The sequence below is a fragment of the Streptomyces pseudovenezuelae genome (assembly GCF_001513955.1).
Lineage (GTDB): Bacteria > Actinomycetota > Actinomycetes > Streptomycetales > Streptomycetaceae > Streptomyces > Streptomyces pseudovenezuelae.
Genome location: NZ_KQ948146.1, coordinates 269675 through 326074, shown reverse-complemented (window position 1 = coordinate 326074; position 56400 = coordinate 269675). Strand labels below are relative to the sequence as shown.

Annotated in this window: 52 protein-coding genes and 3 pseudogenes (2 of these 55 only partly in view); 28 read left to right on the top strand and 27 right to left on the bottom strand. The window is 72.0% G+C overall.

Annotated elements, in window-relative coordinates:
• A protein-coding gene (locus AQI94_RS13600) for an NAD(P)-dependent alcohol dehydrogenase (RefSeq protein WP_031046072.1) crosses the window boundary here: on the bottom strand, positions 1-416 show its 5' end (the start). 559 nt of this gene lie to the left of the window's left edge; the window shows 416 of its 975 coding nt (coding positions 1-416); its start codon is at positions 414-416; its stop codon lies off the left edge, out of view.
• 121 nt (positions 417-537) lie between these two features.
• Here AQI94_RS13600 and AQI94_RS13595 point away from each other — a divergent pair, with 121 nt between their 5' ends.
• A complete protein-coding gene (locus AQI94_RS13595) occupies positions 538-1239 on the top strand; it encodes an SDR family oxidoreductase (RefSeq protein WP_031046075.1) in 702 nt (233 codons plus the stop codon).
• 407 nt (positions 1240-1646) lie between these two features.
• Here AQI94_RS13595 and AQI94_RS13590 read toward each other — a convergent pair whose 3' ends face one another.
• From AQI94_RS13590 to AQI94_RS13575, 4 genes are all read right to left on the bottom strand, one after another.
• Positions 1647-2993, bottom strand: coding sequence for a vWA domain-containing protein (locus tag AQI94_RS13590; protein ID WP_062229743.1), 1347 nt, complete (start codon positions 2991-2993; stop codon positions 1647-1649).
• A complete protein-coding gene (locus AQI94_RS13585) occupies positions 2990-3847 on the bottom strand; it encodes an AAA family ATPase (RefSeq protein WP_031046081.1) in 858 nt (285 codons plus the stop codon). The genes AQI94_RS13590 and AQI94_RS13585 overlap by 4 nt, the downstream gene beginning before the upstream one ends.
• Before the next feature lie 134 nt (positions 3848-3981).
• Complete coding sequence (locus AQI94_RS13580; RefSeq protein ID WP_062229742.1) at positions 3982-5292, bottom strand: FtsX-like permease family protein; 1311 nt, start codon at positions 5290-5292, stop codon at positions 3982-3984.
• 3 nt (positions 5293-5295) lie between these two features.
• Positions 5296-6081, bottom strand: a complete 786-nt coding sequence (locus AQI94_RS13575; RefSeq protein ID WP_031038328.1) for an ABC transporter ATP-binding protein — start codon at positions 6079-6081, stop codon at positions 5296-5298.
• A gap of 142 nt (positions 6082-6223) precedes the next feature.
• On the opposite strand from AQI94_RS13575, the gene AQI94_RS13570 reads away from it, so the two are divergent.
• From AQI94_RS13570 to AQI94_RS13560, 3 genes are all read left to right on the top strand, one after another.
• Positions 6224-6868: a hypothetical protein gene (locus tag AQI94_RS13570; protein WP_031038330.1), complete on the top strand. Its 645-nt coding sequence runs from the start codon at positions 6224-6226 to the stop codon at positions 6866-6868.
• A gap of 61 nt (positions 6869-6929) precedes the next feature.
• Complete coding sequence (locus AQI94_RS13565) at positions 6930-7523, top strand: hypothetical protein (protein ID WP_031038331.1); 594 nt, start codon at positions 6930-6932, stop codon at positions 7521-7523.
• A gap of 145 nt (positions 7524-7668) precedes the next feature.
• Positions 7669-10638, top strand: a complete 2970-nt coding sequence (locus AQI94_RS13560) for an alpha-L-rhamnosidase (RefSeq protein WP_031038333.1) — start codon at positions 7669-7671, stop codon at positions 10636-10638.
• On the opposite strand, the gene AQI94_RS13555 is transcribed toward AQI94_RS13560, so the two are convergent.
• From AQI94_RS13555 to rhaI, 6 genes are all read right to left on the bottom strand, one after another.
• A complete protein-coding gene (locus AQI94_RS13555) occupies positions 10611-11267 on the bottom strand; it encodes a LutC/YkgG family protein (protein ID WP_031038334.1) in 657 nt (218 codons plus the stop codon). The two genes, AQI94_RS13560 and AQI94_RS13555, sit on opposite strands and share 28 nt — an antisense overlap.
• Complete coding sequence (locus AQI94_RS13550; protein WP_031038337.1) at positions 11264-12742, bottom strand: LutB/LldF family L-lactate oxidation iron-sulfur protein; 1479 nt, start codon at positions 12740-12742, stop codon at positions 11264-11266. Before AQI94_RS13550 ends, AQI94_RS13555 begins: the two co-directional genes overlap by 4 nt.
• A complete protein-coding gene (locus AQI94_RS13545; RefSeq protein ID WP_031038340.1) occupies positions 12739-13494 on the bottom strand; it encodes a (Fe-S)-binding protein in 756 nt (251 codons plus the stop codon). Before AQI94_RS13545 ends, AQI94_RS13550 begins: the two co-directional genes overlap by 4 nt.
• A 71-nt stretch (positions 13495-13565) precedes the next feature.
• Positions 13566-15017, bottom strand: a complete 1452-nt coding sequence (locus AQI94_RS13540) for a rhamnulokinase (RefSeq protein ID WP_225890184.1) — start codon at positions 15015-15017, stop codon at positions 13566-13568.
• On the bottom strand, positions 15014-17053 hold the full coding sequence (locus AQI94_RS13535) for a bifunctional rhamnulose-1-phosphate aldolase/short-chain dehydrogenase (RefSeq protein WP_031038346.1): 2040 nt from the start codon (positions 17051-17053) through the stop codon (positions 15014-15016). The genes AQI94_RS13540 and AQI94_RS13535 overlap by 4 nt, the downstream gene beginning before the upstream one ends.
• A gap of 115 nt (positions 17054-17168) precedes the next feature.
• Positions 17169-18329 carry an L-rhamnose isomerase gene (gene rhaI, locus AQI94_RS13530; protein ID WP_031038347.1) on the bottom strand — a complete coding sequence of 387 codons (1161 nt, stop codon included), beginning with the start codon at positions 18327-18329 and terminating at the stop codon, positions 17169-17171.
• 275 nt (positions 18330-18604) lie between these two features.
• Between rhaI and AQI94_RS13525 the strand changes: the two genes are divergently transcribed.
• From AQI94_RS13525 to AQI94_RS13480, 10 genes are all read left to right on the top strand, one after another.
• Positions 18605-20122: a sugar ABC transporter ATP-binding protein gene (locus AQI94_RS13525; RefSeq protein ID WP_031038350.1), complete on the top strand. Its 1518-nt coding sequence runs from the start codon at positions 18605-18607 to the stop codon at positions 20120-20122.
• Positions 20119-21159, top strand: a complete 1041-nt coding sequence (locus tag AQI94_RS13520; protein WP_031038352.1) for an ABC transporter permease — start codon at positions 20119-20121, stop codon at positions 21157-21159. Before AQI94_RS13525 ends, AQI94_RS13520 begins: the two co-directional genes overlap by 4 nt.
• Entirely contained in the window at positions 21152-22165 is a 1014-nt protein-coding gene (locus AQI94_RS13515) for an ABC transporter permease (RefSeq protein WP_031038356.1), read from the top strand. Before AQI94_RS13520 ends, AQI94_RS13515 begins: the two co-directional genes overlap by 8 nt.
• Positions 22166-22220: 55 nt before the next feature.
• Positions 22221-23300: a rhamnose ABC transporter substrate-binding protein gene (gene rhaS, locus AQI94_RS13510; RefSeq protein WP_031038359.1), complete on the top strand. Its 1080-nt coding sequence runs from the start codon at positions 22221-22223 to the stop codon at positions 23298-23300.
• Between the two features lie 17 nt (positions 23301-23317).
• Positions 23318-23638, top strand: coding sequence for an L-rhamnose mutarotase (locus AQI94_RS13505; protein WP_031038362.1), 321 nt, complete (start codon positions 23318-23320; stop codon positions 23636-23638).
• 42 nt (positions 23639-23680) lie between these two features.
• Positions 23681-25105 carry a BNR repeat-containing protein gene (locus tag AQI94_RS13500; RefSeq protein ID WP_031038365.1) on the top strand — a complete coding sequence of 475 codons (1425 nt, stop codon included), beginning with the start codon at positions 23681-23683 and terminating at the stop codon, positions 25103-25105.
• A 96-nt stretch (positions 25106-25201) separates the two neighbouring features.
• Positions 25202-26227, top strand: coding sequence for a LacI family DNA-binding transcriptional regulator (locus tag AQI94_RS13495; protein WP_031038368.1), 1026 nt, complete (start codon positions 25202-25204; stop codon positions 26225-26227).
• Positions 26228-26331: 104 nt separating this feature from the next.
• Complete coding sequence (locus AQI94_RS13490; protein WP_031038371.1) at positions 26332-27633, top strand: alpha/beta fold hydrolase; 1302 nt, start codon at positions 26332-26334, stop codon at positions 27631-27633.
• A 107-nt stretch (positions 27634-27740) separates the two neighbouring features.
• Positions 27741-28346, top strand: coding sequence for an FxLYD domain-containing protein (locus tag AQI94_RS13485; RefSeq protein WP_031038374.1), 606 nt, complete (start codon positions 27741-27743; stop codon positions 28344-28346).
• Between the two features lie 54 nt (positions 28347-28400).
• On the top strand, positions 28401-29264 hold the full coding sequence (locus tag AQI94_RS13480; protein ID WP_031038377.1) for a sigma factor-like helix-turn-helix DNA-binding protein: 864 nt from the start codon (positions 28401-28403) through the stop codon (positions 29262-29264).
• A 1-nt stretch (position 29265) separates the two neighbouring features.
• On the opposite strand, the gene AQI94_RS13475 is transcribed toward AQI94_RS13480, so the two are convergent.
• On the bottom strand, positions 29266-29466 hold the full coding sequence (locus tag AQI94_RS13475; RefSeq protein ID WP_031038381.1) for a DUF5999 family protein: 201 nt from the start codon (positions 29464-29466) through the stop codon (positions 29266-29268).
• Positions 29467-29632: 166 nt separating this feature from the next.
• Here AQI94_RS13475 and AQI94_RS13470 point away from each other — a divergent pair, with 166 nt between their 5' ends.
• Positions 29633-30442 carry a pentapeptide repeat-containing protein gene (locus AQI94_RS13470; RefSeq protein WP_391287981.1) on the top strand — a complete coding sequence of 270 codons (810 nt, stop codon included), beginning with the start codon at positions 29633-29635 and terminating at the stop codon, positions 30440-30442.
• On the opposite strand, the gene AQI94_RS13465 is transcribed toward AQI94_RS13470, so the two are convergent.
• The gene (locus tag AQI94_RS13465) at positions 30410-31930 is read right to left on the bottom strand and encodes a cytochrome P450 (RefSeq protein ID WP_031038385.1); all 1521 of its coding nucleotides are present in this window, start codon (positions 31928-31930) and stop codon (positions 30410-30412) included. The two genes, AQI94_RS13470 and AQI94_RS13465, sit on opposite strands and share 33 nt — an antisense overlap.
• 107 nt (positions 31931-32037) lie before the next feature.
• Here AQI94_RS13465 and AQI94_RS13460 point away from each other — a divergent pair, with 107 nt between their 5' ends.
• Both AQI94_RS13460 and AQI94_RS13455 read left to right on the top strand, forming a co-directional pair.
• Positions 32038-32646 (top strand): TetR/AcrR family transcriptional regulator, encoded by a 609-nt coding sequence (locus AQI94_RS13460; protein WP_031038388.1) that lies wholly within the window; start codon positions 32038-32040, stop codon positions 32644-32646.
• A gap of 90 nt (positions 32647-32736) precedes the next feature.
• The gene (locus AQI94_RS13455) at positions 32737-33462 is read left to right on the top strand and encodes a DUF2470 domain-containing protein (RefSeq protein ID WP_031038392.1); all 726 of its coding nucleotides are present in this window, start codon (positions 32737-32739) and stop codon (positions 33460-33462) included.
• Here AQI94_RS13455 and AQI94_RS13450 read toward each other — a convergent pair.
• The 4 genes from AQI94_RS13450 to AQI94_RS45570 form a co-directional block, all read right to left on the bottom strand.
• Positions 33430-34647, bottom strand: coding sequence for a lactonase family protein (locus tag AQI94_RS13450; protein ID WP_031038395.1), 1218 nt, complete (start codon positions 34645-34647; stop codon positions 33430-33432). The genes AQI94_RS13455 and AQI94_RS13450 overlap by 33 nt on opposite strands.
• A gap of 92 nt (positions 34648-34739) precedes the next feature.
• Positions 34740-35762, bottom strand: a complete 1023-nt coding sequence (locus AQI94_RS13445; protein ID WP_031038396.1) for a hypothetical protein — start codon at positions 35760-35762, stop codon at positions 34740-34742.
• A gap of 35 nt (positions 35763-35797) precedes the next feature.
• On the bottom strand, positions 35798-37075 hold the full coding sequence (locus AQI94_RS13440) for an FUSC family protein (RefSeq protein WP_031038398.1): 1278 nt from the start codon (positions 37073-37075) through the stop codon (positions 35798-35800).
• Positions 37076-37318: 243 nt separating this feature from the next.
• Positions 37319-37651 carry a CGNR zinc finger domain-containing protein gene (locus AQI94_RS45570; protein WP_225890183.1) on the bottom strand — a complete coding sequence of 111 codons (333 nt, stop codon included), beginning with the start codon at positions 37649-37651 and terminating at the stop codon, positions 37319-37321.
• A gap of 39 nt (positions 37652-37690) precedes the next feature.
• Between AQI94_RS45570 and AQI94_RS13435 the strand changes: the two genes are divergently transcribed.
• On the top strand, positions 37691-38590 hold the full coding sequence (locus tag AQI94_RS13435; RefSeq protein ID WP_031038399.1) for a DUF3626 domain-containing protein: 900 nt from the start codon (positions 37691-37693) through the stop codon (positions 38588-38590).
• On the opposite strand, the gene AQI94_RS13430 is transcribed toward AQI94_RS13435, so the two are convergent.
• The gene (locus tag AQI94_RS13430) at positions 38533-39165 is read right to left on the bottom strand and encodes a PAS domain S-box protein (RefSeq protein ID WP_031038402.1); all 633 of its coding nucleotides are present in this window, start codon (positions 39163-39165) and stop codon (positions 38533-38535) included. The two genes, AQI94_RS13435 and AQI94_RS13430, sit on opposite strands and share 58 nt — an antisense overlap.
• Before the next feature lie 141 nt (positions 39166-39306).
• Between AQI94_RS13430 and AQI94_RS13425 the strand changes: the two genes are divergently transcribed.
• From AQI94_RS13425 to AQI94_RS13410, 4 genes are all read left to right on the top strand, one after another.
• Positions 39307-42462, top strand: coding sequence for a bifunctional cytochrome P450/NADPH--P450 reductase (locus tag AQI94_RS13425; RefSeq protein ID WP_062229741.1), 3156 nt, complete (start codon positions 39307-39309; stop codon positions 42460-42462).
• 16 nt (positions 42463-42478) lie between these two features.
• Positions 42479-43471 (top strand): phosphotransferase family protein, encoded by a 993-nt coding sequence (locus AQI94_RS13420; RefSeq protein WP_031053382.1) that lies wholly within the window; start codon positions 42479-42481, stop codon positions 43469-43471.
• Between the two features lie 6 nt (positions 43472-43477).
• Positions 43478-44758 (top strand): ROK family transcriptional regulator, encoded by a 1281-nt coding sequence (locus AQI94_RS13415; RefSeq protein WP_062229740.1) that lies wholly within the window; start codon positions 43478-43480, stop codon positions 44756-44758.
• Positions 44759-44819: 61 nt separating this feature from the next.
• Positions 44820-45062, top strand: a complete 243-nt coding sequence (locus AQI94_RS13410; protein WP_031052421.1) for a hypothetical protein — start codon at positions 44820-44822, stop codon at positions 45060-45062.
• A 6-nt stretch (positions 45063-45068) separates the two neighbouring features.
• On the opposite strand, the pseudogene AQI94_RS45565 reads toward AQI94_RS13410, so the two are convergent.
• Positions 45069-45342, bottom strand: a pseudogene (locus AQI94_RS45565) (NAD-dependent epimerase); the annotation flags it as partial.
• 79 nt (positions 45343-45421) lie between these two features.
• Between AQI94_RS45565 and AQI94_RS13405 the strand changes: the two are divergent.
• Positions 45422-46078 carry a M15 family metallopeptidase gene (locus AQI94_RS13405; RefSeq protein WP_031052424.1) on the top strand — a complete coding sequence of 219 codons (657 nt, stop codon included), beginning with the start codon at positions 45422-45424 and terminating at the stop codon, positions 46076-46078.
• 648 nt (positions 46079-46726) lie between these two features.
• On the opposite strand, the gene AQI94_RS13400 is transcribed toward AQI94_RS13405, so the two are convergent.
• The 4 genes from AQI94_RS13400 to AQI94_RS13385 form a co-directional block, all read right to left on the bottom strand.
• The gene (locus AQI94_RS13400; protein ID WP_031052425.1) at positions 46727-47686 is read right to left on the bottom strand and encodes an SDR family NAD(P)-dependent oxidoreductase; all 960 of its coding nucleotides are present in this window, start codon (positions 47684-47686) and stop codon (positions 46727-46729) included.
• A gap of 295 nt (positions 47687-47981) precedes the next feature.
• A complete protein-coding gene (locus tag AQI94_RS13395; RefSeq protein ID WP_062229739.1) occupies positions 47982-49151 on the bottom strand; it encodes an FUSC family protein in 1170 nt (389 codons plus the stop codon).
• A gap of 29 nt (positions 49152-49180) precedes the next feature.
• On the bottom strand, positions 49181-49837 hold the full coding sequence (locus AQI94_RS13390; RefSeq protein WP_031046088.1) for an HAD family hydrolase: 657 nt from the start codon (positions 49835-49837) through the stop codon (positions 49181-49183).
• Positions 49838-49886: 49 nt separating this feature from the next.
• Complete coding sequence (locus AQI94_RS13385; RefSeq protein ID WP_037942507.1) at positions 49887-50915, bottom strand: PHP domain-containing protein; 1029 nt, start codon at positions 50913-50915, stop codon at positions 49887-49889.
• Between the two features lie 222 nt (positions 50916-51137).
• Between AQI94_RS13385 and AQI94_RS13380 the strand changes: the two genes are divergently transcribed.
• Positions 51138-51374, top strand: coding sequence for a hypothetical protein (locus tag AQI94_RS13380; protein ID WP_020117104.1), 237 nt, complete (start codon positions 51138-51140; stop codon positions 51372-51374).
• A gap of 9 nt (positions 51375-51383) precedes the next feature.
• On the opposite strand, the gene AQI94_RS13375 is transcribed toward AQI94_RS13380, so the two are convergent.
• Positions 51384-52604: a glycoside hydrolase family 16 protein gene (locus AQI94_RS13375; RefSeq protein ID WP_031046098.1), complete on the bottom strand. Its 1221-nt coding sequence runs from the start codon at positions 52602-52604 to the stop codon at positions 51384-51386.
• A gap of 111 nt (positions 52605-52715) precedes the next feature.
• A complete protein-coding gene (locus tag AQI94_RS13370) occupies positions 52716-53264 on the bottom strand; it encodes a VanZ family protein (protein ID WP_031046100.1) in 549 nt (182 codons plus the stop codon).
• A 162-nt stretch (positions 53265-53426) separates the two neighbouring features.
• Here AQI94_RS13370 and AQI94_RS13365 point away from each other — a divergent pair, with 162 nt between their 5' ends.
• From AQI94_RS13365 to AQI94_RS45290, 3 genes and pseudogenes are all read left to right on the top strand, one after another.
• Positions 53427-53609, top strand: a complete 183-nt coding sequence (locus AQI94_RS13365) for a hypothetical protein (RefSeq protein ID WP_031046102.1) — start codon at positions 53427-53429, stop codon at positions 53607-53609.
• Positions 53606-53884, top strand: a pseudogene (locus AQI94_RS45295) (monovalent cation/H+ antiporter complex subunit F); the annotation flags it as partial. The gene AQI94_RS13365 and the pseudogene AQI94_RS45295, both read left to right, overlap by 4 nt.
• A pseudogene (locus AQI94_RS45290) lies at positions 53885-54316 on the top strand (complex I subunit 5 family protein); the annotation flags it as partial.
• Here the strand turns inward: AQI94_RS45290 and AQI94_RS13355 are convergent.
• The gene (locus AQI94_RS13355) at positions 54317-54979 is read right to left on the bottom strand and encodes a DUF4230 domain-containing protein (RefSeq protein WP_031046109.1); all 663 of its coding nucleotides are present in this window, start codon (positions 54977-54979) and stop codon (positions 54317-54319) included.
• Between the two features lie 151 nt (positions 54980-55130).
• Here AQI94_RS13355 and AQI94_RS13350 point away from each other — a divergent pair, with 151 nt between their 5' ends.
• Positions 55131-56324: a cytochrome P450 gene (locus tag AQI94_RS13350; protein ID WP_031046112.1), complete on the top strand. Its 1194-nt coding sequence runs from the start codon at positions 55131-55133 to the stop codon at positions 56322-56324.
• 6 nt (positions 56325-56330) lie between these two features.
• Here AQI94_RS13350 and otr(A) read toward each other — a convergent pair whose 3' ends face one another.
• Positions 56331-56400 carry the final stretch of a tetracycline resistance ribosomal protection protein Otr(A) gene (gene otr(A), locus AQI94_RS13345; protein WP_031046115.1) on the bottom strand. It continues 1775 nt past the right edge of the window, so only the last 70 of its 1845 coding nucleotides appear in the window; its start codon lies beyond the right edge, outside the window — the gene reads right to left on this strand; it ends in the stop codon at positions 56331-56333.

Here is a 56400-nt window from a genome sequence, read left to right as displayed (position 1 = left end):
TCCCGCACCCCGATGAGCGCGGTGTTCGCGGCCAGCGGCATCGCGGCCGCCTGCTCGAAGGAGAGGCCGGCGGGCTTGAGGTCCGTTTCGCCGTCCTTGGCGCAGACGAACTCGGCGAAGGTCCCGTCCGCCTCGCCGTACACCTCGTCGCCCGGACACAGGCCCTTGACCTCGGTGCCGACGGCCTCGACGCGGCCCGCGAAGTCCCGGCCCCGGATCCGCACCTTCGGCGCGCGCAGCCCGAACGAAAGCCGGGCGATCTTCGGGTCGCCGTGCAGGTAGTGCCAGTCGTAGGCGTTCACCGAGGCCGCGTGCACGCGCACCAGCACCTCGTCGGCGGCCGGCACGGGCTGCTCGACCTCCCTCAGCTCCAGTGTGTTCACCGAGCCGTACCGGTCCTGGACGACTGCCTTCATGGGTCCCCCTCCGTCGCTTCGGAGCGTAGGGAAGAGGTCTCGCCTTGCCATCGGAAACCGATCGGTTTACTCTGGCGGCGTAGGTAAACCGATCGGTTTCTCAACGTTGCTGGAGACTCCCATGACCACCATCGAAGGTTCCGTCGCCCTGGTCACCGGCGGCAGCCGAGGCATCGGCCGGGCGCTGGTGACGGCCCTGTACGAGCGTGGGGCGAAGAAGGTGTACGCCACCGCCCGCGACCCGCGGACCGTCACCCACCCCGACGCGGTGCCGCTGGCCCTGGAGGTGAGCGACCCCGCCTCCGTGGCGGCCGCCGCCGAACAGGCCCAGGACGTCACCCTGTTGATCAACAACGCCGGCGCGTCCGTGAACGCGAGCTTCCTGGACGCCCCCGTGGAGGACGTCCGCCGCGAGTTCGAGACCAACTTCTTCGGACCGCTCCTCGTCACCCGCGCCTTCGTGCCGGTCATCGAGCGCAACGGCGGCGGCCACATCCTCAACGTCCACTCGGTCCTGTCGTGGCTCGGCGTCGCCGGTTCCTACAGCGCCTCCAAGGCCGCCCTGTGGTCGCAGACCAACTCCCTGCGCCTGGACCTGAGGCCGCGCGGGATCGAGGTCACCGGACTGCACGTCGGATACGTCGACACGGACATGACCGCGAAGATCGACGCCCCGAAGGTCACGCCCGAGAGCGTGGCCGCGCAGGCCCTCGACGGCATCGAGGCCGGCGCCTTCGAGGTCCTCGCCGACGACCTCACCCGTCAGGTGAAGGCCGGACTCGCCGCGGATCTCTCGGCGCTGTACCCGCAGCTGGCGGCCTGAGCCACGCCGGCGACGGGCCAGCCGTCGGCGCGGACGGTACACCGACGAGTCCGGCCCCCTCCGCCCATGCGGGCCGGGATCGCCGTGATCGCCGGCCCGGCGCGGGTTCCACGACCTGAACTGGACGTCGACGTCAGGGCCGAGGAGATGCCGGCGGCCTTCCCGATCGACCGACCCTCTCGTCGACCGTTGACCGTTGACCGTCGCCTTGGCGCCGGGGGCATCCGGGCGACCGTGTCCCGTTCGAGCGTCGGCGCGGACGGTACACCGACGAGTCCGGCCCCCTCCGCCCATGCGGGCAGTGATCGCCGTGATCGCCGGCCCGGCGCGGGTTCCACGACCTGAACTGGACGTCGACGTCAGGGCCGGGAGATGCCGGCGGCTTTCCTGGGCGACCCCGCGGGCGGTCAGATCGGCAGCAGTCGTCCCACCAGGGCGCTGAGCTGGCGGACATTGCGGCACTCGTGCATCTCCACCGACTCGGCGTACTCGTACGCGGCCGAGTCGCCCGTGCCCCACTGCGCCCGCGCCTCCGGGTTCAACCAGTAGACGCGGCGCGCCCGTTCGGTGATCTCCCGGACGGCGGGCAGGTTCGGGTCGCTCATGTTGGTGCGGGCGTCACCGAGGACGAACACCGTCGTGCGCGGGCTCAGCGCGTCCCCGTACAGCGACGCGAACTCGCCCAGCGCCACGCCGTAGTCGCTGCTGCCGTGCCATCCCGTGAGCGTGGCCTCGGCGCGGATCCGGGCGCTCAGCCCTTCCGCGTCGGCCGCCCCGTGCCGCAGGAGCCGGGTGACCTCGTCGATACGGTTGACGAAGGCGAACACCCGCACCTTGCTGAACTGGTCGTGCAGCGCCTGCACCAGCAGCATCGTGAAGTCCGAGAACCCCGACACCGAGCCCGACACATCGCACAGCAGCACCAGTTCGGGCCGGGCCGGCCGGCGCCTGCGCAGCACCGGCTTCATCGGCACCCCGCCCGTGGACAGCGAGCCGCGCAGGGTGCGCCGTAGATCGATACTGCCCCGGGCGGCGCGTCGGCGGCGGGCCGCGAGCCGGGTGGCGAGCTTGCGGGCCAACGGCTGGACCGTGCGCCGCAGTTCGGCGAGCCGGTCCTTCCCCGCGAACAGGAAGTCGACCCGGTCGGTCGTCGGCGCCACCGCCCGCCGCGCGATCCGGTCCCGGTCCCGCCGCTCCGCGACCCGCCGCCGGGCCTCCGTCGCCACCAGCGCGCGGAACGCCTCGATGCGCCGCCGGATCTCGTCCTCCAGCAGCCGGTCGGTGAACCCGGACATGCCCTGCCGCCCCCGCACGTCGTCCCGGACGCGCGCGAGCAGGGTCTGCGGGCGCAGCCGGTCGAGGGTCTGGTACGACGACCAGCCGTCCGAGGAAGGGGAGTTGCCGTATCCGCCGAATCCGTCGACGGCCTCTGCCGCGAGGCGGGCCAGCAGGCTCTCGTCGTTCGCGGCCAGGGCCCCGGCGAGCCGCTCGCGCAGGTCGTCCCGGTCCGGTGGACCGGTGTCGGGCCCGCCGACGCCCCGCGGGAAGTAGAGGTCGAAGACCGGGTCGAACACCGGCCGTTGGGCCGTGCTGTGCAGCAGAGTCGCCGCCAGGCCCTCCCGCAGCAGCTCGCGGTCGGCGAACCCGAGCGCCTCGACCGCCTGCGCCGCGTCCACCGTCTCGCCCGTCCCGATCCGCACGCCGTGCGCGCGCAGGGCGCCGACCAGGGAGGTGAGCCGCTCGGCGGTGCTCACACCGCGTCCAGGTCGAGCTTGGCCCCGGCCTTGAGGATGTCGTCCTGGTGCTTGAGGAGCACGCCCAGGCTGTCCCGAACGACCGTCTCGTCGAGGTGGTCCGCGCCGAGCGCGAGGAGCGTACGCGCCCAGTCGATGGTCTCGGCGACCGAGGGCACCTTGCGCAGGTCCATGGCCCTGAGCGCTCCCACGACCCGGACCACGGACTTCGCCAGCGTCTCGTCGAGCCCCGGCACCTTCAGCCGTACGATCCGCCGCTCCAGCTCCTCCTCCGGGAACCCGATGTGCAGGAACAGGCAGCGGCGGCGCAGGGCCTCCGACAGCTCGCGACTGGCGTTGGAGGTGAGGACGACGAAGGGTCGGCGGGACGCGGTGATCGTGCCCAGCTCGGGAACCGTGACCTGGAAGTCGCTGAGCACCTCCAGGAGCAGCCCCTCGACCTCGACGTCCGCCTTGTCGGTCTCGTCGATCAGCAGCACCTTGGGCTCGTCGCCGCGGATCGCCGTCAGAAGGGGCCGGGAGAGCAGGAACTCCTCGCTGAAGATGTCCGTGCGCGCCTCGTCCCAGGTCTCGTCACGCCCCGCGCTGATCCGCAGCAACTGCTTGGCGTGGTTCCACTCGTACAGCGCCCGGGACTCGTCCACGCCCTCGTAGCACTGGAGCCGCACCAGACGCGCGTCGGCGACCTCGGCCACCGCCTTGGCCAGCTCCGTCTTGCCGACCCCGGCGGGGCCCTCGACCAGGAGCGGCTTGCCGAGCCGGTCGGCGAGGAACACGGTCGTGGCGACCGCGGGCGAGGCGAGGTAGCCGGTCTCGGCGAGGCGTGCGGAGACGTCGTCGACGGATGTGAACAGCAACGGGGCCTCCCGGGCGGCGCGAACTCGTACCGCCAACTATCTAAGCGCTTGTTCACCGGTTCTGTCACGTGGTGGGAGCGGGCACGGCCACGGGCGCCACCGAGGTGACGCCCGTAGTCCGCCGGTGCTCCTCAGGCCGCCAGTCCCACCGCCTCCACCGCCGGGGTGCGCAGCACCCGGCGGGCCGTGGCCAGGCTCGTCCCGATCGTCGCGGCCGCCGCGATCGCCGCCACCGCCAGCCAGATGCCGAGACCCTGATGCGGCAGCACCGAGTCGGTGCGGACGACCGTGAACGGGATGATCCCGGCCAGCGCCGCCACGGTGCCGAAGAACAGCCCGAGCGCCGTGAGGATCAGCCCCTCCACGCCCACCGTGCCCAGCACCTGTCGCGGGCTCGCCCCGGCCAGCCGCTGCTGCCCGAACTCCCGGCCGCGGTAGGTCGTCGCCGCGTACAGCGAGTTGACCAGCATCACGCACACGAACACCACGATGATGCCGACGACCGTGAGGTTCAGCGTCTGAAGGTTCTTCGCGTCGACCGTCTTCACCGCGCCCGAGGCCTTCACGGCGTCGCTCTCCACGCCCTGCATGGACAGCGTGGCGACGGACACTGCCGTGAACAGGATCAGCGACATCAGGATCCCGGAGAGGTGGTCCGCCCGCCGGCGCAGGTTCCGCACGGCCAGCCAGCCGCTCGCCCCGGTCAGCGGCAGCCGGTCCAGGACACCCTTGAGCAGCCGCGGCGCGAGCAGCGCGCACCCCACCGACAGCAGGATCGCCCCGTACGCCGGCGTCGCCATGAGCGCCTCGTCCGTCGCCGAGAAGGCGAAGGTGGAGATCACCGAGACGGCCCCGGTGCCGAGTGCGGCGTACGCCAGGACCGTGCGCGCCCGGCCCCGCTGCCGACGCCCGCGGCCGGCCCGTCGCACCGCGAGGAAGGCGGCGCCCGCCGCCGCGACCAGCGTGATGTCGACGCCCGACATCAGCGCCACGGGGCCGAAGGAGGGCTCGACGTTCTCAGCGACCTGCCCGCTGTCCTGGAAGACGCCCAGGAGCGCCCGCCCGCCCAGCATCGCCGGACCGATCGCGAGCACGGTACCGATCAGGGCGACCGCCACGGACTCGCCCACGACCATCCGCCTGATCTGCCCCGGCGTCGCCCCCGAGCAGCGCAGCAGCTCCAACTCACCCGCCCGCTGACGGACGTTGACGGTGAGTGTCGAGGCCACGGCGAAGAACACCAGGAGGGTGCCGTAACCGCCGACCACACTCGCCGAGGTGGTCAGGGTGTCCGAGCTCACCGCGTCGACACCCGGCTGAGCCGCCGTGTCGTACAGCGAGTTGAACGTCATGATGATCCCCGCGCCCAGGAAGGCGGCGAGCAGGGTCGCGAGAAACCGTCCGGGCCGTTGCCGTATCGACCGCATCGCCAGCATGAACATCTCTCACACCCCCGCCGTCACGTCGTCGCCCAGGTGCGCGAGGCGCTCGGCCACCGCGTCCGGCGTCGGGGCGTCCAGCCGGCCCGCGAGCCTGCCGTCCGCGAGGAACAGCACGGAGTCCGCGTAGGAGGCGGCGACCGGGTCGTGGGTCACCATCACCACGGTCCGCCCGTGCACCCGCACCGCCTCCTGGAGCAGCCGCAGCACGTCCCGCGCGCTGCGGGTGTCCAGGGCGCCGGTCGGCTCGTCCGCGAAGATCACCCGGGGGTCCGCGACCAGCGCGCGGGCGATGGCCACGCGCTGCCGCTGACCGCCGGAGAGCTGGTCGGGCCGGTGGCCGAGCCGGTCGCCGAGACCGACGGCCGTGAGGACCTCCGTGACCCGCCGCCGGTCCACCTTCCGCCCGGCGAGCTTCAGCGGCAGGACGGTGTTCTGCGCGACCGTCAGCGTCTCCAGCAGGTTGTACTGCTGGAACACGAACCCCACCCGCCCGCGCCGGAACCTGGTCAGCTCCGCCTCGCCGCCACCCGTGAGCTCCGTGCCGTCCACCCGTACGATCCCGCTGTCCGGCCGGTCGAGCCCGGCCGCGCACTGCAGCAGCGTGGACTTGCCGGACCCCGACGGACCCATCACCGCGGTGAAGGTGCCCCGGGCGAGGCTCAACGTGACGCCGTCCAGGGCGGTCACGGCACTGTCGTCCGTGCCGTAGGTCCTGCTGACCTTCACCAGCCGCAGTGCCTCCGCGGCGGGTCCCGCGTCGTGCCCGCGTCGTGCAGTGGTGTGAAACATCGTCGTCCCCCTTCGTCCGGCACGCCGTGTGCCTCGCTCAAGAAGCTACGCAGACACGGACCCGGGCACATGGGGCGCAGAACCCGTCTTCCGAGGTGTACTCAGTGACACCCTCCCGGCGGATACGGCAGGGTTGACCGCCATGACCGACGGAATAGCCTGGCTCGCCGAACCGCAGTCCATCGCCTGGGGCGGCTACAGCGTGGTGATCGCACCCGACCTCGAATCGGAGTCCCTGGCGCGACGTGTCGCCGAGACCGCCCACCGTCCCTACCGGCCCCGCGCCATCGGCGAACTCACCGGCCGCCAGGTGCAGGACCTGCTGGAAGGTCTGCACGGAGAGGTGCTGGACGGCATCGCCCTGCGCCACGGCGAGCTCGACGAGTGGTCCTACGTCATCAAGTACGGCGGCTGGCAGGGCGAGTTCGGCACCGGCACCCGGCCGGTCGACCGCGGCGGCCTGCACGTCCACCACCTGGAGTACGAGGAGGAGAACGGCAAGCCGGTGCCCCCGAGCTTCGCCTACCGCCACGACGAGAACCTGATGTGCGCGTTCAACCTGCACCTGGACGGCACTTGGGGGTACGGCAGTCCCGAGGGCGACCCCGAGGTGGTCGCCGCCGTCCAGCAGCGGCTCACCGCCGCCGGACTGCCCGACGACGACCTGGAACACCGTGCCGTGCACCGGGCCTGCCTGGAGGTGCTCCAGCAGCACTTCGGCCTCACCCTGCCCCGCGAGCGGATCCTGGAGGACACCCTGCCCACGCTTCTGCTGACCGGTCCCTGAGGCGGGGGCCGTTGAAGGCGATCGGGGCGCGTTGTCAGTGGGGCGCTGTACTTTTCGGCGCATGGGGATCTATCTGGTGAGCGTGGGCGCTCGGGAGTGGTTCGACGCGGACGAGGAGGAGGGCATGGGGGCTGTCGCCGCTGGGTTGAACGAGGAACTGCGCCGCCGGGGGCTGCCGCCGTACGAGTCCGTGCCCGAGGAGACGGAGTTCGTCCGCGGGTCGGGGACGCGGTTCGAGGAGAAGCTGGTCCCGCCCATGGAGGGCTTTCTGCGGCTGGCGCAGGACCGGCTGGCGCCCTCCGAGCCGGAGTCCCTCCTCGACTGGTCGGTGCTGGTGCCGGTGCCGCTCGACGTCGAGATCGAACTGCCCGTCGAGTCCTCCTACTCGGACACGACGGTGATCGCCGGAGCACCACGGATCCTCGACCTCGCGGGACGGCTGGCCGAGGCCGTGCGCCTGCCCCTCGACGAGATACCCGAGGCCTGCGACAACCTCGACCTCACCATGTGGTTCCTGGACGGCGAGGCGAAGCGGGTCGCCGAGGCACGCCCCGGGCCCTGGGCCGAGGACCTCGACGCCACGTTCTACGTGGCCCTGTACCTGCGCGCCGCCCAGCACTCCCTGCGGCGCGGCTGCCCGATCGTCTACAGCTGACCTGATCGCGGTGAAGAGGAGCCGTCAGGCTTTTGAACGGTTCAACTCACGACGCGGACAGTGGACACCCGCCCTTTTCGCCAGTAGCTTCAACCGCCGACCTGACTGAATCGATACAACACCGAGCCGCCGAAGGGACCACGGCATGACCGACGGAGTCCACCGCACCGCCGTCGAGGGCCTCACGGTGGAGCACCGCACCGATCCGCTCGGCGTGGACGCGGCCCGCCCGCGATTCGGCTGGCGCACCGCGTCCCGGGTCCGCGGCCGGCGTCAGACGGCCTACCGCGTCCTGGTCGCGTCCAGCCCCGACCGTCTGGCCGAGGGCCGCGCGGACGTCTGGGACAGCGGCAGGACCGACTCGGCGGACTCGGTGGCCGTGCTGTACGGGGGCGCCGAACTGCACGCCTCGACCCGCTATCACTGGACGGTCCAGGTCTGGGACGAGCACGGCCGCAGGCTCCCCGACGCCCCGCCGGCATGGTTCGAGACGGGCCTGCTCAGCACCGACGGCGTGCGCGGCTGGGACGGCGCGCGGTGGATCACCATGGCGGGCAAGGCCCCGAACAGCCCGGGCTCGCCGCTGCTGAGAAGGCAGGCGGCGCTGACGGCCTCCCATGTGCGCGAGGCCCGGCTTTATGTCTCCGCGCTCGGCGTGTACGACGTCCACGTCAACGGCCGCCGGGTCGGCGTGCCCCAGGACGGCGGCACCACGTACGAACTGCTCACCCCGGGCTGGACCAACTACGACACCACGGTCAGCTACTTCACCTACGACGTGACGGCCCTGCTGGCGGACCGGCCGCAGGTCACCCTCGCGGCCGTCCTGGGCAACGGCTGGTACAACGGACGCGTCTCCGACAACAGCGTCTACTACTCCGCGACGGGCAACCCCCTAGCCCTCAAGGCCAAGCTCCTGATCCGCTACGAGGACGGCTCGACCCAGACCGTCGTGACCACGCCGGACGACCACTGGAGGGCCACGGACACCGGCCCCTACCGTGCCGACGACATCTACGACGGCCAGACCTACGACGCCCGCCGGGAGCTGCCGGGCTGGACCGACAACGGCTTCGACGCCTCCGCCTGGTCCGGGGTCGAGGAGCACGACTTCACCACCCGCTTCCCCGACTCCCGACTGGTCGCCTACCCGGGCGAGTCGGCCCGGCTGATGCCCGAGTGGGACCGCAGGCCGCGGTCGATCACGGTCTACGCCGGTGGCAGTGATCCCGTCGCCGACCCCGCCCGCACGGTCACCGACCCCGCCGAGGCCGCCACCGCCCCCCTCACCCTGCACCCCGGCGACACCGCCGTGATCGACCTCGGCCAGAACCTGGTCGGCGTCCCCCGCTACACCCTCCGCGGCCCCGCCGGAGCCGAAGTCGTCTTCGCGCCGGGGGAGATGCTCAACGACACCAGCGCGGGCGCGGACGGCCCTGAGGGCTCCGTCTACCGGGCCAACCTCCGCACCGCCGGGGCGAGGAGCACCTACATCCTCAAGGGCGACCCGGAGGGCGAGACCCACCAGGACTCCCTGACCTTCTACGGTTTCCGCTACCTCTCCGTCACCACGACCGCCACCGTCACCCTCACCGAACTGACCGGCAGGGTCGCCACCTCCGCCCTCCACGACATCGGCGCCGTCGAAACGGACGACGCCGACGTCAACCAGCTGATCAGCAACGTCCGGTGGGGCCAGCGCGGCAACTACCTGTGGGTGCCCACCGACTGCCCGCAACGCGACGAACGCTGCGGCTGGACCGGCGACACCCAGCTCTTCTCCCGGACCGGCCTCTACAACACCGACGCGGTCGCCTTCCTGAGCCACTTCCAGGACATCCTGATCGACTCCCAGCGCACCTACGGCGCGGACGGCGCCCAGTTCACCTGGATCGCGCCCGGCGCCCGCTACAACGACCCGGTCCCCGCGAGCGGTTGGGCGGACTGCGGAGTCGTCGTGCCCTGGACCGTGTGGCAGATGAGCGGGGACACCACCGTCGTGGACCGCAGCTGGGACGCGATGACGGCCTACATGGACTGGATCCGGGCGCGCACCGGCGACACCTACGCCGGACAGGGCGCGATCTTCGGCGACTGGCTCGCCTTCCAGGTCACCAGCACCCAGCTCATCAGCGACGCCTACTACGCCCACAGCGCCCGGCTCATGACGGACATGGCCCGCGCCACCGGCCGCACCGCCGAGGCCCACGCCTACGAGGAGCTGTTCTCCCACATCAAGCGGGCGTTCGTCACCAAGTACGTGAGCACCGAGGACGGCCGGCTCACCGTACGCTCCAGCCTCGGCTCCCCGCCGCCCTGGACCCCTGGCGGCAGTCCCACCCGGACCGAGGACGACAGCCAGACCGCCCTGCTCTGGGTCCTCGAACTCGGCCTGTACGACACCGAGGCCCAGCGGCGCGCGCTCGTCGAGCTCCTCGTGCAGAACATCGGCAACTCCGCCGCCTACAAGGCCGCCCACCCCGACAGCACCCGCGTCGGATACGCCGAGAACACCCTCTCCGTCGGCTTCCTCGGGGTGAACGTCCTGGCCCCCGTCCTCACCGAGGAGGGACAGGTGGAGCTGGCCTACAAGGTGTTGCACCAGGACGCGATGCCGTCCTGGCTGTACTCGGTGAAGAACGGCGCGACCACGATCTGGGAGCGCTGGAACTCGTACTCCAAGGAGGACGGCTTCGGGCCGGTCGAGATGAACTCGTTCAACCACTACGCCTACGGCGCGATCATGGAGTGGATGTACGAGAGCATGGCCGGCATCGCGGGGGACCCGGCCCACCCGGGCTTCCGGCACTTCTTCCTGCGGCCCCACCTCGACCCGACGGGCCGGATCACCCGGGTCACCGGCTCGCACCGGTCGCCGTACGGGGAGATCGTCAGCGCCTGGGCGGTGCGGGAGAGCGAGTTCACGCACCGGATCGCGGTCCCCGCCAACAGCACCGCGACCCTGCACATCCCCACATCCGACCCCGGCTCCGTGCGCGAGGGCGGCACACCCCTGTCAGGTGTGAGTGGAGTGACGTACCTGAGCTTCGAGGACGGGGTCGCCTCGTACGAACTCCCCTCCGGACGCTACGAGTTGACGTCCTCGCTGGCCTGAGAGTCCACCAGTACCACCTCCAGGGTGCGCGGACCGTGCACCCCCTCGACCCGGTCCAGCTCGATGTCACTGGTCGCCGAAGGACCCGAGATCCATGTCAACGGGCGTACCGGGTCGAGGCGTTCGAGGGCCTGCGGCACGGAGGAGACGACCTGGTCCGGCACCCGGACGACACAGATGTGGTGGTCGGGGACCAGGGTGATGCGGCGGCGGCCCTGGTCCGGGCCGCCGTCCAGCACGATGGTGCCGGTCTCGGCGACGGCCACCGCGCACGCCGTGACCACGCTGTCGATCCGGTCCAGTTCGTGCGGGGTGCTCCCGGCCCGGTCCGGGACCTGCTCGGTCCCCGCGTCCGCGAGCCACGCGGGCTCCAGGCCCGGGGGCACGAGAACCGTCTTCGCCCCCCGGGCCGCCAGCATTCCGGCGAGTGTCGCCGGCAGGTCGGCCGAGGTGCAGCGGTGCACGATCGCCCGGTAGTCGGCGAGGTTCTCGGCCAGCAGCTCGACCGTCTCCTCGACACCGCGGTCGCCGTGTTCGCGCAGGTACGCGCGCTCGATCGGGGCGTCCTCCCCAGGGGTATCGGCCAGCGCCCGCCGCACCCGGCCCAGAATCCGCTCCCTGCTGCTCACTTGGTGCCCTCCTTGCCGCCGTCTGTGCGCTGCCACCAGTCGCGGAACGGTTCCGCGGGCACGGCAGGCAGGTCCCGGGTGCCGCTCCACGCCTTGCCGGGACCCGGCAGGGTGCGCGGATGGACACGGCGGGTCCGCGACGCCGCCCGCTGGCCGGTCCGCAGGACTCCGGGGCGGGAGAACGCCCAGCGGGCCGCCCGCATCGCCGCCCGCTCGGCCGCGTGTCCCTTGGCGGGCTTGAGCACCACCTTGTTGCCCTCACGGACCACCGGCCCGCCCTGCACGACCCGCTCGCGCAGATGCACCAGCACCTCGGGGATGTCGATGGCGACCGGGCAGACCTCGTAACAGGCCCCGCACAGCGAGGAGGCGTACGGCAGGGAGGCGTCGATCTCGCTTGCCGTGCCCCGCAGTTGGGGGCTGAGGATCGCGCCGATCGGGCCCGGGTAGACCGAGCCGTAGGCATGTCCGCCGGCCCGCTCGTAGACCGGGCAGACGTTCAGGCATGCCGAGCAGCGGATGCACCGCAGGGCCTGGCGGCCGACCTCGTCGGCGAGGGTGTCGGAGCGGCCGTTGTCGAGCAGCACCAGATGGAAGTGCTGCGGGCCGTCCTCGTCGGTGGTGCCGGTCCAGGTGGAGGTGTACGGGTTCATGCGTTCGGCGGTCGAGGAGCGGGGGAGTGTCTGGAGGAAGACCTCCAGGTCCTGCCAGGTCGGCACGATCTTCTCGATGCCGACGACCGAGATCAGCGTCTCGGGCAGGGTCAGGCACATCCGTCCGTTGCCCTCGGACTCCACGACCACCAGGGTGCCGGTGTCGGCGACCATGAAGTTGGCGCCGGACACGCCGACCTTGGCGCGCAGGAACTTCTCCCGCAGGTGCAGCCGTGCCGCCTCCGCCAGTTCGGCGGGTGTGTCGGTGAGGCCCTCGGGGGCCGGGCGGCCCCACTCGCTCATCTCGCGCTCGAAGATGTCCCGGATCTCGCCCCGGTTGCGGTGGATCGCCGGGACGAGGATGTGCGAGGGGCGGTCCTTGCCCAACTGCACGATCAGCTCGGCGAGATCGGTCTCGTAGGCCCGGATGCCCTCGGCCTCCAGCGCCTCGTTGAGCCCGATCTCCTGGGTGGCCATCGACTTGACCTTGACGACCTCCGACTCGCCGGTCATCTTGACGAGGTGCGCCACGATCTCGTTGGCCTCGTCGGCGTCGGCGGCCCAGTGGACGGTGCCGCCCGCGGCCGTGACCGACTCTTCCAACTGCACGAGATACCGGTCGAGATGACGCAGCGTGTGGTCCTTGATCCGCTTGCCCGCCTCGCGCAGCTCGGCCCAGTCGGAGACCTCGGCGACGGCCTTCTCCCGCTTGGCGCGGATGGTGTGCGTGGCGTGGCGCAGATTGCCGCGCAGCGTCTTGTTGTTGACGGCCTCGCGTGCCGCCTCGGGGAAGGCCGGCATCCCCAGATACGTCCCGCTCATACGGCCGACTCCTCTTCCGTGCCCGCCAGGATCTCCGCGATGTGCACGGGCCGCATGCCCGACTCCAGCCGGCCCATCGTGCCCCCGATGTGCATGAGGCAGGAGTTGTCGGCCGCGCACAGCACCTCGGCGCCCGTCGACTCCGCGTTGCGCACCTTGTCCGCGCCCATCGCCGCCGAGACATCGGAGTTCTTCAGCGCGAAGGTGCCGCCGAAGCCGCAGCACTCGTCGGCGCCCGGAAGCTCCCTCAGCTCCAGGCCCTTGACCGCCTGGAGCAGCCGCCGGGGCCGGTCGCCGAGCCCCAGTCCGCGCAGTCCGTGACAGGTCGGGTGGTAGGTCACCGTGTGCGGGTAGTACGCCCCGACGTCCGTCACCCCCAGCACGTCCACCAGGAACTCCGTGAGCTCGTACGTCTTGGGCACCACGGGCGCCAGCGTGGCCGCCAGGCTCTCCCCGCGCCCCTCGGCCCGGGCCCGCTCACCCATCCGCGGATACAGCTCCCGCACCATCGCCCCGCAGGAGCCGGACGGCGTCACGATTGCCTCGTAGTCCCGGAAGACATCGGAGAAATGCCGGGCCAGTGGTTCCGCCTCATGCCGGTAGCCGGTGTTGTAGTGCGCCTGCCCGCAGCAGGTCTGCGACATCGGGAAGTCGACGTCTACGCCCAGCCTGGTCAGCAGTTTCACCACAGCGCGCCCGGTGTCCGGATAGAGCGTGTCGTTGACACAGGTCAGGAACAGGGCGACACGCATCGCGGCTCCTTGTGGTCGGTCATCGGATGAGTGAAGCGTAGTCCGGGGGCGAGGCCGGGGCGAGACCCGGGTCAGGCCCCGGTGAGCCGGGACTGTGCCTCGCGCCAGCGCGCGGTGTCGCCCCGCGGCTCGTACCGCGTGAGCGGCTGCGTACGGGTCAGCAGTTCGCGCCCGCTCGCGAGGTCGCCCACGAGCCCGTGGGCCCGCGCCTGGACCAGGACGTTGCCGAGCGCCGCCGCCTCGGTCGGCCCCGCCACCACGGGCAGCCCGCAGGCGTCCGCGGTCAGCTGGCACAGCAGCGCGTTGCGCGTGCCGCCCCCGACCACGTGCACGACGTCCACGGGGTGGTCGGCCAGCCGCTGCGCCTCCTCCACCGCCTTGCGGTGGGCGAGGGCCAGCGAGTCGAGGATGCAGCGCGTGACCTCGGCGGGGGAGCCGGGCACCGGCTGCCCCGAGGCACGGCAGGCCTCGGCGATCCGCTTCGGCATCCGGCCCGGCGCCAGGAACGCCGCGTCCCCGGCGTCCACCACCGACCGCAGCGCCGGCACCTCTGCCGCCGCCGACAGCAGCTCGCCCAGATCCGGGTCGCCCCAGACCCGTACGCACTCCTGGAGCAGCCACAACCCCATGATGTTCCGCAGATACCGGACCGTGCCGTCGAGCCCCAGCTCATTGGTGAAGTTGGCGGCCCGGCTCTCCTCCGTCAGCACCGGCGCGTCCAGCTCAAGGCCCGCAAGGGACCAGGTGCCGGTGCAGATGTAGGCGAACCGCTCACCGGAGGCGGGCACGGCGGCCACCGCCGAGGCCGTGTCGTGCGACCCGACGGCCGTCACCGGCACCGGCCCGCGCAGACCGGTCTCCTCCAGCACCTCGGGCCGGAGCGGACCGGCCGGGTCCCCGGGCTGCCGCAGCGGCGCGAACAACCCCAGGTCGATGCCGACGCGCGAGGCGATGTCGTACGACCATCCGCGTGTCCGGGGATCGATCAGCTGGGTGGTCGAGGCGTTGGTCAGCTCGGTGCCCTGCTCGCCGGTCAGCCAGTACGTCAGCAGATCGGGAACGAGCAACAGGCGTCGCGCGCCGAGGAGTTCATCGGCCACCAGCTGGTACAGCGTGTTGAAGGGCGCGTACTGCAGACCGGTGGCCGCGTAGAGCTCGGGCGCGGGCACGGTCGCCCACACCTTCTGCGCGACCCCCTCGGTGCGGGAGTCCCGGTAGTGCACCGGGTTGCCGAGCAGCGCCCCGTCGGCGTCCAGCAGCCCGTAGTCCACGGCCCAGCTGTCGATGCCGACGGAGTCGAGTCCTCCACCGCAGTGGGCACCGGCCGCCTTCAGCCCGTCCAGGACACCGCCGTACAGCGAGAGGATGTCCCAGCGCAGGCCCTCCGGGACCCGGACCGGCCGGTTCACGAACCGGTGGGCCTCGGACAGCTCCAGGCTGTCGGGGCCGACGCGGCCGACCATGACCCGTCCGCTGGACGCGCCGAGGTCGACCGCGGCGTACGACTTCACGGACGCGCTCATCGCAGGAAGGCGGCCGCGACGCCGGCGTCGACCGGGACGTGCAGCCCGGTGGTGTGCGTCAGCTCCCCGCCGGTCAGCGCGAACACGGCGTTGGCCACGTGCTCGGGGAGCACCTCGCGCTTGAGGATGGTCCGCTGGGCGTAGAACTCGCCGAGCTTCTCCTCCTCCACGCCGTACACGGCCGCGCGCTTGGCACCCCAGCCGCCGGCGAAGATGCCGGACCCGCGCACCACGCCGTCGGGGTTGACGCCGTTGACGCGGATGCCGTGCTCGCCCAGCTCGGCGGCCAGCAGCCGCACCTGGTGGGCCTGGTCGGCCTTGGTGGCGGAGTAGGCGATGTTGTTGGGGCCCGCGAACACGGCGTTCTTGGAGGCGATGTAGACGACGTCGCCGCCCAGCTTCTGCGCGATCATCACCCGCGCCGCCTCCCGCGACACCAGGAAGGAACCGCGCGCCATGATGTCGTGCTGGAGGTCCCAGTCCTTGGCGGAGGTCTCCAGGAGCGGCTTGGAGACCGAGATGCCGGCGTTGTTGACGACGAGGTCCACGCCGCCGAACGCCAGCAGCGCGGCGCGGAACGACTCGGCGATCTGCTCCTCCGAGGTGACGTCGACCGTCACGGCGACGGCCTTGTCAGGACCGCCCAGCTCCTCGGCGACCGCGGCGGCGTTCTCGGCGTTGAGGTCGGCGACGACGACACACGCGCCCTCGGCGACCAGCCGCTGCGCGATGGCCTTACCGATGCCGCTGCCGGCGCCCGTCACGAGGGCGACCCGTGTCGCGAGCGGCTTGGGCTTCGGCATCCGCTGGAGCTTGGCCTCCTCCAGGGCCCAGTACTCGATGCGGAACTTCTCGGACTCCTCGATGGGCGCGTAGGAGGAGACGGCCTCGGCGCCCCGCATCACATTGATGGCGTTGACGTAGAACTCGCCCGCGACCCGGGCGGTCTGCTTGTCCTTGCCGAAGGAGAACATGCCGACGCCCGGGATGAGCACGATGGCCGGGTCGGCGCCGCGCATGGCGGGGGAGTCGGGCAGGGCGTGCCGCTGGTAGTAGGCGGCGTACTCCTCGCGGTACTCGGCGTGCAGCGCGTCGAGCCGCGCGATCGCCTCCTCCAGAGGAGCCGTCGGCGGCAGGTCCAGGACGAGCGGCCGCACCTTGGTCCGCAGGAAGTGGTCGGGGCAGGAGGTCCCGAGGGCGGCGAGGCGCGGGTGCTCGGCGCGGGCCAGGAACTCCAGTACCGGCGCGGAGTCGTTGAAGTGCCCGACCTGCGGCTTGTCCTGGGAGGCGATGGCGCGGACGTACGGCGCGAGCGCGGCCGCCCGCTCCTTACGCTCGGCCTCGCCGAGCGCGCCGTACCCCTCGATGACGGGCCCGAACGGTTCGGCCCTGCCGTGCTCCGCCAGGAACTGCTCGGCGGTCCGGATGATGTGCAGCGAGTTCTTCTCGCACTCCTCGGCGGTGTCACCCCAGGCGGTGATCCCGTGCCCACCGAGGACGACCCCGATGGCCTGCGGGTTGGCGGCCTTGATGGCGGCGATGTCCAGCCCCAGCTGGAACCCGGGCCGGCGCCACGGCACCCAGGCCACGGTGTCGCCGAAACACTCGGCGGTCAGCTTCTCCCCGTCCGCGGCGCAGGCCAGCGCGATCCCGGAGTCGGGGTGCAGGTGATCGACGTGCGCGGCCTCGACGAGCCCGTGCATGGCGGTGTCGATGGAGGGAGCGGCGCCCCCCTTGCCGTGCAGGCAGTAGTCGAACGCGGCAACCATCTCGTCCTCGCGCTCCACCCCCGGGTACACGTCCACGAGCGCCCGCATCCGGTCCAGCCGCAGCACGGCGAGCCCGGCCTCGGTCAGCGTCCCGAGGTCACCGCCGGACCCCTTGACCCACATCAGCTCCACATCACCCCCGGTGACGGGGTCGGTGTCGGTGCCCTTGGCGGAGGCGTTGCCCCCGGCGTAGTTGGTGTTGCGGGGGTCGGAGCCGAGCCGACGGGACCGGGCGAGGAGAGCGGCGGCTTCGGGATGGGTTGCCATGAACTTTCAGTCCTATCTGGGAAAGGGCCAGGGAGATGCTTTTAGGGGCGCGGGGAACTGCGCGACCAGCCACGAACCGGCCCGCACCCCGTAACGGACAGAACCCGGCAGACGCTTACGCCCCCCAACCTGCCTGCTCCCCACCAACGCGCTCGGCGATGATCTTCTCGGCCCACCCGGACCGCTTGTACGCAGCCATCGGACTGGCGTCCAGTCCCATCTCTTCCCGCACCTCGGCGAGAAGCGGCCGCACATCCGTGTTGTACGCGTCCATCAACACCGCGTTCGCCTCCAGAACATCACCCTCGCGCTGAGCCACGGCAAGAGAGTCCCGGTCGACCAGCAGGGCCTTGGCGGTCGCTTCCTGCACATTCATGACCGAACGAATGATCGCCGGGATCTTCGCCTCGATGTTGTGGCACTGGTCGAGCATGAACGCGACATCGGGCGTGAATCCGCCGCCCCGGATGACCTCGTACATGATCCGGAACAGCTGGAACGGATCGGCCGCCCCCACCATGAGGTCGTCGTCGGCGTAGAACCGCGAGTTGAAGTCGAACCCGCCGAGCTTCCCCTCCCGCAGCAGCGTGGTGACGATGAACTCGATGTTGGTCCCGGGAGCGTGGTGCCCGGTGTCGACGACGACCTGCGCCTTGGGCCCGAGCTTGAGGCAGTGCGCGTACGCCGTGCCCCAGTCCGGCACGTCCGTCGAGTAGAACGCCGGCTCGAAGAACTTGTACTCAAGGAGCATCCGCTGCCCGTCGCCGAGGCGGTCGTACACCTCGGAGAGACCTTCGGCCAGCCGGTCCTGGCGGGCCCGCAGATCGTCCTGGCCGGGATAGTTCGTCCCGTCGGCGAACCACAGCTTGAGGTCCGTGGACCCCGTGGCGTCCATGATGTCGACGCACTCCAGCAGATGGTCCAGGGCCTTCCGCCGCACGCCGGCGTCCGGATGGCAGATGCTGCCCAGCTTGTAGTCGTCGTCCTGGAAGGTGTTGGAGTTGATGGCGCCCAGCTTCACGCCCCGCTCCTCGGCGAACTTCGCCAGCGCGGCGTAGTCCTCGACCTTGTCCCACGGGATGTGCAGGGCGACGGTCGGGGCCACCCCGGTGAACGCGTGGACCTGCGCCGCGTCCTCCAGTTTCTCCTGCGGGGTACGCGGCACGCCCTGCTGGGCGAACACCTTGAAGCGGGTTCCCGAGTTCCCGTACGCCCACGACGGCGTCTCGACGGCCTGGGTCTTGAGAGCGGCCTTCACCGCGGCGAGCTCGGTCACTTGAGGGCTCCTGTGACGTGGGGTCTTGAGGGGTGTTGGTACTGGTGCTGTGTGAAACGATTCAAGACGGGAAAGTATGGGGCCCTCGCGGGAGTGTCAACCCCTGCGACCAAGGCTGTTGCCCGTGATCCCCCTGTGACCTGAGTTCATCGAAAGTTTTTCGACACGAACCCATTGACGTGACATGCGCTCCATGCCTAACGTCCCGGCAACCAAGTTGAAACCTTTCACGACGCCGTGAGGGCCGTCCCGCCGGCGTCGTCGAGGAGCCTCCAATGACCCACCCGTCCACCACGGGTCCGGCCCCGGTTCTCGCGCTCAGGGACATCTCGAAGTCCTTCGGCGCGGTTCGCGCCCTGCGGGACGTCTCCCTGGAGCTGTACCCCGGGGAGGTACACGCCCTCGCCGGCGAGAACGGCGCGGGCAAGTCGACCCTCATCAAGACCCTCGCGGGAGTGCACCGACCGGACACCGGCCAGGTAGTGCTCGACGGTGAGCCGGTCGTCTTCCACGGCCCCGGTGACGCCCGCGACGCCGGTATCGCCGTGATCTACCAGGAGCCCACGCTCTTCCCCGACCTGTCGATCGCCGAGAACATCTTCATGGGGCGCCAGCCCCGGCGCGCCCTCGGCCGGATCGACCACAAGGCCACGCACCACGCGACCCTGGCCCTGATGCAGCGCCTCGGGGTCGAGCTCGACCCCGACCGCCCGGCGCGCGGCCTGTCCATCGCCGACCAGCAGATCGTCGAGATCGCCAAGGCGCTGTCCTTCGAGGCCCGCGTCCTGATCATGGACGAGCCCACGGCGGCCCTGACCGGCAGCGAGGTGGCCCGCCTCTTCGGCGTCGTCAAGGCGCTCCGTGAGCAGGGCGCCGCGGTGCTGTTCATCTCGCACCGGCTGGAGGAGATCTTCCAGATCTGCCAGCGGGTCACCACCCTGCGCGACGGCGCCTGGATCGCCAGCGAACCCATCGCGGACATGACCGAGGACGACCTCGTCCGCCGGATGGTCGGCCGCGACCTCGACGAGCTCTACCCCAAGCAGGACGTACGCCCCGGCGAGGTCGCGCTCACGGTGAGCCGGCTGACCCGGGAGGGCGTCTTCACCGACGTCTCGTTCGAGGTCAGGCGAGGCGAGATCGTCGGCCTCGCGGGCCTCGTCGGAGCGGGCCGTACCGAGGTCGCCCGCGCGGTGTTCGGCATCGACCGCTGGGACGCGGGCGAGGTCTCCGTGGACGGCAGGGCACTGGTCAATGGCGCCCCGTCCACCGCGATGGCCGCGGGCCTCGCCCTGGTGCCCGAGGACCGGCGCGCCCAGGGCCTCGTGATGGACATGTCCATCGAGCGCAACATCGGCCTCACCGGGCTGCGCACCACCGTCAAGGCGGGCCTGATGGACCGCGGCGCCGAACGCAGCCGTTCCCTCGACTGGGCCGTCAAGCTCCAGGTGAAGTACGCCCGGATCGCCGACACCGTCAACACGCTGTCGGGCGGCAACCAGCAGAAGGTCGTCCTCGCCAAGTGGCTGGCCACCGGCCCCAAGGTGCTCATCGTCGACGAGCCCACCCGCGGCATCGACGTCGGCACCAAGGCCGAGGTCCACCGGCTGCTGAGCGAGCTGGCCGCCGACGGGGTGGCCATCTTGATGATCTCCTCCGACCTGCCCGAGATCCTCGGCATGGCCGACCGCGTGCTGGTGATGCACGAGGGCCGCCTCACCGCCGAGATCCCGCGCTCCGACGCCACCGAGGAAACCGTGATGGCCGCAGCCACCGGGAGGGCCGCCGCATGACGGTGACGACCCCCAACCAGGCCCCTGTGACCGACGTACCCAAGTCCAGCGGCACCCGTCTGGTCGACCGTGTCTTCAAGATGCGCGAACTCGCCATCCTGGTCGTGTTCCTGGTGATGATCGTCGTCACCCAGATCGGGAACAGCGACTTCCTCACCGAGCAGGGCATCAAGGACCTGCTGCTGAACGCCACGATCCTGGTGCTGGTCGCCACCGGCCAGTCGCTGGTGGTCATCACGAGGAACGTCGACCTCTCGGTCGGCTCCACCCTCGGCATCAGCGCCTTCGCAGCCGGCACGTATCTGCAGAGCGGCGGGAACCCCGTCGTGGCGATCGTCCTCGCGGTCCTGCTCGGCATCGGATTCGGCCTGCTCAACGGCCTGCTGGTCAGCCTCGGCCAGGTGCCCGCGCTGGTGGTCACGCTCGGCACGCTCTACATCATCCGGGGCATCGACTCCATCTGGGTCGGCTCCCGCCAGATCACCGCGGCCGACCTCCCGGACAGCTTTGTGAACTTCGGCTCCGGCGGCATCTCCGCGGTGCCCTGGCTGGCCCTGATCGCGTTGGCCGTGCTGATCGCCACCGCCTACTGCCTCAAGCACTTCGGCAGCGGACGCGAGCTGTACGCGCTGGGCTCCAACCCCGAGGCCGCCCGGCTCGCCGGCATCCCGGTGCGCAAGCGGATCCTGGCCGCCTACACCTTCTGCGGCGGCCTCGCGGGACTCGCCGGCGCGATGTACCTGGCCCGGTTCGGCAACGTCGACTCCAGCACCGGCACCGGCTACGAACTGACCGTCGTCAGCGCGGTCGTGGTCGGCGGCGTCGTCTTCACCGGCGGCTCCGGCAGCGTCTACGGCGCGGCCCTCGGCGCCCTGTTGCTGACCTCCATCAACAGCGTGCTGCCCGCCCTCGGCGTCAGCTCGGTCTGGGTGCTCGCCATCAACGGCATCCTGCTCATCCTCGCCATCGCGGTCGACCGGGTCGTCGCGCTGCGCGTGGCCTCCGCCCTGAAGAAGAGGAACGCCCGCCATGCCTGACTCCCTGACGCGTGCGATCCGCTGGGACACGGTGGTCGGCGCCCTTCTGGTCGTGGTCCTGCTGCTGTCCTTCGGCACCGTCGACGGCTTCGGCAACGCGCTGAACCTGTCGTTCCTGATCGGCAACACCCTGCCGATCGCGCTGATCGCCCTGCCCATGACCATGCTCGTGGTCTCCGGCGAGATCGACCTCTCGGTCGCCTCCACCGCGGGGCTGTCCGGCGCGGTGATGGGCGCCCTGTGGAACCAGGGCCTGACGATCGAGGTCATCATCCCGATCTGCCTGGTGCTCGGCGTGGTCTGCGGGCTGGTCAACGGCCTGCTCGTCACCCGGCTCGGCCTGCCCTCCCTCGCCGTCACCATCGGCACCCTCGCCGCCTACCGGGGCATCGCACAGATCGTGCTCGGCTCCGACGCGGTCACCGACTTCCCCACGCAGTACCTGGACTTCGCGGCGGGCCGGATCGGGGACACCTTCATCCCGCAGGCCTTCCTGCCCTTCCTCGTCCTGCTCGCGATCGCCGTGGTCGTCCTGCACGCCACGCCGTTCGGGCGCTCGGTGTTCGCGACCGGCGCGAGCGAGGAGGCGGCGCGGTTCGCCGGCATCCGGGTCAAGCGCCAGAAGCTGATCCTGTTCACGGTGACGGGCCTGATGGCCTCGCTCACCGGGATCTTCTGGGCACTGCACTACGCCAGTGCCCGCTACGACAACGCCACGGGGCTCGAACTCTCCGTCGTGGCAGCCGTGTTGCTGGGCGGCATCGACTTCGACGGCGGCAAGGGCACGCTCGGCGGCGCGATCGCGGGGGTCTTCCTCCTCGGCGCCCTGCAGAACGTGATGAGCCTCCAGGACGTCTCCGCCCAGTCCCAGATCGTCGTCACCGGCGTTCTTCTCGTCCTCTCCGTGCTCGGCCCCCGGGTCGCACGGCAGATCTCGGTTGCGAGGGCCGGCCGCCGAGCAGCCGCCTCGACACCGGCGTCCAAAGCGCCCACACCGGCCTCCTAGATCCGGGCGCCCAAGGAAACCTCGTATCCGCTCACCCTCGTAAGGAAGATCCGTCATGCGTAAGTCATCGCTCCGCCGTTCCTGCGCGGCCCTCGCCGCCGGCACCTCGCTCGCCCTCGCGCTCACCGCGTGCGGTGGCACCACCAAGAAGGACGTGCAGGACGAGGGCGCCTCGGCGGCCTCCACCGCCAAGGCCGACCCGAACGCGGCCACCAAGAAGGGCCTGACCGTCGGCTTCCTGCCCAAGCAGGTCAACAACCCGTACTTCACCTCCGCCGACAAGGGCGGCGAGACGGCCCTGACGGAACTGGGCTCGAAGTACAAGGAGGTCGGCCCGTCCAGCGCCACGGACACCGCCGGGCAGGTGTCCTACGTCAACACGCTCACCCAGCAGCAGGTGAACGCGATGGCCGTGTCCGCGCAGGACCCGGGCGCCCTGTGCACCGCGCTGAAGCAGGCCATGAAGAACGACATCAAGGTCGTCACCTACGACTCCGACACCAAGGCCGACTGCCGCAACGCCTTCGTCTCGCAGGCCTCCGCCGAGGACCTGGGCCGCACCGAGGTGCAGCTGCTCGCCGAGCAGATCGGCTACAAGGGCGAGATCGCGATCCTGTCCGCCGCCCAGACGGCGACGAACCAGAACACCTGGATCGACTTCATGAAGGACGAGCTGAAGCAGGACAAGTACAAGAACATCAAGCTCGTCAAGGTCGCGTACGGCAACGACGACGCCCAGCAGTCCTTCCAGCAGACCCAGGGCCTGCTCCAGGAGTACCCGAACCTGAAGGGGATCATCTCCCCGACCACCGTCGGCATCAAGGCCGCCGCCCAGTACCTCTCCGGCTCCAAGTACAAGGGCAAGGTCAAGCTGACCGGCCTCGGCACCCCCAACGACATGCGCAAGTACGTCAAGAACGGCACCGTCGACGGCTTCGAGCTGTGGGACCCGGCGAAGCTCGGCGCGCTGGCCGCCCAGACCGCCGTCGCCCTGGTCTCCGGCCAGATCACCGGCAAGGAGGGCGAGACCTTCAAGGCCGGCGGCACCACGTACACCATCGGCAAGGACGGCGTGATCAACCTCGGCAAGCCGACCGTGTTCACCGCCAAGAACATCGACCAGTTCAACTTCTAGTCGCGGAGCGGTACTTCATGCAGCGCGTCTGTTTCCTCCTCAAGGTCCGTCAGGACAAGCTCGCCGAGTACCGCGAACGCCATGCCGCCGTGTGGCCGGAGATGCTGGCAGCACTCTCGGCCACCGGCTGGCACAACTACTCCCTCTTCCTGCGCGACGACGGACTGCTCGTCGGCTACCTGGAGACGGAGGACTTCGAGGCCGCCAAGGCCGGCATGGAAGCCACCGAGGTCAACGCCCGCTGGCAGGCCGAGATGGGCGCCTTCTTCGAGTCCCTCGACGGAGCCCGCCCGGACGAGGCGATGAAACCGCTCACCGAGGTGTTTCACCTCGCCTGACCCCTCCCCGCAAGGCCCCCTCAGGACAGCAGGAGCCGCTCCATGAGAAGACGCACACTGCTCGCAGGTGCCATCGTGTCCGCCATGTCCACCTCCGCGCTCACCGGTGGCACCGCCCGCGCCGCCGACCCCGGTCCCTCCGTCACCCGGACCGGCACCACCACGCTCGACAACCAGGCCGTCTTCTTCGTCTCCTACGACGGCCTCGTCAACAACAACTCGTTCCAGAAGAACGGCCTGCTGACGTACAAGGGCTACCAGTACGCCGTCTGGTACACCGCCGACAAGAACGCCGTCGTCGGCCGCCGCGTCCTCGGCGGCAGCACCTGGTCCACCGTCCAGGTCGGCCACACCCTCAAGACCAGCGACTCCCACAACGTCATCTCCATGGGCGTCTCCAAGGTGGACGGCCGCCTCCACCTCAACATGGACTCGCACAGCGACGGCTTCACCTACGTCAAGTCGGTCGCGGGCCTCATGGACAACCCGGCGGGCCTGAGCTGGACCGCCGCCCGCTTCGGCGCACCCCAGTCGACCCTGGACGGCCTCGCCCTCACCTCGCAGTTCACCTACCCCCAGTTCGTCTCCACCCCCGACGGCAAGCTCCAGCTCAGCTACCGGGCCGGAATATCGGGCAACGGCCGCAACGCCCTGGCGGAGTACGACGGTTCGACCTGGACCAACCTCGGCGAGTGGTCCGCCTCCACCGGCACCTACACCAGCGAGCACGGCTCCTCGACGGCCCGCAACATGTACCTGCACGGCATCGACTACGACAGGAACGGCCGGCTGCACTCCTTCTTCACCTGGCGCGAGCAGAACGGCGCCGTGATGTGCAACAGCGGCGGCATCACCAACCACGACACCGGCTACGTCTACTCCGACGACCGCGGCCGCACCTGGCGCACCAACGCCGGCACCGTGGTCGGCACCACCGGCGGCTCCGACAAGGTCGCCGTCACCGACTCCGGCCTGGTGATCGACGCGCTGAACCCGGACCACTCCCTGATGAACCAGGAGAGCCAGTCCACCGACTCCTCGGGCCTGCCGCACGCGATCATCAGTTACGTGCCCGGTCGCTTCGGCCAGTGCACCACGAACTACGTCGCCGACCGCACCGCCAACGGCCGCGCCTTCCACGTCCGCAAGAACGCCTCGGGCACCTGGCAGAAGACCGAGATACCGGTCGTGCTCGGCTCCAGCCAGCGCACCAAGCTGGTCCTGGACAAGTACGACAACGCCTACGCGGTCTTCCCGTTCGGCCGGATCGCCGCCGCCTCCAAGGCGTCCGGGTACACCGACTGGACGGTCCTGTTCGACGGGAGCGGCCTCAACGCCTTCGGCGAGGTCGTCATCGACGAACTGAGGGTGGCGCAGGACAACGTGCTGTCGTTCATGTACCAGGAGAAGTCGAGCGGTACGACCCCCTCGGCGCTCCACGTCGTCGACTTCGCACTGCCCGCCTGATCGTGACCGGTGCGGGGGCGGCTCGACGATAATGTGAAGGTCGTCCTGTCGCCCCCTCGCCCCCTCGCCCCCCGTCTTCCTGGAGGTCCCTGCCCGATGGCCCAGTCGGTGGGTATCAAGGACGTCGCCCGCGCCGCCGGAGTCTCCGTCGGCACGGTCTCGAACGTCATCAATCGTCCGGACTCCGTCGCCACCGAGACCCGGGCGCGCGTCCTGTCGGCGATAGACCGGCTCGGCTACGTCCGCAGCGAGTCCGCCCGCCAGCTGCGGGCGGGCCGCAGCCGGATCATGGGTCTGCTCGTGCTCGACATGGGCAACCCCTTCTTCGTCGACGTCGCGCGCGGCGCCGAGCGGGCCGCCCGTGAGGACGGCCTCGGCGTGATGGTCTGCAACAGCGCCCAGAGCGCGAGCGAGGAGGCGGAGTACCTGTCCCTCTTCGCCGAGCAGCGGGTGCGGGGCGTGCTGCTCACCCCGACCGACGCCTCCGGCCGCAACATCGACTCCTTCCGCCGTCACGGCATCCCCTTCGTGCTCGTCGACCGGGTCGCCGAGGGCACCACCGAGTGCTCGGTCTCCGTCGACGACGTCGCCGGCGGCGCGCTGGCCGTGCGCCACCTCGTGGACGCCGGGCACCGCTCCATCGCCTACGTCAGCGGCCCGCCCGGCCTCAACCAGGTCCGCGACCGCCGCACCGGCGCCCTGAACGCGCTCGCCGAGGCGGGCCTGGGCCCCGACCACCTGCGCGAGCTGCCCACCGAACGGCTCGACGTGGCCGCGGGCCGGGACGCCGGGGCCCGTCTGCTCGGCCTCGCCGACCGCCCGACCGCCGTGTTCTGCGCCAACGACCTGCTCGCCCTCGGCGTCCTGCAGGCCATGTACGCGGCGGGGATCACGGTCCCCGACGACCTCGCCATCGTCGGCTACGACGACATCGAGTTCGCCGCCGCCGCGGCCGTCCCGCTCACCTCGGTCCGCCAGCCCGCCGTCACCATGGGCGCCCTGGCCGCCGAACTGCTCCTGGAGGAGACGGAGGCCGAGACCACCGGCAAGCGCCACGAACACCGCCGGGTGGTGCTCCAGCCCGAACTGGTCGTGCGGCGCTCCAGCCTCGCCGCCCGCTGACCCGGGAGTCAGTAAGATTTCATGATCGAAGGGGTCGGACGGCGGACGAACATGTGCTGAACTGGGACGCGTCCACAGAATGTCCGTCCGTCCCGGGAGCCCTGTTGACCGCGACCTACCGCCAGCCCGGCCTCGTCCTCACCGACCGCCGGTTCACCGTCCCCCTCGACCACGACGACCCGGCGGGGGAGACGATCGAGCTCTACGCCCGCGAGGCGGTGGCGAGTGACAGGGCGGGCCAGAACCTCCCGTGGCTGGTCTACCTCCAGGGCGGCCCCGGCTTCGGGGCGAACCGTTTCGTCGGCAAGGGAGCCTGGTTCGGCCGGGCCCTGAAGGAGTTCCGCGTCCTCCTGCTCGACCAGCGCGGCACCGGCCACTCCACACCGGCCAACCGTCAGACGCTGCCCCTGCGGGGCGGCCCCGCCGAGCAGGCCGACTACCTGGCCCGTTTCCGCGCCGACTCCATCGTCCGCGACTGCGAGGCGATCCGCGCCCAGGTCACCGGCGGCGCCCCCTGGACCGTCCTGGGCCAGAGCTTCGGCGGCTTCTGCGTGACCACCTATCTGTCCCTCGCCCCCGAGGGCCTCGCCGCCGCCGTCCTCACCGGCGGTCTGCCCTCCCTCGACGCCCACGCCGACGACGTCTACCGGGCCGCCTACCCCCGCGTGGAGCGCAAGGTCGCCGCGCACTACGCCCGCTATCCGCAGGACGTCGAGCGGGCCCGCCGTATCGCCGACCACCTCCTCACCCGCGAGGTGACGCTGCCCAACGGTTACCGGCTGACCGTCGAGGCCTTCCAGTCGCTCGGCATCCTCCTCGGCGGCGGCGAGGGCAGCCACCGTCTGCACTTCCTCCTGGAGCACGCCTTCGTCCGCACCCCGCGGGGCCCGGAGCTCTCCGACGCCTTCCAGGAGGAGGTCCAGGGTCTCCTCTCGTTCGCGGCCCACCCGCTGTACGCCCTCGTCCACGAGGCCACCTACGCCCAGGACGAGCGGCCCACCGCCTGGTCGGCCGAACGGGTGCGCGCCGAGTTCCCGCAGTTCGACGCGGCCAAGTCCCTCGCCGGCGACGAGCCGCTGCTGTTCACCGGCGAGACGATCCACCCCTGGTTGTTCGACTGCGACCCGGCGCTGCGCCCGCTGCGCGAGACCGCCGAACTCCTGGCCGCCCGCACCGACTGGCAGCCCCTGTACGACCCGGCCCGCCTCGCCGTCAACGAGGTCCCGGTGGCCGCGGCCGTCTACCACGACGACATGTACGTCGACACGGCCCACTCCCTGCAGACCGCGCGCGCGATCCGCGGTCTGCGCACCTGGGTGACGGACGAGTACGAGCACGACGGAGTCCGCGCGGGCGGCCCGCGGGTGCTGGACCGGCTGCTCGCCCTGCTGCGCGACGAGGCCTGACGCGGCCGTCCGGAGGGCCGACGACCGACGACATGCCGCCCCCTGGAATCCGGCATAGGGTTCATTTCGATCAAGTGTCGAGGCCGGAGTCGAGAGGACGTCAGTCGATGAGCACACCGTCACCCCACGGACGGTCCCGGATCGCCGCCCTCGCCGTGACCCTGGCCGCCGCGAGCACGCTCGCGCTGGTCGCGTGCGACGACGACTCCGGGGGCTCGTCGACCTCCTCGGCGACACCCACCGCCCCGGACACCGCCTCCTTCTCCGGCAGCGCGGCCTCCGCGCTCGCGTCCGCCGAGGCCTCGGCGCGGGCCAAGGCCTCCGAGCGGGCCGCGTCCGCCTCGGCGGCCGCCTCCTCCTTCGAGGCCTCCGTCTCCGCCGAGACGGAACGCGCCGAGAAGGCCGCCCGGACCGAGCTCGCCAAGGTCGACGGACCGGGCAACGCCATGTCCGAGGTCACCATGACCGGCAAGCCGCGCTCCGGGACCGGCGGTCTGCTCGCCGTCGTCGTCACCATCACCAACAAGACCGACAAGACGGCCTCGTACGCCGTCCAGGTCGACTTCCTCGACTCCTCGGGCAAGGTGGTGGAGACCCGGTACGTCGGCGCCGAGGACCTGAAGCCGGGGGAGAGGGCCCAGCCCCTCGCGGTCAGCCGCAAGCCCGCCGAGCCCGTGCTGACGCCCAAGCTGGCGAAGGCGCAACGATATTGACCCACGCCGTGCATCATGTGATCGTCTCGCTTTCACGGACGACACGGGGGTGGCGTGAACGGAACGGAACTGCTCGCGGAGCGCTTCCAGGAGCAGCGCGGGCGCCTCAGGGCGGTGGCCTACCGCATGCTCGGCTCCCTGAGCGAGGCGGAGGACGCGCTTGAGGAGGCCCGGGCCGGGCTGAGCCGCAGGACTTCCGGCCCGGTCCCGGATCCGGACGGCCGGCTCGTCATCGCGGTCGGCCGGGTCTGCCTCGACCGGCTGCGCTCGCGCGCCGCCCGCCGTGACACCTTCGTGCCCGACCCGGTGATCGCGCCCCTGTCCCCGCCCGACCCGGAACAGGAGGTCCTGTACGCCGACGCGGTCGGCCTCGCGCTCCTGGTGGCGCTGGAGAGCCTGGACCCCGCGGCGCGCCTCGCGTTCGTCCTGCACGACATGTTCGCCGTGCCCTACGACGACATCGCGCCCGTCCTGGAACGCACTCCGGCCGCGACGCGCCAGCTCGCCGGTCGTGCCCGGCGCCGGATACGGGAGGCCGCTCCCGCCGCGGAACCCGACCCGCGCCGCCGGCGCGAGGTGCTCGAAGCGTTCCTGGCGGCCACCAGGGCGGGGGACCTGGAGGGCCTGGTCGCGGTGCTCCACCCCGATGTGGTGCTGCGCGCTGACTCCGGGAGCCCGTCCTCCAGGAGTGTGCGCGGTGCGCGGCCGGTGGCCGAACAGGCTCTGAAGTTCCGGCGGTTCGCCGACTGCGCCCGCCTCGCCCGGGTCAACGGCGAGGTCGGGATCGTCAACCTGCCCGAGGGCCGCCCCCTCTCGGTCGCGGGCGTCACCGTCGCCGAGGGCAGGATCGTCGCCCTGCTCCTGCTGGCCGACCCCGAACGGCTCACCCGGCTCGACCTGCCCGGCACCGCCCGCTGACTCAGGCCGCCGCGACCAGCGTGCCGGACATGCGGTGCGGGCGCACGACCCGTCCGTCCGGCAGCAGTTCACCGGTGTCGTCGAAGACGATGGTGCCGTTGCACAACAGGCTCCAGCCCTGTTCGGGATGGGCCGAGACGATCACCGCGCTGTGGTGGTCGGGGCTGTCGACGGTGGGGCACGGGGGCTGGTGGCTGCACATGACGCCTCCTCGACGCGTTCGGCTCCTGCTCGGCCGCTGTCTCTGTGGTAGCCCAGCTTGTTTTCCGTTGGATGAGGAGACCCCCACATCGCCGGAAACCCATCGGTGAGTTCCGTCGGACGGGCCGGTCGGCGGGGCCGTTAGGCTGGCCGCGATGCAAGAACAGATGATCGACCTCAGCGGCGACTGCGCGCGGTGCTTCGGCCTGTGCTGTGTCGCCCTGCCCTTCGCCGCCTCCGCGGACTTCGCCCGTGACAAGCCGGCCGGCACGCCCTGCCCCAACCTCCGGGACGACCACCGGTGCGGGATCCACGCCAGGCTGCGGGACGAGGGCTACACCGGATGCACGGTCTACGACTGCTTCGGCGCCGGGCAGAAGGTCTCGCAGATCACCTTCGGCGGCCGGGACTGGCGGGACGGCACGCGCGAGGACGCCCGCCGGATGTTCGACGTGTTCCCGGTGGTGCGCCAGCTCCACGAACTGCTGTGGTACCTCACCGAGGCGCTCACCCTGCCCGCCGCCCGCCCCGTCCACGCCGACCTGCGCCGCATGCTGGAGCGCACCGAGGCGCTCACCCGGGAGACCGCCGAGGAGCTCGCCGCTCTGGACGTCCCCGCGCACCGGCAGGAGGTCAACGTCCTGCTGCTGCGCACCAGCGAGCTGGTGCGGGCCGGCGTCGGCGGCGGGGGCAGGAAGAAGAACCGCCGGGGCGCCGACCTGATGGGTGCCCGGCTCAAGGGGGCCGACCTGCGCGGTGCCAGTCTCCGCGGCGCCTACCTCATCGCGGCCGACCTCACCGGAGCCGACCTGCGCGGCGCGGATCTGATCGGCGCCGATCTGCGCGACGCCGACCTCACGGACGCCGACCTGACCGGCGCGTTCTTCCTCACCCAGCCCCAGCTGAACGCGGCCAGGGGCAGCGCCGGCACCAGGCTGCCGGAGTCAGTCACCCGCCCTGTGCACTGGGCAGCGTGACTCGGAGGCCGGGACCGGGATCTCGTCGGGATCCGTCACGGGGGCGGTCCCGGCGGCACTGCCCGCCCGCCGGTCCAGGTGCAGCCGGAGCCCCTCCGGCATCAGCGTCAGCCGCTCGGTCACGCTGAGCCGGTAAGCGGGGTCGGCGCGCAGCTCGTAGCGGCGCAGCAGCAGACCGAGCACCAGCGTGGCCTCGTGCAGCGCGAACTGGCGCCCGATGCAGGCCCGTGCCCCGGTGCCGAACGGCTTGAAGACATGCGCGGGACGCGACCGTACGGCCTTGGGGTCGAAGCGGTCCGGATCGAACTGCTCGGCGTCGGCGCCCCACACCTCGGGATCGCGCTGCAGCATCGGCGTGAGCACCAGCGTCCAGGCCCCGCGGCGCATCGGGTGCTGCCCCGCCAGTACGGTGTCCTCGACCGCCTCCCGGGCGAACGCGGGCGCCGTCGGCCACAGCCGCAGCGACTCGTCCAGCACCCGGCGCACGTACCGCAGCTTCGCCACCTGGTCGTACCCCGGTGTGTCGGTGGCGCCCCACACGCGGTCCACCTCGGCCCGCGCGCGTGCCGCGACCTCGGGGTGCCGGGAGAGGTAGTGCAGGGCGAAGGAGAGCGCCCCCGACGTGGTCTCGTGGCCGGCCACGAGGAAGGTGATGACCTGTCGGCGGACGTTCTCCGGGGACAGCCGCTCACCGGTCTCCGGGTGGGCCGTCTGCAGCATCCGGTCGAGCAGGTCACCGTCCCCGGCCGCCTCGCGCCGGGCCCGGACCAGGTCGTCGACCATCCGGTTGAGGTAGGCGATGTCGTCCGCGTTGCGCCGCGCGGCACGCCGGACAAGAGCGGGGAAGGGCACGGAGTTGAGGCGCTGCGCGTAGGTCAGGGTGCCCACCATCGCCGTCACGAAGGGGTGCGGCCGGTCCCGCTCGAAGGAGCCGAAGTCGTGCCCGAACCCGGTCCGCGCGATGGTCTCCAGGGTCAGCTTGGTCATGTCGCCGGGCACGTCCACCGAGCGGCCCGCCGCCTGCTCCTGGTCCCAGTGGTCCGTCAGCCGCGCCGCCACGTCCAGCATCATCGGGTGGTAGGCCGCCATCGCCTCCCGGCTGAAGCCCGGGGCCAGCACGTCGTGCGCCAGTTGCCAGTTCGGCTCGTGGTTGTACGCGGTGAACAGTCCGTCGCCGGCGACCGGCCGCAGGTTGGCGACCCCCAGGCCCACGTGCTTGGCGAACCGCGACTCGTCCGCCAGGTCCGCCACCAGCTCGGCGCCCCAGGTGAAGACGAACTCCCGGTTGAACGCCCTGCGCCGGAAGATCGGCCCCAGCCGGCGGGCGAAGCGCAGCGAGTCCTGGAGCGGGGTGGCCCGGTCGACGCCCAGTACGTCGCCGAGCAGGGGGAGCCGACGCGGTGGATGCGGAATGCGGTGCAGCTCGGGCCAGCCCAGCTCCGCGCTGCGGAATCCCGTGGGACGGGTGGCCGTCGTCGTCTCCGCCATGACGAGATCTCCCTTGATCCAGCGGCAGTTGAACGCGTTGTACGTGGGTTCAATAACGCGCCTCAGTCTGATCCCGTTGTTGAACCGGCGTCAAGTAAAGTGCGGGCATGGCCGGGAAGCAGGGCGAGCGCACGCGCCGCAGGCTCAGCACCGAGGAGCGCCGGGAGCAGCTCCTGTCGGTGGGGGCGAGGCTGTTCTCGGAGAGTCCGTACGACGACGTGTGGATCGAGCAGGTCGCCGAGATCGCCGGTGTCTCGCGCGGGCTGCTCTATCACTACTTCCCGACGAAGCGGGACTTCTTCGCGGCGGTCGTCGAGCGTGAGAGCGGGCGGATGCTGGCCATGACCGCGGCGGTGCCCGGCGTTCCGGTGCGGGAGCAGCTGACCGCGGGGCTGGACACGTATCTGGAGTACGTCCACGCCCACGCCCACGGTTTCCGGGCCTTCCACCGCGCCGACGCCGCCGGGGACCAGGCCGTGCGCCGGGTGTACCACCGGGCGCTGGCCGCACAGGAGCGGCAGATCCTCGCGGCGCTGGCCGCCGATCCGGAGTTCGGCGCGCAGGCGAACGAGCGCCCCGACCTTCAGCTGGCCGTCCGCGGCTGGCTGGCCTTCACCACGGCCGTCTGCCTGGAGTGGCTGCGGGGCGCCGACCTCTCCCGGGAACAGGTGCGCGACCTGTGCGCACGGGCCCTGCTCGGCGTGCTCAGGCCCTGACCGGACTGCGCAGCTCCGTCACGCCCTCCACGGTTGGCTTCGCCGCCGATCTTCGCTAAGTTAGGCAAGGCTTACCTTAGGAGGCAATGGATGGGTGACAGTCACACCTGGACGGCCGCGCCGTCCGCGGCGGAACACGCCCGGTCGGTGCTCGCCGCCTCGTGGTCCTGCGCGGTGACCGCCGAGGGCGGCCGCGAGGAGTTCGTCGGCGCGCACACGGTGGCCGAGGACGGGCGGGTGACCCTGGCGGTGCCCGAGGACAGCACCCTGGTCGCGGCCGCGATCTGCGCGCCCCGCGGCGAGCCGTCCGCCGTCCTGGAGTTCGCCGACGTGGCCCCCGTGCCCCTGCGCAGCCGTATCCGCGCCCGGTTGTGGATCGCCGGCCGGTTCGCCGCCGGGGACGGCCGACTGGAGTTCGAGGCCACCCGTGTGGTGCTGCGCCGGCCGTCCGGCGCGGTGGTCGTCGACCTCGACGAGTTCGCCGCCGCGGCACCCGACCCGCTGGCCACGGCCGAGGCCCGGCTGCTCACCCACCTCGCCGACTGCCACCCCGACGCGGTCGAGCGGCTCACGCGGCTCGTCGACCCCGACAGCCTGCACGGCGCGGTCCGCGTCCAGCCCCTCGCCGTGGACCGGCACGGACTGACCCTGCGCATCGAGCGGGTCCGCGCCCACGGCGACGTACGTCTGCCCTTCCACGCGCCCGCCGACGACGTGGCCCGGCTGACCGAGCGCATGCACGCGCTGCTCACCCAGGCGAGCGCCGCGTCCTGCCCGCGCGCCCTACAGCGGCAGCGCACAGACAGCGACGGGTGAGGCGAACGGCGTGCCGGCCAGTCGCAGGTCCCCGCTCGTCGTGTCCACGTGGAAGACACTGACGGTGCCGGACCTCTGATTCGCCGCGAAGAGCAGCCCGCCGTCGGGGGAGAAGGCGATCTGGCGCGGGAAGTCGCCGTGCACCGGCACGGTGTCGAGCAGCCTCAGCCGGGCGCCGCCCGCCTCCACCGCGTACCGGGTGAGGCTGTTGTCGCCCCGGTTGGCGAGGTAGGCGTACGAGCCGTTCGCGGTGACCAGGAACTGCGCCGGGTAGTTCGTGCCCGGGCCCGTCCCCGTGGACTGCGGTGTCCCCACGGAGAGACGGCCGCTGTCGCGGTCGTACGCGCAGACCGCCACGGTGTTGTCGGCCTCGTTGGCGAGATAGGCGTACCTGCCCCCCGGGTGGAAGGTGAGATGGCGTGGTCCGGCGCCCGCCCGGGTCCGGGCCCGTGAGACCTCCGTGAGCGTGCCGGTCCGTTCGTTCAGCCGATAGCTGTAGACGGTGTCCGTGCCCAGGTCGACGGAGAGTACATGGCCGCCGTCGGGACCGGTGAGGAACTGGTGGGCGTGCGGCCCGTCCTGGCCGGGCCCCGGCGCCGGACCGGAGTGCGTGACCGAGTCCCTGAGCTCGCCGAGCGCACCCGAGGAGTCGATGGGGTGCACGGCCACACTGCCGGAGCCGTAGTTCGCGCTGAGCAGCCAGCGCCCGCCCGGATGCACCGACAGATGACACGGCCCCGCCCCGCCGGTGCTCCGGCTGCCCAGCACCTTGCGGTCGGACAGGCGCACGGCGGTCACCGCGCCGGCGTCCTGCTCGGCGACCGCGTACAGGGTGCGGCCGTCGGGGTGCACCGCGAGATACGACGGGTTGGTGACACCGGTGACGGTGCCCCTGCCGGTGATCCGGCCGCTCCCGGCGTCGTAGACGGCGACGCCGATGCCCGTGCCGCCGCCCTCGACGGACGTGTAGGTGCCGAGATACAGGGGGCGGGGCCCCGTCGGAGCCGGAGCGGACGGGGTTCTCGTCCGGCTCGGGGAGGCGGCTTTGGAGGTGCCGGGGGTCCTGGAGGGCGCCGACTCGGGCGAGGCCCCGGAGGACGCCGAGCAGCCGAGGAGCCCCGAGCCCGCGCCCGCGAGGACACCGACGAACCGGCGCCTGCTCCAGCCGCCGTTCGCACTGCTCATCCCTGTGCACCCCGGGTGATCGATGGTCTCGGACCTGGACAGCCACCTTCACCCGGATCGCCCGGCCGGTGCAACCCGAGCCCCGCCGCCCCCTACCAGTCGCCGTCCTCGACCGGCTTGCCCGGCTCGTCCCCCAGCGGCTCGACCTGGTGGGCTGCGGGCTGCTGCCAGGGCTCGTGATCGTCACCGAGCCACTCGCCCACCGGCTTCACGCCCTCCAGCGTGTCCGTCGGGGCGACGTCCTCGGCGTCCTGGTCGTAGTAGTCGAACCAGGGCAGCCCCGCCCGGGTGTAGGCCGCCCGGTCCACGGGGGACGGCGGGGGAGCCTCGCCGGTGATGCGGCGCCACTCCGGCGGTGTCACCAGGTGCACGAAGACCCGCCCGGCCGGTGTGTCCGCCCAGTCCGACAGCGGCCGCTCGTCCCGGTAGACCTCCTGGCGCATGGAACCGCCGACGCCGAGTCCCATCGCCGGGGCGCTGCGGGGCGGGCCACCCGGCGCGGGCGGCGCGGCCATGGCCATGGGCACGGCCGCGCTGTACGCCATGGCGGGCCCGCCCGCCGACCGCATCCGCTGCTGCGCCCGCCGCCACTCGCTCAGACGCTCCTCGACCAGCCGGAAGGACTGCAGCTGTACGCCGCCCCAGACCTCCTCGCCCGTCACCTGCCCCTCGACGGTCGCGCCCATCCCGAGCGGCACCGCGACGAACTGGCGGACCGTCCCCTTGCCGGAGTTGATGCCGTCCAGCCAGGGCTGGCGGGGCAGGACCACGTAGTTCTGCGGGTCACGGGCGAGCCGGTCGCTCCACGGCTTCCCGGAGACCGCGCACACCTTGCCCACCCCGACCTGGAGCGCGGCGGGCTCCACGGTCCCCCCGAAGCTCAGCCACATGGCCTCGCGCAGATACACCGGCAGCATCACCCCGCCGCGGGCCCGCCACTGCTCCGGCACGGTGTCCGGGTAGTCGGAGACACGGCGGACCGGGAACTCGCCGAGTCCCGGCGGCAGCGGATGCGTGCCCGTCTCGGGCAGCCGCAGGGTGCGGACGAACCGCACCGCCGCACCGCCCGGCAGCCGCAGTGTGTTCCCGTCGATCCGCACGCTCGTGTCGGTCATCGGCCCGCCCCCTGAGTCTGTCCGCCGTGCCTGTGTCACCTGGAACGACGGGAGAGTACCGGGCGGTTCCTGCGCCAGCGTTCCTGTATCCGGGTCAGGTGCGGCATCCGCTCGCGCTGCTCCTGGGACGCACGGTCCAGCTCCTCCAGCAGACGGCGGGAGCGGTGCTCGGTGTCCAGCTCGTCGAGGATGCGGTTGACCTCGGTGAGCACGGCCCCGTGCAGCTGCCACTGGCGGGAGTCCCGCTGGATCTCCTCCAGCAGCAGCTGGGCCAGCTTGTCCCGGGTCGCCGAGGCCTGGCGCAGCTCGGCGGTGAGCCGGGCCTCGGCGGACTCGGCACTCACACTCACATGGGTGGTGACCAGCACCGCGAAGCTGACCACCGCGTCGCCGATCTCGGACAGCAGCTGCTCCACGGTCCGTCCGGTCTCCGGCCCGAACAGGGGATCGGGAGCCTGTTCCTCGGCGGGCGGAAAGGCATCGTCGGCGAAGGGGTCGCGTTCCTTCGCGAGGTCGGTCAGGGTGCGGGCGAGGACCCGCAGCACGACCGTGCAGATCTCCAGGGTGTCCAGGCCGGTGCGCAGCACCACCCGGTGCAGCAGGCCCTCCTTCACCCTCGGATTCAGCTTGAGACTGTCCTCGGCCTGCTTGAGGGCCGCGTCCACCTCGACGATGTCGTGGTCGAGCTCGCGCGCCTCGTACAGCCGGGCCGTCGCCCGTTCCACGGGCGTACGGCCCGCGGCCTCCTCGCCCATCCGCAGCATCAGCTTCCGGACCCGGCGGGCCAGCCCCTCGATCGACTCGCCGGCCTCGTCCACCCATACCGGGGGAGCGAGCAGCAGATTGCAGGCCAGTCCGACGACCGCGCCGATCAGTGTCTCCACGACCCGCGCCCAGGCGGTGTCCCCGACGCTCGTCACCCCGAGCACCAGCATCGCGCTGATCGCCACCTCGGGCACGAACTCCTCGACCCGCACCAGCCGTCCGACCACCAGCGACGACACGATCAGCAGGCCGAGGCTCCACCATGTCAGGCCCACCAGCAGACTGAACGCGATGGCGACCAGGACACCGGTGACCACCGAGTTCACCCGGCGGATGCCGGTGGTGAGCGTGGAGTAGAGGGTGACCTGGACGACGAGCAGCGCGGTCAGGGGCGCGGTGAGCGGGGCCGCCTCGGGGCTGAGGCGCAGTGCGATGACGTACGCGATCGTCGCCGCGGCCGCCGACCGCAATGTCTGCACGACCACGGGGTCCCGGCGCCGTTTCGCAAACCGCACCAGGGACGCCGTCCCCTCACGTACATCCCGCATCCTCAGTGTGTTCCTCTTCCACGTGGGCGTCCGGTGCACTCCTCACGGACGGTGACGGTCCGCGAGCGTGCCCCCATTGTGGGCCGCGCCTCGCTCACGGCAAGGACCCCGGGCAGTGACGGCGGACACCCGGCACCACCTCGGACGATCCCCGGGGGACGCCCCCCGTCGGCGGCGGGCCACCGGCCGTCCCGCGACCGGTCCGGGGCGAGAGGCGTGGGGCGACGACCTCGAAACGGCCCTCTACCATCCTGCCCCTGTCCGGCATCCCCGGCGTCCTGATCCCCCTTCAGCTGGCGAGGCCGTCCGGCTGCGGGACCGGCAACCGGCGATCTTCGCGAGGTTTCCGCGGCGGTCCATCGAGCACCAACGGCTGTGGCGGGCCTGCGAGTCGTCCAGGAACAGCAGCGAACAGCTCGGGTTCTCGCACTCCTTGACCCGCTCCAGGAGGGGACCGCATGCCGATCGAGACCGTCGTACCCCTGGAGGAGGCGCGGGCCGCCCACGAGTGGCTGGAACAGCGGGACAACCGCGGCAGGAAATGAGGTGCGGGCGCCCTCCTCGGTGGGTGATCATCAGGTGAGGCAGGAGTGAGTCGAGAGCGAGGAGGCGCCGGTGAGTCCGGTCCCGTCGGCACGAGCGCGGGCCGCACTGAGCCATGTGGCGGCGGCGTCGCAAGGCCCGCCCGTCGCCCCGGACGTGCGCATCACGCTGAACTTCCACCCGGACCGACTGGCGCGCGGCGTGCCCCTCCTGGAGGCGCTGGCCCGCGACGGCGTGTACCACTCGCAGTTCGTCACCGGCACGAGCAACGGCGGCCTGACCGCGCACCCCGGCGGCGACCGGTGGCGCTGGGAGAGCCGGATCTTCGGCGGCGCCTACGACGACGCGGACGCCCATGACCGGCCCGTGTACGGCGCGCTGAACTTCCGCCGCCAAGTCGTGGGTGCGGCACCGCGCTTCGGCTCCTCGCACTTCCGGCTGACCGGCAAATCGCTCGCCCGCGCCACCTTCTGCTACCCCGACAGCGCGGCCGAGCCGGTCCACTTCGGCGTGGCCGCCGGCATGTCCCTGATCGCCCTCGCGGAGGCCGACGAGCGGGACGCCCTCGACGACTACATCGAGGCCCAGGTCCACGGCGGCGTCGACCTGGCCCGCGATGTGGAGGCGCTCGTCCTGGACGCGAGCTACCGGAACACCCCCGTCGAGGCCGCGGCACGGCTGCTGCCCGTCCCCGTCGAGTGGCACCCCGGCCACCGGATCACCGTGGCCGCACTGCACCGCCACGCCGACTACCGCGGACGGGAGTACGCCGAGCTGGGCGCGAGCATCGCCGAGGACGGACTGGTCGATCCCCGGATCATCGGCGACGCCGCCCGGACCGGCCGCCACCGGCTCCAGGACCTGAAGATGGTGTGGCACACGCTGGCCCGCTTCGGAGCACCGGAGGGGGCGGCTCACCCAGGGGAGGCCACCGGGGGCCAGACGCCGGTGGTCAGTACGCCGAGCGCGTAGGCCCGCGCGACCAGCTCCGTACGGTTGCCCGCGCCCCACCGTGCCGACAGCCGCCGCAGGTGGTAGGTGACCCCGTCCGTCGTCAGCCCCGTCTCCCGCGCGGCCCGGGCCGTGGTGGCGCCCCCGGCGAGCAGTTCCAGGATGCGGCCCTCGACCGGCGCGACCCGCGCGGGGACGGTGGGGGAGTGCTCCCGCTCGCCCTCGACGCGGAGCATCACCAGCAGCGAGGGCGTCTCCTCGACCGTGTCGCTCACCGGGTCCGCCGTCAGCTCCCCGAACCGTTCCGCGCCACCTGGCGCCCGCCAGCACACCGACACCTGGTAGCGCGACCGGTGCCGCAGCCGCAGCGCCTCGGCGATCCGCTGCACCTGTGTGGCCTCCTGCGGGCGGAACACCTCCAGTACGTTCCCGCCGCGCAGGCGCCCCGGTGTCGTCCCGCACTCCGCGGCCATCGCCGGATTGGCCAGCAGGACGGCGCCGTACACATCGCACACCGCGACCGGCACCGCGACCCGGTCGAAGAGCGTCAGGGCACGGTTGCGCCAGACCACCGCAGCCCGGTCGGACCCGTCCACCTGCACCTCCCGTCACCGCGCGCAAGCGCCACGCGCGTACGTGTACTACACAATCATGTAGGGCGCGCGGGCGGGCGACCCGGACCCGTGGACCAGTCTGGATCGCAGTACTCCCGTACCGCGAAAGGCAGTTGTCGCGCCATGCCCCCCACCGCGCAGACCACCCCCACGGGCCTCCCCGTCGTCGACATCTCCGCCACCGGCCCCGGCCGCGCCCCGCTCCAGCAGGTCATGGGGCTGATGCGCGAGCACGGCCCGCTGCTGGTGCGGCGACTGCACGGGCGGGACGTGACCTTCGTCGCCGATCTCGACCTGGTCACCGAACTCGCCGACGAGACCCGGTTCGCCAAGGCGATCGGGCCCGCGCTGGAGAACGTCCGGGAGTTCGCCGCCGACGGACTGTTCACCGCCTACAACGACGAACCGAACTGGGCCAAGGCCCACGACATCCTGATGCCCGCCTTCGCCATGGGCTCGATGCGCACCTACCACCCGGTGATGCTGCGCGTCGCGCGGCGGCTGATCGACTCCTGGGACCGGGCCGCCCGCACCGGACAGCCGGTGGACATCGCCGACGACATGACCCGGATGACCCTCGACACCATCGGACTCACCGGATTCGGCTACGACTTCGGCTCCTTCGAGCGGGACGAGCCGCACCCCTTCGTCGAGTCCATGGTGCGCTGCCTGGAGTGGGCCATGACCCGGCTCGCCCGCACCCCCGGCGGTGACCACACGGCCGCCGACGAGGCCTTCCGCGCCGACGCCGACTATCTGGCGCAGGTCGTCGACGACGTGATCAGCGCCCGCTCGGCGTCCGGCGGGGGCGGCTTCGAGGACCTTCTCGGACTCATGCTCACGGCCGCGCACCCCGGCGACGGCACCACGCTCGACACCACCAACATCCGCAACCAGGTGATCACCTTCCTGATCGCCGGGCACGAGACGACCTCCGGCGCGATGTCCTTCGCGATGTACTACCTGGCCAAGCACCCGGCCGTGCTCGACCTCGTGCGCCGCGAGGTCGACGCGCTGTGGGGCGACACCGCGGACCCGGAGCCGACCTTCGACGAGGTCGGACGGCTCACCTGCACCCGGCAGGTGCTCAACGAAGCGCTCCGGCTCTGGCCCACCGCCGCCGCCTTCAGCCGGCAGGCCCGCGAGGACACCCTGCTGGGCGGCCGTGTCCCGCTGCGCACCGGACAGGTCCTCACCGTCGTCGCGCCGATGCTGCACCGGCAGCCCGTGTGGGGGGACAACCCCGAGCTGTTCGACCCCTCCCGGTTCACGCCCCAGGCGGAGGCCGCCCGCTCCCCGCACGCCTTCAAGCCCTTCGGCACCGGTGAACGCGCCTGCATCGGACGGCAGTTCGCCCTCCACGAGGCCACCATGCTGCTGGCGCTCCTCGTCCACCGGTACCGCCTGCACGACCACGCCGACTACCGCCTGACGGTCAAGGAGACACTCACTCTCAAGCCCGACGGCTTCACCCTCAAGCTCACCGCGCGCACCGCGGCCGACCGCGACCACCCCTCGCTGCCGGGCGCGGCCCCGCGGACCGAGCCGGCCCCGGCCACCGACACCGCCCTGCCCGCCCGGGTGCTGCCCGGCACCCGCGCCCTGTTCCTGCACGGCAGCAACTACGGCACCTGCCGTGACTTCGCCGCCCTGCTCGCCGACGAGGCCGCCGCCGTGGGCTGCGACACCGAGGTCGCCTCCCTGGACGCGTACGCCGACGGCCTGCCCACCGACCGCCCGGTGGTCATCACCGCCGCTTCCTACAACGGCCGGCCGACCGACGACGCACGGCGGTTCGCCGCCTGGCTGGAGGGCCCCCACGACCTGACCGGCGTCTCCTACACCGTCCTCGGCGTCGGCGACCGCAACTGGGCCGCCACCTACCAGCACTTCCCGACCCGGATCGACGACCGCCTCGCCGCACTGGGCGCCACCCGGCTCCTGGACCGCGCCGCCGGTGACGCCTCCGGCGACCTGACCGGCACGGTCCGCGCCTTCGCGGCCGGGCTGCGGACCCGGCTCCTGCAGAGCCACGGCGACCCGGACGCGAGCGCCGACGCCGCCGCCGGGACCGGCGCGGACCATGAAGTCCGCGTCCTCACCGGCGGGCCCCTCAGCGCCCTCGCCGAGCGCCACGCCCTGGTCCCGATGACGGTCACCGAGGCCCGCGACCTCACCGCCCCGGGCCACCCCCGGCTCAAGCGGTTCGTGCGGCTCGCCCTGCCCGAGGGCGTCACCTACCGCACCGCCGACCACGTCAGCGTGCTCCCGGTCAACGACAAGGCCGTCGTGGAACGGGCCGCCGACGCGCTCGGCGTCGACCTGGACGCCGTCCTGGACATCCGCGTGCCCCGTCCGCGCCGTGACGGACCCGCCGTCGACCGACCGCTCACCGTGCGCCAACTGCTCACCCACCACGTCGAGTTGCGGCAGCGCCCCACCGCCGACCAGCTCACCGCGCTGGCCGCCGCCAACCCGTGCCCGCCGGAACAGGCCCGGCTCGCGGCCCTGACGGACGACCCCCGCACCCTCGTCGAACTCTTCGAGACCCACCCGGCCCTGCGCGGCGCACTCGACTGGCCGGCCCTGCTCGTCCTCCTGCCCCCGATGCGTCCGCGCCACTACTCGGTGTCCTCGTCCCCCAGCACCGACCCCGGGCACGTCGACCTCATGGTCTCCCTGCTGGAGGCCCCCGCGCGTTCGGGGAACGGCACCCACCGAGGGACCGGCTCCGGACACCTCGCCGACGTCCGGCCCGGGGACACCGTCCTGGCCCGGATCCAGCCCTGCCGGGACGCCTTCCGGGTCGACCACTCCCGCCCGGTCGTCATGATCTCGGCGGGCACGGGCCTCGCGCCCTTCCGCGGCGCGGTCGCCGACCGGGTCGCCGCCCTGGGCCGGGGCGAAAACCTGCCACCCGCGCTCTGCTACTTCGGCTGCGACGCCCCGGACGCCGACTTCCTGCACGCCGACGAACTGCGCTCCGCCGAGGCGGTGGGGGCCGTCCGGCTGCGCCCGGCCTTCAGTGCGGTCCCCGGCGGTGGCTTCGTGCAGCACCGCATCGCCGCCGAGTCCGACGAGGTCTGGGAACTTCTGCGGGCCGGTGCTCGTGTCTACGTCTGCGGGGACGGATCACGAATGGCACCCGGCGTGCGGGAGGCATTCCGTACGCTGTTCCGGGACCGCACGCCCGACGCCGACGAGAAGGCCGCCGAGCGGTGGCTCGACGAGCTGGTGCGGGACGGGCGCTACATCGAGGACGTGTACGCCGCGGGGTGAGAGAAGGGGCGGGACGCTGGTGGACTCCTGGGAGTGGGCTCGGCAGGTGCTGGAGGGCGCCGGCCTCGACCCCGGTCGGCTCGCCGCGGTCCGGCCCCTGAGCGGCGGGACCTACAACACCGTCGACGAGCTCCTCCTCACGGACGGCACCCGCTACGTCCTCAAGGTCCCGCCCGCGTCCACCGTCCCCGGCCTGCGCTACGAGCGTGAACTCCTCGTCTGTGAGGCGGAGTTCTACCGCGCGGCCGCCGAGGCCGAGGTCGCGGCACCGCACGTGGTGGCCGTGGGTGCCCGTGCCGCCGTACCCCATCTGCTGATGACGGCGTGTCCCGGCGAGCCCTGGGACGGATCGGTCACCGAAGCCGAACGGGAGCCGCTGCGAAGGGAGTTGGGGCGTCAGGTCGCGCGGCTGCACACGGTGACCGGGCCCGGCTTCGGCTACCCCTCCGGCGCCCTCGGCCCGCTCGCCCCCGACTGGCGCACCGCGTTCACCACCATGATCGACGCGATCCTGGACGATGCCCGGGACTACGAGGCACGGCTGCCGCGCTCCGTCGACCAGGTGGCCCGCACGCTCCGGGACGGCTTCCCCGCCCTCGACGAGGTCACGGTCGCGGCCCTGGTCCACTTCGACCTGTGGGACGGGAACATCCTGCTGCACCGCCCGGCCGACGGGGAACTCCGCATCGGCGGGCTCATCGACGGGGAGCGGATGTTCTGGGGCGACCCCCTCGCCGACTTCGTCTCCCTGGCGCTGCTGGGGGACATCAAGAAGGACGAGGCGTTCCTCGCGGGCTACCGGGAGGCGGGCGGCCGGGCCGAGTTCGACGCCCCGGCCCGGGTGCGCCTGGCCCTGTACCGTGCCTACCTCTACCTGATCATGCTCACCGAGACCGTCCCCCGGGCGGTCGACGACGAGAAGGAACGCTGGGTCCAGTCGGCGGTGGCCCCGGAACTCGTCGCCGCACTGGACGAGATCGAGGCCCTCGCCAGGGTCACGGGAGCCTGAACAGCCTTGAACGGACGCACCGTACGCGACCTCAGACGCGCCAACCGCACGGCCGTACTGCAGCGCCTCTACTTCGACGGACCCCTAAGCCGCTTCGAACTCGGCCCGGCCACCGGGCTCAGCTCCGGCTCGGTCAGCAACGTCGTCGCCGACCTGGTGGCCGACGGGCTGCTGGAGGAGGCGGGCAGCGTCGACTCCGACGGCGGCCGCCCCCGCACCCTGCTGCGGGTGGCGCCCGGCAGCGGCCACATGATCGGCGTCGACGTCGGCGAAACCAGGGTGCGGGTCGAGCTGTTCGACCTGACCCTCACCGAACTCGCCCGCGCCGAACGGCCGTTGACCCAGCGCAGCTACGACGTCGAGGCCATCGTCGGGCACATCCGCGACGGCATCGCCGAGGTGCTCGCCGGTACCGCGACCGAGCCCGAGGCACTGCTCGGCGTCGGCATCGGGGTGCCCGGCATCGTGGCCCACACTCCCGAGAGCGGGGCCGTCGTGCACGGCCAGACCATCGGCTGGGACGCCGTCCCGCTGGAGGCACTGCTGCGCACCGGCTCGCCGCTGCCCGGCAGCGTCCGCTACTTCATCGACAACGGCGCCAAGACCCTCGGCCAGGCCGAGATGTGGTTCGGCGGCGGCCGCGGTGCCCGCAGCGCCGTCGTGGTCCTCTTCGGCTCCGGCGTCGGCGCCTGTCTGGTGACGCCCGAGGTGGAACACGGCCGGGCCGTCGAATGGGGGCATCTGACGGTACGGGTCAGGGGTCGCCGCTGCCGCTGCGGTGCCCTCGGCTGCCTGGAGGCCTACGCGGGCGCCGAGTCGCTGCTGGAGCGCTGGCGCGAGGAGGGCGGCCGGCCGGCCGAGGGCGTCGACGAGGAGACCGCGCTCGCCGCCATGCTCGCCGCCGCGCACCCGGCCGACGACACCCCGGGCGACCCCGTGGCGCTGGCGGTCCTGGAGGAGACCGCCGAGTACCTGGGCGCCGGCCTGTCCGACCTGATCAACCTCTTCCAGCCCGAGCGGATCATCGTCGGCGGCTGGGCCGGCCTCCAGCTCGGCGCCCGGTTCCTGCCCGCCGTACGACGCCACGCGACGGCGTACGCGCTGCGGTACCCGGCCGAGAAGGTCACCGTCGACCTCGGCCGCCTCGGACCCGACGCGGTCACCGTGGGCGCGGCCATCCTTCCGCTCGCCGACTTCTTCGCCCGCGGCGGCCGACGCCCCGAACCCGCCCCCGAGGGACCGGCACCGGCCTGGCGGGCCGCCCTGGAGGAGCGCTCCCCGCACTGACGTTTCGCCGACCTGCGCGGAGGTACTCGCGCCCCCGCCAGCAACACGAACGGAGGACACCGTGGACCACCGCAGCGAAGGACCGGGCGAGAACGGCGATCCCGTCCCGCGGGATCTGCCGGACCAGCAGGCGGGCGAGGGCGAGGACCCCTGGGAGGTCGCGAGCGTCCCGGACGAGGAGCCCGGCACCGACGAGCCGGAGGACGTCCCGGACACCGACGAGGCGGGGACCGGCCGACAGGGCGCGCCGCGCTCGGACACCGTTCACCCCGAGCACCCGGGCGCCGAGGAGTCCTCCGGCTGACGCCTGGACCTCGCTCGCGGTGTGCGCCGGACGCCGGCCGAATTCCGTCGGCGCACGCGTGGAGTCGGTCAGGGGCAGCCGCAGGACCGCGTCGAACGGATGCGGCGACGGGGGCAGCAGACGCAGGCCCCACGCGGCCGCGATCGCCGAGCAGCTCGCCCAGCAGCTCGGCGTCGACCGGCGGCTCGCCCGCCGGATTGAAGGCACCCCGCCCTTCCGAGCGCACCACCGGCGCGGTCCGGCGGGAGCCGGCCTCCGGATCCTGCGAAAGAAGGCGCACCACGCCGGTTCCCACGTTTCCGGTTGGATGCGGTGGATGCGGTGCACGGCAGGTTCCGCGGCCACGGGATGATCACCCCATGAGTGAGATCATCCTGATGTCCGACGCCCGTGTCGCCGCCGTCCCCGTGGAGGAGAACGGCGAACCGCTCGTGGACGTCCGCGACCACCTCCTCGTCGACGACCGCAAGCACGAGGACTCCCTGGGCGCCGAGGTCCACCTGCGCCAAGGCGTCCTCGACCGGCTGCTCCGGGCGCAGGCCCTGCTGCCCGACGGGCTGCGCCTGCTCTTCGTGGAGGGGTACCGGCCGCCGGCGCTCCAGCGGCACTACTTCGAGAAGTACGCGGACGAACTGCGCGCCGCCCACCCCGACTGGTCCGCCGACCGGATCCACACGGCGGCCAGCCGCTATGTCTCCCCGCCCGGCATAGCCCCGCACAGCGCCGGAGCGGCCGTCGACCTCACCCTCACCGACGCCGACGGCCACGAACTCGACCTGGGCACCGCCATGAACGCCAACCCGGAGGAGAGCGACGGCGCCTGCTACACGGGCGCCGGCAACATCACCGAGGAGGCCAAGGCCAACCGTGCCCTGCTGGGCGCGGCCCTCAGCGCGGCGGGCCTGGTCAACTACCCGACCGAGTGGTGGCACTGGTCCTACGGCGACCGCTACTGGGCCCTGGAGACGGGGGCTCCCGCCGCGCTGTACGGCGTGAAGGAACTCGCCGCGCGGTAGCGCCCCCGAGGCCCGCGACGCTCGGGAGCCATACCGAAGGGGGAGCGGCGCTCCCTGGCGCCGGCCCCGCCCGGAGGAATCAGAGCCTCTCGGCGCCGACGGGGTGGTGGCACGGGGGTCGGAACTCTCGGCGTGAGCTGTGCGGCCGAGCCGCGCCTAGCGTGCCGCGGGCTGTCGGCGGCGGCCGGGCTGAGTGGTGTCCCGGGTCCGGGGACCAGCGGTGGTGAGCGCTGCCCTCGGGCTTTGAGGGGCACCCGCGTCGAGCGACGCCCCCCGGGGGCTGGGCGCCAGCCGTGCCTAGCGGCGCCCCGGCAATCGGGGTCGTCCCTGCTGAGTGGTGTCCCGGGGTCCGGGGACCAGTAGTGGTGAGCGCTGCCTGAGGCTCTGGGCGCCGGCTGTGTCGCGCGGCGTGGCGGGCCGGGCGCCGGCGGTGCCCTCGGGCTCTGGAGGGCACCCGCGTCGAGCGATGCCCCGAGGGCTGGGCGCCGGGCAGTGTTCCGGGGGCCGGGCAGCCCAAGGTGAGTCGTGTCCCGGGGGCGTCAGCCCGTACCGAGTCACGACCCCGGGGTTGGCGTCAGCCGTGTCTAGCGGGCCCTGCCCCCCGGCGCCGCCCCCACCGAGGGTCCCCGGCACCGCCCCCTTCCCGTGTCACGCGAACGCGTTCACGCCCGTCTGTTCCGCCGACAGGGTCCACAGGCGCTCCGCCTGGTCCGGGTCGGTTGCCCACGCCTTGACGCCGCCGCTCTGGTCGCCGTCGACGGCGGGCTCGGCGATGTCGCAGTCCTCCAGGTAGACGCCGCCCATCTCGGCCAGCTGGGGTGAGGTCGCCGCCCACACCTGCGTGGCCGCGCCCTGCTCCGGGCTCTTGAAGCCGGAGGGGTTGAGCGCGTTGCCCTGCTCGTCGATCCAGCCGCGCTCCACCATCTCCGCCTTGGGGAGGTGGCGCTGCAACGGGGTGAGGATGCCGCCCGGGTGGAGCGAGAAGGCCCGCACCCCGCGCTCGGCGCCGAGCCGGTCGAGGTGGACGGCGAACAGGACGTTCGCCGTCTTGGCCTGGCCGTACGCCTGCCACTTGTCGTAGCCGGTCCGCCAGTGGACGTCGTCCCAGCGCATCCCGGAGAAGTGGTGGGCGCGCGACGACACCGAGACCACGCGGGCGCCGCCCGGCTCGATGGCCGGCCACAAGCGGTTGACCAGTGCGAAGTGCCCGAGGTGGTTCGTCGCGAACTGGGCCTCCCAGCCGGGCCCGACGCGGGTCTCCGGGCAGGCCATGATCCCGGCGCTGTCGATGACGAAGTCGACCGTGCGGCCCGAGTCGAGGAACCGCTCGGCGAAGGCGCGCACGCTCTCCAGGTCACCGAGGTCGAGCTCGTCCAGCTCCACGCCCTCCAGCCCCGCCAGGGCCTTCCACGCGGTGTCGGGACGCCGGGCCGGGACGACGACCCGGGCGCCCGCCTTCGTCAGCGCCCGGGTGGTCTCCAGACCGAGCCCCGAGTAGCCGCCGGTGACGATCGCGAGCTTGCCGGACAGGTCGACGCCCGCGAGGACGTCGTCGGCCGTGCTGTGGGCGCCGAACCCCGAACCGATCTTGTGCTGTGCAGTGCTCATGACGGGAACGCTACGAATTGGAGTGCTCTCGAAGTCAAGCGCGCCCCGCCGGGCACCGGGCCCGGACAGGAGGAAGCCCCGACCGGACGGGGGAATCACGGTCGGGGCGGTCGAGTGGTGGGTACGGATGGCGGTCGCCTCTCGGCGAAAGGCTCCACAGGGCTTCAGCCGAACGATCGTCCCTGTGGGCAAAAGGTGAGGCCCGGGGACACTGTCCCATCCATACCCACGGTCTGTTCAACGGGCAACGACCCTGTGGTGTTCCGCCGTTCGGCGTGCTCCCGGGTGAGGTGTGTCACCCGCCCCGACGGGTCGGCACGGTGTCGCTCCACAGGTTCTCGGCCTGCAGCAGCAGGGTCCCCAGCACGGTCGTCCCCTCGGGCCCGTGCCCGGCGTGCTCCCGCAGCCCCTCCTGGAGCTGACCGCGCAGCTCCCGCATCGCCGCCTCGGCGTGGTCGTCCGGGCCGGCCGCGCCGCCGGCCGCGAGCAGCCGGTCGCCCTCCGCGTGGCAGGCGTCGCCGATCAGCTGCAGGAGATCGGCGTACGCGTCGAGAACCGGCCCGGCGGGCGGAGCGGGGGCGCGGTCCTCGTCGGCGGCCACGGTCAGGGTGCGGGTGAGCGCGCGGATGTGCCCGGTGACACGGCTCCAGCGTTCGTCGTCCTCCTCCGACGGCAGCGCCGCGGGCGGCCGTCGTACGGCACGCAGCGGGGTGGCCGTCAGCCGCAGGCTCTCCCGGCTCCAGCCGCGGGCGGACCGCAGCGCCCCCAGCCGGCGCTCCAGCCGGGCCGAGGCGTACGACCAGCCCTGGGTGTCCCACTCGCCGTCGCGCAGATCACCGGCCACGGTGTGCAGGACGTCGCCCGCCTCCCGGGCCAGCGCGGCGAGATTCTCCCGTACGTCCCGCAGATGGACCGGCGGGAACACGAACGCGTTCACCGCGACACCGATGACCGCGCCGAGCGCGGCCTGTCCCACCCGGTGGCCGACGGCGGACGCCCCGACCGTGCTGGTGGAGAGGGTGAACAGCGCGGTGGTGGCGCCGTAGATCCCCTGGTCGCCGAAGCGCGGCAGGTTCGCGAGGAGCACCAGCAGCGGCACGGACAGTGCCACCGCGCCCAGGGTGCTCCCGGTGACGGCCAGCGCCACCGACGCCAGCACGGTTCCGCAGCAGATCGCCGCGAGCTGCCGGGCGGCCTGGACCAGCGAGCTGTACACGGTGGCCTGGACCAGCACCACCGCCACCCAGGGCGCCATGAGGGCCATCGGGTCGCCCATCCACACGCCCGCCACGAGCCAGGCGAGGATCGCGGCGGCCGAGGCCTTGAGCGACTGCACGAGCAGATCGCGCTCCCGCCCCGGCCCCCGGCAGGCCGCGCGGGCGGCCCGGCCGAGCGCGCCGGCCTTCTGCCGGAGAGCATGTGTGGGGCGGGGCTGCCGGCGGGGAGCTTGTGTCACATCAGTCATGCGCTGTGGGTTCCGTGCGGTCGGGCACGTCATGCCAGGGGACTGTCCGCAAGGGATGCCAGCAGCTGGGCCGGATCGTCGTAGATCGCCTGCGCGCCCGCCTTCTCCAGGTCGGCGCGGGGGATGCCGCCGCACAGGACGCCCACACAGCGCACGCCCGCCCGGGTGCCGGCCTGCATGTCCCAGACGGTGTCGCCGACGAAGACCGCGTGCTCGGCGGCCACCCCGGCCAGCTCCAGCGCGTGCTCGACGGGCTCGGGGGCGGGCTTGCCCTCCTCGACGTCGTCGGCGCTCGCGGTGGCCATGATCGCGTCGTCCGCGGAGATCGCCCGGCGCAGCGCGGACAGCTCGGCCCCGCCCGCCGAGGTGGCGAGGACGACCCGCCAGCCCTCGTGGTCCAGCCGCCGCAGCAGCCGGCCCGCGTCCTGGAGGGCGGGCAGCCGGTCGAAGTACTGCCCGTACAGGGCCTTGTGCGCGGCGCTCAGCTCGTCGTCCTGGTCCTTGTCTCGGTCCTCGCCGAGCAGATGCGCGACGAGATCGGTGGAGCCGAGGCCGATGGCCCGGTGGACGGCGTGCATGGGCACCCGGTGGCCCGCCTGACGCAGCGCCTCCCACCAGGTCGTCACATGCAGATGGTTGGTGTCGACCAGGGTGCCGTCGACGTCGAACACTGCCGCCCGTTCCATGGACCGCTCCTTTCCTGTCGGATCGCACGGGTACCACCTCAGGCGCTCGTCACTCGGGCGCCGGCACCCGGCCGTCCCGGGACCAGGCCAGCAGGTCGTCGAGGTTCCAGGTGGTCACGATCCGCTCGGCCGGCACCCCGCACTCCTGTGCCCGCGCGCACCCGAGGATCTGCCAGTCGAGCTGGCCGGGCGCGTGCGCGTCGGTGTCGACGGAGAACAGCACGCCCGCGTCGACCGCCCGGCGCAGCAGCCGGCGGGGCGGGTCGAGGCGTTCCGGGCGGCTGTTGATCTCCACCGCCGTGCCCGACTCGGCGCACGCGGCGAACACCTCGTCCGCGTCGAACTCCGACTCGGGCCGCCCCCGCCCGGTCACCAGCCGTCCCGTGCAGTGCCCGAGGACGTTCGCGTGCGGATCGCGTACGGCGGCCACCATGCGCCGGGTCATCGCATGGGCGTCCATGCGCAGCTTGGAGTGCACGGACACGACCACCACGTCCAGGCGGTCCAGGAGTTCGGGCTCCTGGTCCAGGGAGCCGTCGTCGAGGATGTCGCACTCGATGCCGGTGAGCAGCCGGAAGGGCGCCCAGGTCTCGTTGAGCGCCGCCACCACGTCCAGCTGCTCCCGCAGCCGCTCCGGGGACAGCCCCCGGGCCACGGTCAGCCGGGGCGAGTGGTCGGTCAGCACCGCCCACTCGTGGCCGAGCTCCGCCGCGGTGCGGCCCATCTCCTCGATCGGGCTGCCGCCGTCCGACCAGTCGGAGTGCAGATGGCAGTCGCCGCGCAGCAGCGCCCGCAGTTCCTCGCCGCCCTCGGCCCGGGGCGCGGCGGGCTCCTCCTCCAGCTTCCGCAGGTAGCCGGGCACGCCTCCGGCCAGCGCCTCGCGCACCACCTGTGCCGTCTTCGGGCCGATGCCCTTGAGTGACTCCAGCGAGCCGGCCTCCGCGCGCTCGCGCACCTCGTCCGCGGGCAGCCCGGTCAGCACCCGGGCCGCCGTACGGAAGGCACGGACGCGGTACGTCGGTGCCAGGGACCGCTCCAGCAGGAAGGCGATCCGTTCCAGGGCCTCGACGGGATCCATCGCCACCTCCACCTCCAGAGTTCCCCAGGCGTCCGGAGGCCGCACGACGGGCGGGCGTTCCGAGGGTGAGCCCGGCACCGTCCGGGACGCGCTCGCCGGCATCCGCGCCCCGCCCGCCGACCCGACCGTGCGCGAGGGCGGCCACCACCAGGGCGGTCCTCGCCCCGTTCGGCGGACGGTGTCCGCCTCTCCCTTCCGCGGGATGCGTTCTACGCTCGTTCCATGACCGAAATCGCGAGCCCGCACATCGCCCACCCGCGGATCATCGTGCTCGGGGTCCAGCCGACCACTCCGCCCTTCCGGATCGTCGAGATCGACGGGGAAGTGGTCGGCGAGGCGAGGGCCGTCACCGACGTGCTGGAGGCGGCCGCCGCCTTCGGCATCACCGTCCACGACCTCGACGACCCCGAGGTGGTGCGCTGGGTGGGCGGCGACAAGTTCACCTGGACCCGGCACTGACCCGCGGGCTCAGCCGACCGTCCATTTCTGGTTCGCGCCGCCCGTGCAGGTCCACAGCTGCAGCCGGGTGCCGTTGGCCGAGTTGTTGCCGGTCACGTCGAGGCACTTGTCGGCCTGCGGGTTGACGATGTCGCGTGCGCCCGTGACGGTCCAGCGCTGGGCCCCGGAGCCGTTGCAGTCGTAGAGCTGGACGGCCGTCCCGTCCGCGGTGCCGCCGGCCGCCGCGTCCAGACACTTGCCGAGCGCGCGGACCGTGCCGTCGGAGCCGACGGTCCACTGCTGGGCGGCGGTGCCGTTGCAGTCGTAGAGCTGTACGGCGGTCCCGTTCGCGGGGTTCGCGCCGGCCACGTCCACGCACTTGCCGGCCAGACCCCGGATCGCCGCCCCGGTCGCCGTGTCGCCGGTGGTGACCGACACATGGTCCACCACGAGTTGCTGTGGGAAGGCCGTGGAGGCGTCCGGGTCGCCGGGCCAGTAGCCGCCGACCGCGAGGTTGAGGATCAGGAAGAACGGCTTGTTGAAGACCCAGGTGCGGCCGCCCAGGTCGGCGGGGGTGCGCCGCTGGTAGACCGTCCCGTCCACGGACCAGGTGATCGAGTCGGGCGCCCAGTCGACGGCGAAGGTGTGGAAGGCGTCCGCGAAGGCCTGCCCGTTCGGCAGGGAGTAGCCGGCGCCTATGCCGCCCGAGCCGGAGTAGCCGGGGCCGTGGAGGGTGCCGTGCACGGTCGAGGGCTCGAAGCCGACGTTCTCCATGATGTCGATCTCGCCCGAGTCCGGCCAGTTGACGGGCGTGCCGAGCATCCAGAACGCGGGCCACATACCCTGCCCGCGCGGGATCTTCATCCGCGCCTCGACGTGCCCGTACTGCGCGGTGAACTTCCCGGAGGTGTTCAGCCGGGCCGAGGTGTACTGGCAGGTGCCGTACCAGCACTGGTAGTTCGCCGGGTTCTCCTTGCGCGCGGTGATCACCAGGTGTCCCTGGCCGTCGAGCGCGGCGTTCCTGGTGCCCGACGTGTAGTACTGCCGTTCGTGGTTGTTGACGTTGTCGCCGGTCTCGATCTGCCACTTCGAGGAGTCGACCGCGGCTCCGGCGGGCCCGTCGAAGGTGTCGGAGAACGTCACCGCGGCGGCGGAGACGGCGGGCGGATCCGCGTGCGCGGTGCCGGAGACGAGGAGGACGGACGACAGGGCGGCGAGGAGACATCCGCGCAGCAGGCGTGAGGCGGCCACGGCTCATCCTTCGAGGTGGGGGGTGAAGGTGTCGCCTCTTGATTTAAGGAGTGAGGTAAGGGGTCGTCAATACCTTGGTACAGACCAGAAGTCGGGCGAATCCCGGTCCTTCTACGCCTTCTTCGCGGGCTTGTGGACGGCCCGGCTGATGCGCCGCCCCAGCAGCAGATAGCCGATCAGGGCACCGGAGGTGTTCAGGATGACGTCGTCCACGTCGAAGGCCCGTCCCTCCACCAGCGCACCCTGCGCGAACTCCACCAGCAGCATCACCACGGCCGTCAGCAGCAGGATCCGCAGCAGCCCACGGGTCTTCGGGGCGATGATCGGGACCAGGATGCCGAACGGGACGCCCAGCAGGATGTTCCCGCCGATCTGCTTGAAGGCGTCCCGCATCTCGGGCTGGTCCAGATAGGCCTTGAGCGAGGCGCCGGGGTGCAGGTTGGTGTGCGTCAGATCCACCGACGCGGGCGACGGTTCGAGGGTCAGCCGGGCCAGGACGACGGCGAACGCCACCATGAACACGAACGCGAACAGCATCGCCACGAAACGGACAATGAGGGAGAGCGGATCTCGCCGGGGGCGGGCGGGCTTCGCCGCGCGCTCGTTCTTGACGGTGCCGCTTTCTGACCCCGCTCGCGAACGTGAGGGCGCCCAGACCATTGGTCCTCCACTCTTGAACTTCCCTGTGTCGTAGGGCGCTTACCCCTGACCCGCCCGACAATGCCGCCGCACACCGACCGGCCTTCGGTTTCTCTTCGTACGCTCGGGGCACTCCGGGCCGAATACCGCGCGCGTCGGGCTGTGGTTCGCAGGAGGTGGCGCATCAACGGACGTACGACACTCCTCGCCACGGCCGAACTTTTCGGCTGGTGGGCCGCGCTCGGCGTGCTCTGGCTCGTGTTCATCAGCACCGTGGACACCCTGGAACTCGCGATCGGCGCGGCCGTCGCCTGCCTCGGCGCCCTCGCCGCCCGGGCCGCCCGGCGGGCGGTGACCGGACGGTGAACGGCTGGATCCTCGCGGCGGCCGTCCTCCTCGGCGGGGGAGTGGGCGCCACCGTGTGGGGCGTCGCCACCGGGCCGCTCAGGCGCCGGGTCGTGGCGCAGAACCTGTGCACCGCGTTCGCCTGCCCCGCCCTCCTGCTGCTCTCGCAGGGCTACGACCGTCCCTCCTACGTCGATCTCGCCCTGGTCCTCGCCCTGCTCGGCCCGGTCGGCACGCTCGTCTTCGCCCGGCTGCTCGCCGACGAACTGGCCGAGGACCCGCCGAGCGCCTGGGGCCGGCCCGAGACCGGTTCCGGGTACGAGACGACCGGCTCCGGCGAGCGGCCCGAGACCCGGCACCGGCTCCGCCGCATCCCGGAGACCATGACCGCGGTGCCCGCCGTACTGCTCGCCGGGGCCCTCACCGTGGGCGTGGCCCCCGGTTTCGCGAAGGTGGTCGCGCGCTCCGTCAACGAGACCGGATCGGCGGGCGTGTTCACCTCCGTGCACTGGACCCCGGCCGGCGTCCTGCTGGGTCTGGTGTCGACCCTGCTGGCCGGGGTCCTCGCCCTCCTCGCCGTCGCCCGCCCGAAGGCGTTCGCCGCACCGGACCGGGCGCTGTGGCTGCGGCGCCTGCAGTCCGGGCACATCGGCGACTATGTGGCGTGGGTACTGGTCGGCACCACCGTGCTCGGTGCCCTCACCCTGCCGGGCATGCTCGGCGGCTGATCAGCTGCCGTAGGTGACCTCGACCTTCTTGAAGCCGAGGGAGTTCAGCAGGCCCTTGAGCATGTTGGTGGTGTTGGTCTCGGCCCGCTTGGTCAGCTCGCTCTCCTTCGCCGCCTCGGTGATGTGCCGCACGGCGAGTTTCTGCACGGCCTGTTCGCTGTTGGGGTTGTCGGAGAAGAAGTCGCCGAGCCGGTCGAGCAGACCGCGCTGCTTGGAGACCGCGTAGGAGCGGTCGGCGTCGAGCGTGGCCTTGCCGAGCTGGGCGTGCGGGAGGTGCAGGGTGGCGGCCGTGCGGTCCTCGTTGACCGTCACGTCGTTCTTGGCGACCTTGCCGAGGTCGACATAGGCGTCGACCGCGCCCGCTCCCACGTACAGGGTGCGGGAGCCGCGGATCGCGTCGGGCAGGAACTTGGTGTCCTTCTCCAGGTCCACGACGACCTGGAAATTGCCGGAGGCGGCGTCGTAACGGCTGATGTCCTGGATGGACTCCAGAAGTGCGGGACCCGTCCGGTCGTGGGTCTCCGTGCCGAACAGGTCCTTGAGGCCAGGGAGCACACTGAACCGGATCCCGGCGAAGAACACCACGAGCACCACCACGACGGCGGTCAGTATCTTCGCCCAGCCGGGCATGCGCCTGGACACGCGCCTGATGGGAGTCGTCATGCGACGGCCCTCCTTCCTAGATGCACGGATGCCCAGGGATGACTCCCAAAAGCCCTGCCGGACCGTCTTGTTGGCTGATTGGGACACTGCCGGGACACAAGAGGGCGCACTAGCGTGGAGAACTCGCGTACCGGCGTGTCTGGAGACCCGGATGAGCACGGACCACACCTCCCGGACCCTTCGTCCGATGCACCGCATCCCCTTGCCCGAGAACGGCCCGCCCCGGCTCACCACCCTGGCCACCGGCACCCCGGTCTGGCTCGTCACCCGCCACGCCGACGTGCGCCAGGTGCTCATGGACCCCCGCTTCGACAGGAAGTCGCTGCGGGACGCGGACGCCCCGCCGCTGCTCCTCGTGCCGAACCTGCTGGACTCACCGGACGGCCTCCTCAACCAGGACGGCCCGCCCCACCAGCTGCTGCGGGGCACCGTCCAGCGGGCCTTCACCCCACGCGCGATCGCCCGCTGGCGGCCCTGGACGGCCTCCGTGGTGGAGGCCCTCCTCGACGACCTGGCCCGGCAGCCGCAGCCCGCCGACATCGTGGAGGCGTTCACCCGCCGTCTGCCGGTCTCGGTGATCTCCCGGCTGATGGGGCTGGAGCACGCCGACTGGGAGCGCATCCGCGACTGGGCAGACCACGCCCTGTCCGGCGGCGCGCACACGGCCGAGGAGGTCGGCGCGGCCATGCGGGAGTTCGGCCGCTTCTGCGCGGAACTGGTCGCCGAGCGGCGCAAGGAGCCGGGCGACGACCTGGTGAGCGCCCTGGTCGTCGCGGGCGACGGCCTCGGGATCGAGGAGCCGCGCCTGGTCGTCCTGGTCCTCGGCCTGGTCGTCGCCGGACACGAGACGACGATGACGGCCCTCGGCAACATCGTCGTCCACCTCCTCACGGACGGGCGGGAGGCCTGGCCGGGGCTCGCCGAGAGCCAGGAGTCGGCCGAGACCGCCGTCGAACAGCTGCTGCGGACGATCCCGCTGAGCGAGGGCAGGGTGCTGCCCGGTCTGATCCGCAGGGCCGTCGAGGAGGCCGACGTCGGCGGGGTGACGATTCCGGCCGGGGCGGTGGTCGCCGTCCAGACCAACGCGGCGAACCGGGACCCGGACGTCTTTCCGCGGCCCGAGGAGACCGACCTGTTCGCCCCGCTGACGACACCGAGCGTGGTCTTCGGCGCCGGTCCTCACCACTGCCTGGGCGCGTGGCTGGCCCGCCTGGAGCTGGGCCTGGCCCTGCACCGGCTGGCGGTCAGGTTCCCGGGCCTGCGGGCAGAGTTCACGCCGGAGACGATCGAGTGGCGGGAGGGACAGCTGACGCGGGGGCCGCGGCGGCTGCCGGTGTCCTGGTGAGCACTCCTAGTGGGGCTTGAGTGCACGGTCGCCCGAGTGCCTGGACCACCACACCCCCTCACCGTGCGTGAGTCCG

Bases quoted from the DNA above. Each gene is read 5' to 3' on its own strand.
- AQI94_RS13500 (WP_031038365.1), top strand. From the start codon at position 23,681: ATGAGAAGACGCACACTGCTCGCAGGTGCCATCGTGTCCGCCATGTCC.
- AQI94_RS13550 (WP_031038337.1), bottom strand. From the start codon at position 12,742: ATGAGCGGGACGTATCTGGGGATGCCGGCCTTCCCCGAGGCGGCACGC.
- AQI94_RS13570 (WP_031038330.1), top strand. From the start codon at position 6,224: ATGACCGACGGAATAGCCTGGCTCGCCGAACCGCAGTCCATCGCCTGG.
- AQI94_RS13515 (WP_031038356.1), top strand. From the start codon at position 21,152: ATGCCTGACTCCCTGACGCGTGCGATCCGCTGGGACACGGTGGTCGGC.
- AQI94_RS13455 (WP_031038392.1), top strand. From the start codon at position 32,737: ATGGGTGACAGTCACACCTGGACGGCCGCGCCGTCCGCGGCGGAACAC.
- AQI94_RS13505 (WP_031038362.1), top strand. From the start codon at position 23,318: ATGCAGCGCGTCTGTTTCCTCCTCAAGGTCCGTCAGGACAAGCTCGCC.
- AQI94_RS13460 (WP_031038388.1), top strand. From the start codon at position 32,038: ATGGCCGGGAAGCAGGGCGAGCGCACGCGCCGCAGGCTCAGCACCGAG.
- AQI94_RS13475 (WP_031038381.1), bottom strand. From the start codon at position 29,466: ATGTGCAGCCACCAGCCCCCGTGCCCCACCGTCGACAGCCCCGACCAC.
- AQI94_RS13400 (WP_031052425.1), bottom strand. From the start codon at position 47,686: ATGAGCACTGCACAGCACAAGATCGGTTCGGGGTTCGGCGCCCACAGC.
- AQI94_RS13355 (WP_031046109.1), bottom strand. From the start codon at position 54,979: ATGACGACTCCCATCAGGCGCGTGTCCAGGCGCATGCCCGGCTGGGCG.
- AQI94_RS13545 (WP_031038340.1), bottom strand. From the start codon at position 13,494: ATGCGTGTCGCCCTGTTCCTGACCTGTGTCAACGACACGCTCTATCCG.
- AQI94_RS13385 (WP_037942507.1), bottom strand. From the start codon at position 50,915: ATGGATCCCGTCGAGGCCCTGGAACGGATCGCCTTCCTGCTGGAGCGG.
- AQI94_RS13390 (WP_031046088.1), bottom strand. From the start codon at position 49,837: ATGGAACGGGCGGCAGTGTTCGACGTCGACGGCACCCTGGTCGACACC.
- AQI94_RS13520 (WP_031038352.1), top strand. From the start codon at position 20,119: ATGACGGTGACGACCCCCAACCAGGCCCCTGTGACCGACGTACCCAAG.
- AQI94_RS13395 (WP_062229739.1), bottom strand. From the start codon at position 49,151: ATGACTGATGTGACACAAGCTCCCCGCCGGCAGCCCCGCCCCACACAT.
- AQI94_RS13350 (WP_031046112.1), top strand. From the start codon at position 55,131: ATGAGCACGGACCACACCTCCCGGACCCTTCGTCCGATGCACCGCATC.
- AQI94_RS13595 (WP_031046075.1), top strand. From the start codon at position 538: ATGACCACCATCGAAGGTTCCGTCGCCCTGGTCACCGGCGGCAGCCGA.
- AQI94_RS13540 (WP_225890184.1), bottom strand. From the start codon at position 15,017: ATGAGCGCGTCCGTGAAGTCGTACGCCGCGGTCGACCTCGGCGCGTCC.
- AQI94_RS13525 (WP_031038350.1), top strand. From the start codon at position 18,605: ATGACCCACCCGTCCACCACGGGTCCGGCCCCGGTTCTCGCGCTCAGG.
- AQI94_RS13465 (WP_031038385.1), bottom strand. From the start codon at position 31,930: ATGGCGGAGACGACGACGGCCACCCGTCCCACGGGATTCCGCAGCGCG.
- AQI94_RS13440 (WP_031038398.1), bottom strand. From the start codon at position 37,075: ATGCGGGATGTACGTGAGGGGACGGCGTCCCTGGTGCGGTTTGCGAAA.
- AQI94_RS13560 (WP_031038333.1), top strand. From the start codon at position 7,669: ATGACCGACGGAGTCCACCGCACCGCCGTCGAGGGCCTCACGGTGGAG.
- AQI94_RS45570 (WP_225890183.1), bottom strand. From the start codon at position 37,651: ATGATCACCCACCGAGGAGGGCGCCCGCACCTCATTTCCTGCCGCGGT.
- rhaS (WP_031038359.1), top strand. From the start codon at position 22,221: ATGCGTAAGTCATCGCTCCGCCGTTCCTGCGCGGCCCTCGCCGCCGGC.
- AQI94_RS13535 (WP_031038346.1), bottom strand. From the start codon at position 17,053: ATGGCAACCCATCCCGAAGCCGCCGCTCTCCTCGCCCGGTCCCGTCGG.
- AQI94_RS13495 (WP_031038368.1), top strand. From the start codon at position 25,202: ATGGCCCAGTCGGTGGGTATCAAGGACGTCGCCCGCGCCGCCGGAGTC.
- AQI94_RS13445 (WP_031038396.1), bottom strand. From the start codon at position 35,762: ATGACCGACACGAGCGTGCGGATCGACGGGAACACACTGCGGCTGCCG.
- AQI94_RS13370 (WP_031046100.1), bottom strand. From the start codon at position 53,264: ATGGTCTGGGCGCCCTCACGTTCGCGAGCGGGGTCAGAAAGCGGCACC.
- AQI94_RS13580 (WP_062229742.1), bottom strand. From the start codon at position 5,292: ATGTTCATGCTGGCGATGCGGTCGATACGGCAACGGCCCGGACGGTTT.
- AQI94_RS13565 (WP_031038331.1), top strand. From the start codon at position 6,930: ATGGGGATCTATCTGGTGAGCGTGGGCGCTCGGGAGTGGTTCGACGCG.
- AQI94_RS13575 (WP_031038328.1), bottom strand. From the start codon at position 6,081: ATGTTTCACACCACTGCACGACGCGGGCACGACGCGGGACCCGCCGCG.
- AQI94_RS13470 (WP_391287981.1), top strand. From the start codon at position 29,633: ATGATCGACCTCAGCGGCGACTGCGCGCGGTGCTTCGGCCTGTGCTGT.
- AQI94_RS13485 (WP_031038374.1), top strand. From the start codon at position 27,741: ATGAGCACACCGTCACCCCACGGACGGTCCCGGATCGCCGCCCTCGCC.
- AQI94_RS13450 (WP_031038395.1), bottom strand. From the start codon at position 34,647: ATGAGCAGTGCGAACGGCGGCTGGAGCAGGCGCCGGTTCGTCGGTGTC.
- AQI94_RS13380 (WP_020117104.1), top strand. From the start codon at position 51,138: ATGACCGAAATCGCGAGCCCGCACATCGCCCACCCGCGGATCATCGTG.
- AQI94_RS13405 (WP_031052424.1), top strand. From the start codon at position 45,422: ATGAGTGAGATCATCCTGATGTCCGACGCCCGTGTCGCCGCCGTCCCC.
- AQI94_RS13425 (WP_062229741.1), top strand. From the start codon at position 39,307: ATGCCCCCCACCGCGCAGACCACCCCCACGGGCCTCCCCGTCGTCGAC.